Raw genomic sequence first — 49,752 nt, forward strand, 5'->3', positions numbered from 1 at the left:
CTTGATGCACGACCAAATTACGCACGGAACGTTATTTAACTCTTTTGGGCATTCATGATTTCGTGCAACAAGTTGCACGCTACAATTCACTAAAATAGTGATATAAAAATAAATACGGCGACCGGTTTTCACAAGCTCCTTGAGGGGCTTGTGAAGTATAGGCTCTTATAGGGGAGCCCAAAAACCGCACGTTTTACGTGCGGATTATTATTCGTCCTTAATTCATTCTTATTTGCTTTATTTTTCTGATTGTGTACCTTTAAACGCGCTCTGCGAATGCCATTGAATATTTGTTACATCGCTCTTCTCCGCCTAGGCTGACAAAACCCTAAACCGATTTCTTGTGCTTTATGATGTTGTGATAGAATGCAATCATTTCTCCCATTAGGTCAGAGTGAGTCAAAATATGATGAGTTTATGGTCTGCTATTTTCATTTTAATTCTGCTGATTATTATCAGTGCTATCGTCTCCTCCGCTGAAATTTCCTTGGCGGGCGCACGTCGCATTAAATTGCAAAATATGGTGAACGAAGGTAACACCAAAGCGGCGTTGGTATTGAAATTACAAGAACAACCGGGACGTTTCATCACGGTTGTACAAATTGGCTTGAATATGGTTGCCGTGCTCGGCGGGGTGATTGGCGAAGCGACAATTCGTGTCTATTTACAAGCTTTCATTAATCAATACACGGATGCGCCTTGGGTGGAAAGTGCCGCTTCGTGGCTGGCGTTTATCATCGTCACGGCTTCTTTTATTTTATTCGCAGATTTAATGCCAAAACGCTTGGCGCTGCTCAATCCTGAAGCGATGGCGTTACGTACAGTGCGTATTATGCAAGTTTGCATTTTCCTGCTGAAGCCGATTGTTTGGATTTTCGACTCGTTAGCGAATGTCATTTTCCGTCTGTTTAAAATCTCTACGGTGCGGGTAGAAAGCATGACGCCGGAAGATATTGTCGCCGTGGTGGATGCCGGTGCCGAAGCCGGTGTACTAAAAGCGCAAGAGCATTATTTGATTGAAAATATTTTCGATATGCAACAGCGCACAGTGACATCAACGATGACCACGCGCGAAAACATTGTGTTTTTAGACCGCACTTTTAATCGCCAACAGGTGCTGGATACCCTAACAAAAAATTCGCACTCTAAATTAATTATTTGCGATAAAGGTTTAGATCACATTCTAGGCTATGTGGAATCGCACAGCTTGCTCACCTTATTTTTAAAAGAAGAACAAGTGCAGGTAACCGACCATCGCTTATTACGCAAACCGCTGTTTGTACCGGATACCCTGTCTTTATATGAAGTGTTGGAGCTGTTTAAATCCACCGGCGAAGATTTTGCCATTATTGTGAATGAATATGCTTTGGTTGTGGGTATCGTGACGTTAAATGATGTAATGAGCATTGTGATGGGTGAATTAGTTTCCAATGAAGAAGAACAAATTATCCGCCGTGATGAAGATTCTTGGCTTATTGATGGCGCGACCCCATTGGAAGATGTGAAACGCGCCTTGGATATTGAAGCCTTCCCGCATGACGAGAACTACGAAACGATAGCCGGTTTTATGATGTATATGCTACGCAAAATCCCGAAAAAAACCGATTTTGTATTGTTCGATCGCTACAAATTTGAAATCATCGACACCGAGAATTTTAAAATCGACCAACTGATGGTGTCTTTCCGTAAAGACTTACCACAAGAAGAGACAACGATAAATTAGCCTGCCATTTCGCTGCAGGCTAATCTCAAAAAGTAACTTGGATTAATGAAGTTTTAAGGCTGGACGCAAGAAGCGATTTAAACGGCCGACCACAATAATTAAGCCGGTTTTAAAACACCCATGCAAAGCCGCTTGGTGCATACGATAAAGAGAAATATACATCCATTGCGCGATTTTACCTTCGATGGTCATTGATGAGCCGCCGGTTAATTTACCGCCTAACGCACCAAATGCGGTAAATTCAGATAATGAAACCAACGAACCTTTATCGTTATATTTAAATTCTTTTAGCGGCTTACCCTCAAATAAAGCGATGATATTTTTCGCACAGAACCCGGCCATTTGATGAGCTGCTTGGGCTTTTGGCGGAATAGGTGTACCATCATCTTGCATAAAGAAACAGCAATCGCCCATAGCAAAAATCGTGTCGTCCTCCGTCGTTTGCAGGGTTTTCTTCACAACTAACTGATTAATGCGATTGATTTCTAAGCCATCAAAATTTTGGGTAATGGATGAAGTACGAATACCTGCCGACCACACCATTAAATCAGCCGGAATTTGACTCCCCTCTTTAGTGATCAAACATTTTTTATCTGCTTCGACAATCATGGTATTAGTTTTTACCTTTACACCCAACTTGCTTAGTTCTTCTGTCGCATCGTTAGAAATACGTTCAGGTAAAGCGGGTAAAATCCGAGGACCGGCCTCAATCAAGGTAACTTTTAAACGGCTACTGTCAATCTCACCATAACCGTAGGAAGAAAGATGCTCTGCGGCATTATACAGCTCGGCTGACAGCTCAACACCCGTTGCACCGGCGCCCACAATCGCAATATTAATGTGACCGTCCTCCGCTAATTGCTGCTTGCTTTCTTCTTCGCCAATATCATCCAACGCTTGGTTTTCACGGAGTTTTAAGAATAATTCCAACATTTTTTGTTGGAATCGCATCGCTTGTGCCGGGTTATCTAAAAAGATGCAATTCTCCGCAACACCTTTCGTGTTGAAATCATTCGATTTACTTCCGATAGCAATGACTAAATAATCGTAAGGAATACGACGGGAAACCACTATCATATCGCCGTCTTCACCATATACCGGCGAAAGTTCTACATATTTATGTTGACGATTTAACCCCACCATAGCTCCTTGCTCAAAATGGAAATGATGGTTATGCGCATGAGCACGATAACTCAATGCCTCAACCCCATCATCTAATGCTCCCGTTGCTAATTCGTGTAATAATGGCTTCCACAAATGCGTTTGATTCCGATCGTTCAGTATCACATTTGCACGCTTTTTACGACCCAATGTGTTTCCTAAATAAGTCGCCAGCTCCAAACCACCGGCTCCCCCACCGACAATAACGATGTTTTTCATATGTTTTTCCTAAATGAAATAATGCTAAAAATGAGATGACGCGTTTTTTATAACGCATATCTTTATATATACAAAATTTAAGTTTTATTATAGTACCCGTAACATGGCTTATTATGTGCGATAAACCATTCTACTGTTTTACGAATACCTGAATCAAACGATTCCCTAGGACGCCAACCTAACTCATCATAAATTTTAGAACAATCTAATGCATATCGAATATCGTGTCCCGGACGATCTTTTACATAGGTAATTAAATCTTCATAATGCCTTATATTATGAGGTTTATTTGGCATAAATTCCTCAAGTAATTGACATATAGTCTTCACTACTTCAAGGTTGGTTTTTTCACAATTTCCCCCAATATTGTAACGTTCGCCAATTCTACCTTTGGTCAAGATTAAGTATAGTGCTTCAACATGGTCCTCTACAAATAACCAATCGCGAATTTGTTGTCCATCACCATAAATTGGTAAAGGTTTTCCCATCAGTGCATTTGAAATCATCAGAGGAATAAGCTTTTCAGTATGTTGATAAGCGCCATAGTTATTAGAACTGTTTGAGATTATTACCGGCAAACCATAAGTGCGATGCCAAGCGTATACCAAATGATCACTTGCCGCTTTTGAAGCTGAATAAGGACTACTAGGATGATACGGGGATTGTTCCGTAAAGGCCGGTTCAGAAGAGGATAAATCCCCATACACTTCATCAGTAGAAATATGGTGAAATCGAAAGCTTGTTTTTTTAGCTTCGTCTAAGGTATGCCAATAATTCTTAGCGACTTCTAACAACGTATAAGTACCAACAATATTAGTTTGAATAAAATCAGAGGCTCCTGCAATAGAACGATCAACATGACTTTCTGCCGCCAAATGCATCACTGCATCAGGCTGGTGTTGTTCAAAGACACGAGCAAGTGCTTTTGCATCACAAATATCCACTTGTTCAAAGGCATAGCGTGGGTTATTTTCCACGGATTTGAGAGATTCTAAATTCCCTGCATAGGTTAATTTATCTACGTTAACTACGCTGTCTTGAGTGTTTTCAATAATATGGCGAACTACCGCAGAACCAATAAAACCTGCACCGCCTGTGATTACGATTTTTTGCATATTAATAAGAGGATCAGTTTGAAACAGAGGTAAGTACAAATGATATTGATAGAATAAAAACAATCAACTAAAATATTATAATGAAAAGAAAAAATGGTGTTTAATTTAATAATGAGAAGGGATTATCCCCTCCATAGATTCTAGACTTAATTAAGAACACAATAGAAAAACATGCAAAATATGTAAGAAAAGCACCAAAGAATCTCCAATAAACATTATCTGCCTCTATACCTAAAATAGGTAATTCTACCTTATACATCATAAAAACATGTATTAAATATATACCAAAGCTACAAGAGGAAAGTGCTTTTACTATGCGTATAACTTTTCCATTTTCTACATAAACAGAAATCTCTTTGATAAGAATAAAAACAGCAACTGCTAAGAACACAGAATGAAATTGAGTATAACTAAATAATATTCTATCTAAATTATTATTTATAGTCGAATAATAAACCGTACCACAATATCTTATAATGGGACCTAAGATGCCTAATATATAAAAAGTAATTCTAACTTGTTTAGATAAATGTATTTCAGATAGCAAGAATCCAATCAATAGAAACATCACATATCCATTCATAGGAAAGGGTATATCCCAATTATATTGAATCCCTATAATTTGAGATAGCACAGGAAGACAAGAGTGCGTGATAAAAATAGCTATGATGATATAAAGTAAAATACTCTTGTTATCTCTCAAATGCGAAAGAACCGAAATCAACGTATATAAAGCAAAGAGAGGTATAAAGAACAAATATGCCCAACCTTCTGGAATCCTTGTTATAAAAACAGCACTAATACAGTCTTTCATGCCAGTTATATTAAATTGTCCTAAAAGATAAAAATGAATAGACAACAATAATCTGAAAAATATGAAAGGAAAGAATGTTTTAGCAACTCTCTTTTTGAAGAATTCAACTGTACTATATTTTTCTCTATAGTGCCGCACCTGTAAGCATAAAGAAAATAGGAACTGCTCAATAAAAGAGAACCTCAAACGCTAAAGCTTGTTTCCATGTAGATGTATGAATATCATAATTATGCACAATATCATTATGATCTAACATTATTACTGCAAAACAAACTAGTATATTAAGAATATATAGATATAATATCCTTTTTTTGTTTTGCATTATATTCTCTTAATCTTAAAAATTATATTAATAATAAAAATAATTAATCTGGAATAAGCTTTTTTATATATGGAATATGCTTAATAAGCCAAGTTAACAATAAACATACAGAAAAGACACAAACAGCACCTACAGTAATAAAATAAACATTATCTGTAGGAATAAATTTGGTATCATAAATTGCTTTGATAACAAACCAATGCGTTAGATAAATACCAAATGTATATTTAGATATAATGCCACATATTTTAAATAGAGAAGTAAATTTATCAAATTTATCTGCTTCTTTAAGAAATAATAGAATAGCAGCACTTATTGCAACATTAGGTATATTAAGGTATCCCATGAAATCTTGAACTAAATGACCAGCTCTTATGGATAATAAATAAGTTCCTAAAACTAACATAAACCATCCTATAACACCTAATGTGTAAATGATTAAACGATATACTTTAGGTATTTCATAATGTGAAATATAATATCCTAGTAATGGGTATATAATCCATCCAGTAATAGGAAAAGTTAGATTTCCAATTTGGTCAGTACTGGATATGTTAAATAAAAAGGGAAGTAGAACAACAAAAATAAAAATGAACAAGATTGTGTATAAAAGAATACCCCTTTCAGTAATGTAACTAAAAATAGGAATTGATAGGTAAATCATAAATAATGGAATGAAAAACCAATAATATTCAACGACACGCGTTGAAAAAATATTGTAGATAAATTGAGAAATAGTGCCAAATTCATGATTATATATTACCATCCCATAAACTACACCTAGTGTAGACCATATTAAGAATGGTAAAAATGTTTTTCTAATTCGTTTAATAAAGTATTCTTTTGTTGTATATCTTGAACGATAATCTAGTAAATTTACTCCAGAAATCATAAAAAAGATAGGAACAGCAAAATTTAACATATGTCCTGTTAAGTTAGCAACAAACCAGGTTGGACTATCTGAAAAAGTCCAAAATAATGTATTTGAGTGCATTAAAATAACACCAAAACAAGATATAACACTTAAAACTGATAAATATCTTTTCATTCTTACTTACTCGGGTAAAACATCTAATTTTTTTAATAGTTCTTTAGATATAGAAAGATCAATTTTTCTCATAAATTGAGCATCTCCATTTTTAATTTTATCCAAATCTGATTCGTCTAGAATTGCAGGGTATGCATTATATTTTACGCTCCAGTTTATATAACGGTGGAAGTTATTATTAATTCTATTTTTAAATGAGGAATTTTCTAACAATGTTTGCATCCATGTTTCATCTGGACAAAAACTTGTTGAGAATATTTTCTTATATATTCGATTATTATCGAAAGTATGGATTAAATATTCTGCAGCATCTCTAGGTAAATCACACCATACTGCCCCATGATAAATTTCATCTTTTATATTTGACTTTTCTAATTTATTAATTTTTAATAAAAACTGACTCCAATATAGACATCTATGCAATATTTTTCCTAAGATTGTTCTTCTTTTGATTATTGATTTATCGTAATTAAAATAAAATTTTGTCCAGTTCTCTACTTTTTCACCAGATTTTATAATGCTTTTAGCTGGTTCAGACTGCAAATAAACTTCATTATTTCCGTCATAAAAGTCATAAATATCTTTTGGTGATCTTATAATCCAGTCTTCACCTGAAATGATATGCATATATTTAATATTATTATTTTTTAATGCCTCTTTTATTAAGAAATAGGTAGTTTCGCCAATACTCCAGCCCCCCCATTGAACATCTATTTCAGAATAAAATTTCACCGATAGTTTTTCAAAAGTTTCTCTATGTAAATTACTAATATGACATTTTTTATCTATATGTATATACACTTCAAAGCAAGTTCTTAATATTTTTACTAATGAAATAACTTGATCAAGATTTTTATGAGCTAAAATCAATACTGCTTGCATAATAATTCCTTAATAGAGCTTAGCATGCCCCATCTCGCTTAATAACCGTTTGGAAAGTCTTAATTAAAATAATAATATCGTTCCATAAAGACCAATTCTTCATATACCAAACATCCATTTCTACACGTTCATTAAAGTCTATGCCACTACGTCCACTTACTTGCCATAATCCAGTAATACCTGGTTTTACAGCTAATACAAGCGGTGCTTTTCTACCAATATCTTGCTTTTCAATTACCATATAAGGACGAGGACCAATTAAGCTCATCTCACCTCTAAGCACATTTAATAATTGAGGTAATTCATCAAGAGAAGTTTTTCTTAAAAAAGCCCCAACCTTAGTAATTCGGGGATCATTCATATATTTATGGTAAATTTCATAATAGGCTTTTTCTTCTGGATGTTTCTCTAGCCATTCCACCATAAACGATTGATCTGAATACATTGATCGGAATTTATAGCAAAAGAACTCTTTCCCATTGATGCCTAAACGACGTTGTTTAAAGAAAACATCGCCTTTAGGATCTTCTTTCCTTAACCAGATAGCAATAATAAGAAGAATAGGTGCCCATAAAAATGAAGAACCTATCACTAAAATATAGTCAATAGCAGACTTAATAAACTTATTTGTTTTACTTAAAAGATTATTTTCTAAAATAAAGACATTTGTTCTTGAACTGAAAACATTGTAAATATTTGATTGAGAGAAATCATAGCCACTTAACACTGGGGTAAAAATAATCTCCCTACTGTTCTTAATATTTTCTTCAATAATTTTATTTAATTTATCTTTACTTAAATTAACACTATCAATAAAAAGGGTATTATGATTAGAATCTGAAGATTTAACATAGCCCAAATAATAATGATCAAATAATGTAGATCTAAAATTCTCATTATCTGTAATCACTTTAGCGGTTTTCTTCCAAATCCCTATGGTATACAAGAGTTTCTTAGCAAGAAGCTTAGCACTTGGAATAGTAATAGTAGTTAATATAAAAATAAGAATTAACGTACTACGGGAATAATATTCCGCATTTTGACCTAATACTAATCCCGCAAGTAAAATAGCAAATGACAAGAAACTAGAACGAATAATAAGTCTAGTTTCATGCCAGAAATCAAATCGTTTAGTATAAATACCAAAATAGGCTAAGATAAAAATGAGGGTTATGTAAACACTTCCAAATGAGAGGTAAGAATAATCTATAACAGGTAAATTAAAAAAGATATTTAATATCTTACGTAATGAAACTGCCAAGGCTATTGCAATAAATATAGCTAAAACATCAAATAATATTAAAGCTATGATTGATAAAAATCTGTTCAAAGTAAAACCCTCACAACTAGTTTATTTGAAATGCTGCTCCACGCACTCTAACGCTTCAGCAATAATATTATGCATATCAAAATATTTATACTGGGCCAATCTACCACCAAAAATCACATTTGGTGTGTTATCGGCTAATGTTTTATATTGAGCATATAACTCATTATTACGTTGGTCATTAATTGGGTAATAAGGCTCATCACCTTCTTGATACTCTTTTGAATGTTCACGAGTAATTACTGTTTTAGGCTGCGTGCCATATTCAAAATGTTTATGTTCAATAATACGAGTATAAGGTACTTCCGCTTCAGTATAATTAACTACTGCGTTACCTTGATAATTAGGCATATCTAATACCTCATTATCAAAACGTAAACTACGATATTCTAATTTCCCAAATTGGTAACCAAAATATTCATCAATCATACCGGTAAAGACGATTTTGTCTGCAAGCCCCTCGTAATACTCACGTTCAGCAAAGAAATCCACATTAAGCTTCACTTCAATGCCATCAAGCATTCTTTCAAAAATACCTGTATAACCACCGATTGGAATGCCTTGGTAAGTATCATAGAAATAGTTATTATCATAAGTATAGCGAACAGGTAAACGTTTAATAATAAAAGCAGGAAGCTCGGTACATTTACGACCCCATTGTTTTTCTGTATAGCCTTTAATTAACTTTTCATAAATATCACGCCCAACTAAAGAAATTGCTTGTTCTTCAAGGTTTTGAGGTTCTGTAATATTTTCTTTTGCAATCTGTTCTTTAATTTTTGCTTCAGCTTCTTGTGGTGTAATCACACCCCACATTTTATTGAATGTTAGCATATTAAATGGCAAGCTATATAATTCATCTTTATAGCGAGCGACAGGAGAATTAGTAAAACGGTTAAATTCAGCAAATTGTTGGATATAGTTCCATACCGTTTTATTACTTGTATGAAAAATATGTGCACCATATTTATGAACGTTAATCCCTTCCACATTTTGGGTATAACAGTTTCCACCAATATGATCACGTTTTTCAATGACTAAGCATTTTTTACCACGTTTAGTCGCTTCATGAGCAAAAATTGAGCCGAATAATCCAGCACCAACAATCAGATAGTCATATGACATTTTTGTTCTCCAATGTAGTTATCTTCTATAAGCAATAAATTTTGTGTATATCGTATGATAGACATACATAATAAATTTTTCTTTTAATAGAAGTAGAATAATGAAATAAGCTAGGAAGAAAACCGAGCTTGAGCATAAAAAGATAATTAAAGTAGAAGTATTTACAACAATCTCTCTCACAAATAAAGCACAAGCTATCGCAATGAGTAAAGCGATAATAATCTTATGCAACTGTAACCCAGAAAATAGGATTTTTATATATTGACGTAAAATTATTATCTGTACAATGAGTACTGAAAGCTCCGCGGCAATTACAGATAATGCTGTACCAACTGCTGCTAATTTAGGAACCAAAAGAAAATTTGCAATAACATCTACCGTCGCAGCACATAAAACAGAGAAAAGCAATTGTTTATCTTTTTTTAATGGTAAAAGTATCTGAATACCTAAAATATTTGTAATCGCACTCAGTATTAACGCCCAAACAACAATCTGTAACGGAATAATAGATGCTACATAATTCTCACCAGCAAGAATTAAAATGGTTTCTTTAGCGAATAAAGTAAAAAAGATAACAACAGATGCTGCAATAACAATAATAAAATTAGTTGATTTTGCTAAAGCCTCATGAAATTCTGTTTCCATATGGTTTTCAACGTAATAGGATAAGCGAGGCAATAACACAACACCTAATGAAGTTATTAAAGTAAACAAAATACCTTTTACTCTTACTGCTGCATTATAATACCCCACCTGTTCTGGTGAACTAAGCAAGCCTAGCAACCCTTCATCTAAACTGGTATAGATTGCAATAGCCAATGAAGTTAAAAATAATACAAACATTGACTTTAAGTGCTTCTTAAATTCATACTTTGAATACAGTTTATAATTTATTAGTTTTCTTGAGTTGATTAAATTAAGAACACCTGAACCAACAATAGCAAAAATAGAGATAAAAGCAAAAAGAATATAATCACTTTTCTCTTTAACAAAGAGAAAAACTAAAAATAATGATGCAATTTTAAAAACAATTGTTCTTACTGTAATGTATTGATACTTTTCTAACCCTTTATAAAGCCATTCTACTCCAACAATCGTAAAAAGAATAAACAATGAAGTTACCCAAAATAACTCTTTTTCCATAGCAAATTTGGGAACAACTAATATTGCAATAGCCAATGCAATATAAACAATTATCATTGAGATAATATTAATAAATAATAACTCATGCATTGTTTTAGATAAACGATCTTTATCATCTCTCACTTGTGCTATAGCTCTTATTCCATAAGTTGCTACCCCAAAAGAGGCAAAAAGAGTAAAGTAGCTCACAATAGAGAGAGCAAAAGCTACTTTTCCTGTTCCTTCAGGTAATAAGACCCTTGATACATAAGGGAATATGATTAGAGGAAAAAGGAAATTAGACACCGTGAGTATAAAATTCATTATAAAATTGAATTTTATACTTTTGATATTATCCGTCATAATAATATTTAACTCACTCTTATCACTGATTCAGCTTTTTCTAAAGCCAAGCGAGTATAGTGACCTTTTTGTAGTAATTGAGATATTTCTTGAACATTTAATAGCATATTTTTATACGCATCTTCAGAAATGGCAGATAATTTATCTTTCAACTCATTTAGAGAGGAAACACAAATACCTACATTATGTTCTCTTACAAAGTCTGCTTCAGCAGCTTTATCCCAAATAACCACGGGAATTCCAGAGGCTAGATAAAGAGAAAGTTTATGTGGGTTGTTATATTGCAAATATTCTCCAAAGTCACCACTACAAGTATCTATACTATTTCCATCCCAAACTAAACCAAACCCTGAGTTGAGCTGATTTGGAATCTCTAAAGCGGGGAATGAGCCATGATATTGAATATCTTCATATTGTTCTAATGAATGAGAAAAATTAGGTCCATATAAATGAACGATAATACCTAACTTACCAAGTTGGGCAATATAGGCCGATTTATTAATATCTAGATTTCCTGCAATTGAAATTGCTCGTTCAAATATAACATTCTGGTTTGTGGCTTCTTTATCCATTAAATAATCAAAAATTTTAAGGCTAACTAGTTTATTTTCTGGAATTCCTTTTTTTATAAAGAATGCTTTCATCGTATCATTATGTACAATAATTGAATCAGCAATAGATAACATAAAATTAAACTCATTCTTATAATAGTTATTATATAAACTCTTTCTCAGCTCTTCTACATCGTGAACTAAAGAAATGAATTTTACTTTTTTATCTCTTTTAAGCTTACTAAGAACCCAATTACGAATAAGCTGTTTATGGTGATAAGGGGTTTGAATAAGCACTAATGAATTAGGCGTAATAGAAAAATAGATCTTAAACCAATCAATAAAAAAAAGCGCTTGTCTTCTAATTTTTCCCCATAAGGAGTCTATGCTTGTTGCTGTTCTAATTACTTCAGCTTCATAACCTAATTTTTTCGCTACATCGAATACGTCTTGTACAGCTTTACAACCTGCGTGGTTATGTTCAGTACTTAACTCAACAATTTGATATTTTTTCATTTGATTATTAACCTTATATTGTCTAGCCTTTTAACTTTGTAAATAAAATGGGTAGTTTTGATTTTACTAATTTGACAAAATTACCCAATAATACAAGTAAAGAACTCATTTTATATTTCAATAAGAAATATATTGGTTTCTGTTTCTTGCTTACAAGGTAAGCATTATTTACCATTAATTTAAACTGTTCTTGATTATAAACAGAACCAATAATCCAATCTTTTTGTGCTTTTAATGTTAAATTTGCATTAGGTGAAGTATTTCGTTCAATCGCAGAGAGCGTGTAGCGAATAAATCGGTTTACTACCAATTCTATTGCATTTTGATTAAGCTCTCCCCTTACTTGTAAAAGCTTAATAAACGAAGAAAGCGTTTTCATATGAATTGAAAAATAATCTGGTACAAATTTAGCTGTTAAACTGCCATTATTCCGTTTCATATAAAAATATAAAGGCTCATTAAGGATATAAAAATTAGAAATCACACTAAATACCTTGATGTTAAATTCAAAATCTTCTTTTAAAGCCTGGTGCTCATTTTTAATATGATATTTATCAATAATTTCTTTTTTATAAAATTTATTATTTGTATAACCAAATAAGAAAGTTTCTTCTAAATTTACTAATACAGGATTGAAATTTGTTTTAATGGATCCTTCAAATTCACTTACAATATTTTTTGTATACGATAGCTTGCCATCAATTTCATATCTTTCTTGCATCCCTATACTAATCACATCTGGATTAAACTCGGATATGACACTACCTACTTTAGGTAGTAATTTAGCATCAAATAAATCATCTGGATCAGGGAACCAAATATAATCTCCTGTTGCTTCTTCAATACCTCTATTTCTGCTGTTTGCCGCACCAATATTTTTTTCGTTTAAAATAACCTTTACTCTTGGATCATCTAATGTAAGTAGTTTATTTCTTGTATCATCTATTGAACAGTCTTCAACAAAAATTATCTCAACATCTTTATAAGTTTGTGATATTAAGAGTTGATAAAGTTCATCTAAATACTTAGAAATATTATAGCAAGCAAAAATAAGACTAATTTTCATTGTGCTTACCTAATAAAATTTTTTGAACAAAATGGGAAACATTAATAATATTATATCCATTTTTATTTAAAGCATTAGTATCACTTATCCGTTGATTCTCTTTATTATTTATAATTGATATAATTCTATTACTCCAACGAGCTACATTATCAATAGGCAAGAATTCTGTTGAAGAAACTAATTTTGCCTCTTTTGATACATTATCTGATAATAATGTTGGTAAACCTGCAGCTTGTGCTTCAACTGCAACAATTGGCAATCCTTCAAATAAAGAAGGCAGTATCAGTATATCTGAAGCAATCATAAGTTGATTGACATCATCACGAATGCCCATAAAAGAGATATTTTTGATATTTCTCTCTGAAATATATTTCTCAATATCTTTTTTTAATTCTCCATCGCCGATATAAGCCATCATCACATTCGGTATTTCTTTATTTAATGCATGCATAATTTCTAAAGCAAAAAAAGGATTTTTCTGATGATTCATTCTAGCAACATATAGAATAACCGGATTTTCATCCCATCTTAGCTTCTGTCTAATACTCGTATATTTTTCTTTGGAGTACGTATATTTATCAAGATCAATTCCATTTTTAATAACTTGATATTTTTCATTCTCTCCATACATAAAGATACCTGCTTTTTCAGAGCAAGCCAATCTTATATCACTTAGTTTATTTAGTAACCATCTTAATGAATGGTGTAATCTTTTTTTAGTGGTATCTGCATTATGTGAATGAGCTATAATTTTCTTTCCCAATAAGAATGCAGGAAGCATATTTAATACGTATCCTGCATTCATGATATTAAAATAAACGGTATCGTAATTCCCTTTCTTAATTACTCTATACATTTCCCATAGGCTACGAAATAAACCTTCATTTTTAGGTGGGATATAGTGAATTTTACAGCCATTCTTAAGATAAAAATCACTAAAGGTCATGCTTGGGAAGTCACAAACAAAATCAAATTGAATTTTTTCTTTATCCAAATGTTGATAGATATTATGAATATAGGCTTCCATACCACCTAAATTATCAGTCATGCCATATACAAGAATACGTTTCATTATTTTTCCAGTAATTAAAAACTTGCTTCGTACTTTTTACCAAGAAATTTTGCTTGCAAAAAAGCTAAGATCTTTTTACCCCAATTAACTTTCTCACCATATACAAAAGGGAGTTCCTTTATCTTAATTGGTGTTTTCTTATTATATTGCATCAGCCAAACATTAAAGAGTAACTCACTTACACGTCCATAGAAACGAGCATGGAATGCGGAATATTTATCTGCGGGTAAACGTTTCTCTAATTCAAATAAGATCGGGAATAACCAGCTACAATAGCTATTTGTTAATTCTTTAGACATAATGAACATATTAAACATATACCCACTACGTTGTTTCATTACTTTATCAAAACTTCCTAAAAATTCACCGCACTTTTCAGCAATAATTTCACGAGTTACATCTAAATGCTCTGCATGTAAGGTGTTAGCATAGTGAGAATAAAGCGTTTCAATATAATAATTACGCTTGCTTGGCACAATAACATCATAATCAGCTAACAAATCAGAAGCTTCCTTATGAGTTAGATATAGATCTTCAAGCGGTTGATTTTTTCTCTCAAAACGCCCTTTTGTAGTAAAAAACCTTCTATAGTGAATAAGCCCAAGATAATCATTAGGTAAGTTTTTCCATGCCCAATAAAGTCCTGTCAGCTCACAAAAGTAAGGATTTTTGATAGAGATATTTTCTCCTTCGTTATCACCTTGATAACCAATATCTACCTTTCCTTCTTTACCAACATGAACAGGTAAATACATATCATCTAAAGGCATAAAATACTCTTTATGAGTAGCTATGATTATTTTTATATTTTTCAAAATGACACCTATTGTATTATGAATAACTATCTTTCTTTATATATGCAGTATGATAAAAAGATAAAATTAACAACCAATAAACATTTATAGAAACATCTAATAAGCGGTCTTCAATCATACTATTAATTGTTAAAATAGCTATAATTGAAATAAATTTATAATCGTTTAATTTAAGTCTTTTATATGTAAGGATTATATAACTAGCAATAGAAAGAATGGTGAATAAGACTCCGTACCTTAACATAAACTGTAAATAAGAAGAATCTACATAATTGTATAATTCTTCTGAGATTTCTTTTGTACTTCCGCCAAAACCAATAAATTCTATGGTTTGTCCTAGTAATGGAATATGGTATTCCTGGAAAGCATTATAGCCTAGTTGTAATCTACCGCTTAGTACATTATTGATCTCTAAATAAAGTGTATTTTCTGTATTAAAATTATATGAAAGATAAAAAATCACTAAGAATCCAACTAAGTAAGATAAGGATATTACTTTCGACATAAACTTATTACGATAGATTCTTCTAAAAAAGATAATACTTATATAATAAAATACTAGAAATAGCATTATACTATAACCAGACATTCTAGCATCGGCTAGTTCTAATGCCAGAAAAATTGAAATACACGATAATAATATTAAAATTAGATGATTAAATGCCTTTCTTTCATTCATTAAATATGCATAAGCAATTATTATACTCTGTAAATATGCTGCAAAAACTGTTGGATAAATTGTTCCAAATGAATTTCTTATTTTAATTTCTCCATCTCTAATTCTAGAATATTGGAGGTTAGGAATAATATCTAGTAATGTAGATAAATAGGTGAATATAAGTAACAATATAATAGTTATGAAAAATGTAACTATGATATATCTAAAGTTAACATTTTTAGCACCTAATATGAGCGCAATTAATGTAATAAGCTGTCTATCTCCTGTATTTAGGCTAATTAAACACATAAGAGAGAAGACAAATAAATAAGATAGCAATTCTTTAAGAGAAAATGAATCAACTAAAACTAGCTTTATAGCGAGAAATAGAACAACACCTGAAAATAGAACTATTTTTATTAATGGATAAATTTCTAGGCTAGAAAACATCGAGTGATTTAGAAATGTATTAATAAGGTATAATATAAAACTTACTAAATAGAAAAAATTAGCATAGTAGCTATTATTTTTTATACTTCCTAAATCACCCATATATTAAATAACTCTTAATTTATTTTTTCAAAAAACTTTTTACTAATACCACTAAACAACCTAGCACACTTCCTAAAAATGCACCTGCAATAAGTAAAATTAAGCGTTTCGGCCAATCACGTTTAACAGGATAATCCGGCGAAGCCTGATAGCTAAATGCATTTGCTTTTGCTTGTTTTGCTTTAATCAATAATGGTTCTAACTCAGAAAGTAGAGAAGAAACCTGGTAATATCTTGGGGGATAAACAATACCGCTATTCTTTAGCACATCAATTTGTGCTTTTAGGTATTTTTCACCAAGCATAAACAGATAGGTTCCATCACTCAGTTTGGAATCGGAAAGAGGAATTTTAGCCTCAGATACAGTTAACGCCTGTTGTATTGCACTTTGGTTATTTGTCAGGCCAAAGGATTTGGTATATTCCGTAATACCGGCTTCTTTTGCAATTTTCAAGGCATTTTCTAAATTTTCTAATTGAACAGATTTATGAATACTTAAGTCACGCTCAAATTTTGTTTTTTCATAATTTAAATCGGCAACCAATTCATTAAAATAAAGTAGAAAGTTATCTAATTCTATTTGATAGGCAGATTGATTTATTGTAGAAATAAATTGTGATAACACATTTTGTGCATCAGCCGGTGTCTCAGCATAAAAACTAATTTTATTACCAATTAAATCGGGTTCTTTTTTGCTATCCGGTTTTTTGATCGTGATGTGTTTACTGATTAATTCAGAAAGGATTTGTGCTTTTTCTGTTTCTGATTTGCCTTCAACTTTTTTCTTATAAAAGTCAGACTGCACAAAGAATTTTCTTCTTTCATCTAATGATTCAGAAATTAGATTGAACTGGCTAAATAAATTGCTCGCAGTTGCGCCGGTATCAAATTCGCCACCTAAAATACGTGCATATTCTTTACGAACGCTAAAATAATCGCCAAGATCCAGGGTTCTTGGTGCGATAACTTCTGCACTTGATGTCCATTGCTCTTTTGCTGTAAACGCATAAACACCGGCAATAGCAGTAAAAATAAAAGAAGAAAGAATAATCCATAGCTTCTTCTTCCAGAGTATGCTGATGAGTTCAATTAGGTCAATTTCATTATTCTTAAGTGATTTTTCGGTCATTTTCTCACCTTATGTTATCAATAAACACATAAATTTTGTGAATTTTATAAGAAAAGCTATGCTAAAACAAATTTTATGTTGAAGCTTTACACATCCCCTACCACTATTAATTCACCTTTCCTTGGCTTATCGTATCGCTTTCCCAGCCTACATACTCACCGGAAAATTTTTCCGCTAATCGTTCAAACTGCTCTACATAACGGAAAATATCATCATTATCTAATGTCATTTCCTGTTCGATTTTGACAATATATAATCCTTCGTTGTCATCTTCATCCTCAAAAATCATTGGGGCGCTGCTGTAACTTATCGTATTGTAGGAAAGATCGCTCAAATTGACCTCTTCCATAAACTGGAACATTTGTGGCTCTTCTGCGAAGTGGAAAGTATGTTCAACAAGGTAAGTGTCCGCAAGATCTCTGCCGTTTTGTAGCAACATAGACAAAATTTCTTCTGTCATATTGAGTTTCATTTCTAACGGTGATGGCAATAAAAAATCAAAGTAGGTATCCCAATTCGGATCCTCTTGCACCGTAATCTCCTCAATGTCTTCCTTAAACTGGTCAAGTACATCGAAAAGTGCGGTGGTTTCATCACAATAAAAATAAAGCTTTAAATAGCCTTCCGTGAAAATATGCCCAGCATAAAGCAATTCTGGTAACGCCGAAATTTGCACCAAAATTTTGAATAATTCTTTAACCACTCGATGATGTTCATCTAATGTTGGCAGCGTATTTTCATCCCCCTCATAAGGCAATGAAACCTGTACAATTTTATTGTATTTATCAAAGGTAAATTGTTCAAAAATATCTAAATTCACGGTGCAAGAGGCCATATTGCCGTTGATAACCGTACGGTAATTTTGCCAATGTTGTTCAGGATTTTTTAATGGCATTACTTAAACTCCGCCCAAACAGGTGCATGATCTGATGGTTTGTCCATCGCCCGAATATCAAGCGCAATCCCGGCGTCCACGCAATGCGCTACTAATGCTTTATTTGCCAAAATATGGTCAATGCGTAAACCACGATTATCCTCAAATCCTTTGGAGCGGTAATCAAACCACGAGAATTTGTCATTTACTGTTGGATTTAAATAACGGAAGGTGTCTTCCAAGCCATACGTATATAAACGCTGATACCATTCGCGCTCTTCCGGCAAGAAGGAACATTTACCGGTGCGCAACCAACGTTTGCGATTTTCTTCGCCGATACCAATGTCCAAATCAGATGGGCTGATGTTCATATCGCCCATAATGATCACCGGATTTTGTGCATTGTGATCTTGTTCCAAATAGCGTTGTAAATCCGCATAGAATTTTTGTTTTGCCGGGAATTTGGTTGGATGTTCGCGGCTTTCACCTTGTGGGAAATAGCCGTTAATCACTGTTAATTGACCAAATGGCGTGTCTAAGTCAATCATGATAATGCGTTTTTGCGCCTCTTCATCATCGGTTGGGAACCCTTTTCTCACCAATAACGGCTCCTGTTTACTCAATAAGGCAACGCCATAATGCCCTTTTTGGCCAAAATGGTTGACGTGATAGCCAAGGTGATCCACCAACTCATAAGGGAAGACTTCATCTGCCACTTTAATTTCTTGCAAACCAAGGACATCCGGTTGATATTTATTGATGATTTCTTCTAATTGATGTGGTCTTGCTCTTAGTCCGTTGATGTTAAACGACATCACTTTCATATTCATTCCTTATTTAATTGCGTTACTCGCCTACACGTTGCTGAATTCTATCAGCAAACATACCGATACTGATCGCAAAATAATTCGATTTGTTCCAATGCAATAGCGTGCGATAGTTATTTGACACTAAAAACGCGCGTCCCAATTCACGATCCGGTCTCACCAGCCATAAATCCGTTTGAGAAAGTGCGGTCAATTTTTGCTGCGTTTCCGGCGTTTGGAATTTCAGGCTGACACCTCGATTTTGCCAATCGGTTAAGCGACGCTGTTTCCCCTCTTCCGTGCCGGAGAGTGCCATATCAATCGGCTGGTTCACCGTGACTTCAACGCCCCAAGGCAAATTCGGATTCCAGCCCTCTGTATGTAAATAATTGGCGATAGAGGCAAACACATCATAGTGTTCCGTCCAAATATTTTTCATGCCATCGCCATTTCCATCAGCGGCATAATTCAAATAAGAACTTGGCATGAATTGGGTTTGCCCCATGGCTCCCGCCCAAGACCCTAACATTTGGTGCCGTTGGATATGATCCCGTTGTAGCATTTTCATGGCGGCAATAAATTCTTTACTGAATAAGGCTTCGCGGCGACCATCAAATGCCAACGTGGCTAGCACGGATAATACGTCATACTTGCCTTGATAATGACCGAAGCTGCTTTCCATCCCCCACAACGCCATCAAATAATTTTTCGGTACGCCAAATCGTCGACTTGCCTTTTCCAGTTGCGGTAGTTGTGCCCAATATTTTGAGACCGCAATATCCACTTTATTTTGAGTTAACACACGATTTAAGTAATTGGTCGTGCCATTGGGATTGACCGCCGGCGGTGCATTAGGATCACGCTTACGAATTCGTCCCGCTTGTTGATCGTCCAAATCCACAGATTTTTGAATGTAGTTAATGTTATTTTGCGCCTTCAATACCGCCTCCGATACGCCTTCAGCGGCGGCTTTTCCTTTCAAGAAATTCACATAATCCTGAAAGTTTTCTAAGGTGCGCGGTTTATTGTAGCTCGCATGAAGATCCACATGATGAATTCCGTTGCCCGGTGCAGCAGAAGTGACATCACTTGAACAGCCGGCTAAAGAAAGTGCAGTCAAAATGGAAGAGAGTTTTAAAAAGGTTGTCAATTTCATCATATTATTTTCTCAAAAATGTTTGATAAATCCGTTGTAATAAGGCGGTTGGAACTAAGCGGGAACCAAAGCGCAAGGCAAACGTAAACAAGCCGGAAAATAAGCCTTGAATACCTAGACGGTATTTCAATTTAAACAAACGCCATTCTGCTTTGGCTTGATTTAAACCACGACGACGCCCTACCATACCATTGCCCACGCGGGCGTACACCAAAATATCCGGCAAATTCGCCACGTTTTGACCTTGTGCTACAAGCTTAATCCACAGGTAATAATCTTCCTGTAAATCTTCATATCCACCACAATTAATGACCGCACTTTTTTGATACGCCACCGTCATATGATTGAACGGACAACGCTTTTGCGTAAATTTCACAATGTCTTGCGCCGTTGTCGGCACATTGCGATACGCCACGATGTCGTTAACATTCTCGCCAAACTCAGCAATCTGCCCACCGAAAATAATCGTATCCGGATGTTGCTCAATAAAGGCCACTTGTTTCGCAAAACGCTCTGGCACACAAATATCATCGGTATCCATACGGAAAACCCAATCATGTGAACAATGTTTTAATCCTTCATTGAGCGCTTTGCCTAAACCTAAGTTTTTCGGTAACTTCACTAAGTTTAAGGGTAATTTGGTTTCGAATTCAGAAACCACGGCTTCCAATTCCGGCGTTACCGCACCATCAAACACCAATACGATCTCATCTGCTGGATGAGTTTGAGCCACTAAACTTTCAAAACATTCTCTTAAATATTGTGGATTTTCCTTAACGTATAAGGACATTAAAACTGAAAATTTCATATATCTCCGTAGGATGCAACTTATTGCATCAAAGTACCGACATAAAATTCGTGCAACAAGTTGCACACTACTTACATAAACCGTTTCAAATTAATTGCCAATTTCGGTGAAATTAAAACAACCAAGGCAATCACCAGCTGCTTAATACTTTTTGTTAATTTAAAAATCTCAAAATAGTAAAAAGCCGCTTTGCGGGATAAATTCATAATATGTGGGTAAGCCAACATATATTGTGCGTTGATGGCAAAATTCTTTTCTTGCTCTGCCGTTTTCACATAATTTTCACGGATATAATCAATCGCTTTTTGCGTATTAGTCGTATCCGTTGATACGCTAGAACGCTTCGTATGGAAGGTACAATAAGTTAATGGTTCTGCCACTTTGCACGCTTTAAACGTTGGATCTTGCACAAGTTTCAGCAAGAAATCATAGTCTTCCAATGAACGAAGTGCGGTGGATAATCCGCCGATTTTTAAAAATAGATCTTTTTTCACTCCAATCATCGGCATACCGCCGATTTTATTCGCCAGTAAAATTCGCTCTACACTAATCTCTTGTGGCTCAATCGGGTTGGTCACATAGCTAAAACCTTCATTCACCATTTCACATTTTGCAGGATGATAAACAAAGTTAACATCAGCATGCTCAGCAATCACATCGGCTAATTTCTGACATTTATCATTTGCAAAACGATCATCATCATCAAGAAATAACAACCAATCATTATCGGCACTTCTTGCCCCGATATTACGACTTTCTGCGGCACCTTGATTAGTTTCGTTACGAATCACTTTAACTACAAATGGATAAGATTGTGTCACTTCAACGGGTTCTTTTGAACAATCATCCACAATCACCACATCAAAATTATAGGCAGTCTGCTTGGTTAAACTTTCCAATAAGGCAGGAATTTCTTCTTTCCGATTATAAGAAGGCACGATGATACTAAACATCTTTCGGCTCCTGTTGTTTAAATAAAATAAGTTGTTTACCCTGAGTGCCAAAAAGCGATAAGAACATCAACATCACGAACATAATCCCCGGGAAAGCAAAGGTGTCTGCTTTGATGTTACAAAATGCCAAAATCACAAAGGCAGAAAGGATAAATTTCCAGCTGCCATCAAACCAATTTAAGGCGACTTTGCGCACAAAATAAAATGTCACGGCAAAACACACTAAAGCATAAGACACGCCACCATAAAGAATTTGGCGTAAGAAACCGGAATCCGTATGCCCATAATAACGGCCAACTTCTAACTCACCGGTCATGTACATACCATCGCCATAAATAAACTGCTTAAGTGTTGGCATGAAGAGATGGTTTTTCATCAAAGTATCGGTTGACGAACTGACAAATCCTGCACCGTGCAATAAATTAATCACGGGTTCTAACGCATGTGCCACATAAGGATTTTCAGGTAAGAAATAGGCCAGTAATAATACCAAAACAGCAAATGCAATGAGTGATGGCACATAACGCCATTTGAAATACACTAAAATGCTCACAACCGATAACAGAAGGAATGTACGTCCTGAAATCAACCCAATACATAGCATAAAAAAGACTAAAACACTTGGGAGCGTATTATATTTTGCATTGTAAGCGAGCAAGAAATGCAACAGCATTAAATAGAATAAACTCAGTTGGAAAAAGGCGGTTGCGGTGATGTTATATAGGCGATATTCTTGCTCTGAACCATAAAAACGTGCGGGCAACACCGCATTGGTTGAAAGCAAGAAATCAATCATAAATGATGCACCGAGTAAGCCAATCACGCCCACAATAAACTGCACCACAACACCAATTTGCAAATCTCTCACGAGTCGTTGTTGTCCATTTGCATTGGCATAGAATGCATTATAAAGTCCCACGCCAAAGAGGAATAAAATCAGCGCTTTCACATACATGATGATGACGGAAAGATCTTTTGTCCCATTAAGCAGTAACGGAATCACACTGAACACAATCAATCCACCTAACACGGCAAAACTGTCTAAAGGCAGAATGATGCCTTGCGGTTTCTGTTTTTTAATGTACTGATAAGCCAAAACAACCAGTGCTGCCAAGCCTGCGACGAATGACATTCGTACGACATGGAACAACCAAGGATCGTAAAGGTAAAAAAGGTTAAAAAGTGCGGTCATTTTTTACGTTATTTTCCCAAATTCTTTTTCACTGCTAAGATTTTTTTGAGCGGATATTTCATTAATTTCTTCACTAAATTATTGGATTTTGAACCGCGGATCGCCTCCAAATTACTTACTAATCGTGGATTTTCAATGGCCACAAGCGGACGAACCACATTGTTATTAATCTGGAATCGGGTTTCAAATAATAAGAAATCATCAGCAAGCCAAAATGGCTTTTCTTGTTCAAGTTGTTTTAAAAATGCACGGGCTGCCGATTTTTTAATTAAGTATGCTACCGTACCTGCAAAATAACTTTTATATGGATAAGCCACGGTGACATCACCAACTGTTTGACGTAAAAATGAGAAGGTTGTCGGATAATTTATTTCCAATTCCACATCATCAAATTCCGCAATTTTTGACTGCCCGATTAATACAATATCTGCATCACATTTTTCGGTTAAAAGTACGGTCGTTTTTGGTGACAAATTTACATTGAATAAGGCATCGTCTTCGCACACCAATGCATACTCGTTTTCCGTCACATTTTGATCTTCTACGATCTGACGATAAACCGCTAAATGACTTAATGTACAACCAATTTCGCCTTTTGTGACATTGCGCCCATAATGCTGTTCAAACTTCGTTGGATTGAACACTTCAGCCAATTCATCCCACTCTTTTTGCATGGTATTAATCGCTGAAAAAACCGCGAAATCTGCTGTATCGGGTTGTGCAAAAAACAGCTCACGACGCTGAATATCTTTATCTAGTGAAATCAAATATTTATTCATAATCATCTCAGTTAAAATCTATTTTCCGTTTGATTGCGTTAAGGGGAAATAGTTGCATAAAAGATTGCTGATTATACTAAAGAAATCTATAATCCCCCACCTATTTTACGGTAAAAACACAAGTTCGATTTTCCCGATGTCCAACAAAACCATTGCTAAAAACACCCTCTTTCTTTACGTCCGCATGTTGTTCAATATGGGCGCGATGCTGTATATCTCACGCGTGGTGTTGCGCGTATTGGGCGTGGAAGATTTCGGGATCTACAACATTGTCATGGGCGTGGTGATTTTATTCTCTTTCTTTAATGGCACCATGACCGCCACCACACAACGTTTCATTAACGTCGAAAAAGCCTCAAACGACAGCAAGCGCATCAATAAAGTGTTTAACATCAGTATTCTCAATCACTTATTGATTATGTTGGTTGTGGTAATCTCGGCAGAAACCGTCGGGCTGTGGTTCCTTAACCATAAATTAATTATTCCTGCCACGCGTATGCAAGCGGCCAATATTGTTTATCAGGTCGCCTTGGTGATTGCCTTGATTGAAATTATCAAAGTGCCTTTTAACGCCATGATTGTTGCCCATGAACGCATGTCTTTTTACGCCTGGCTGGGATTGGCAGAAACCGCCTTTAAACTGAGCGCTATCTTTATTTTGATGCATATCGAACACTACGACAAACTGATTTCTTACAGCCTCTTGTTGTTGTGCGTCAGCCTATTGGTGTTTACCCTTTATTTTCGTTTCACACGCAAGGCTTTCTACACGGAAACCCGTTTCCATTTTGAGAAAGATTTACATACCACCAAAGAAATGATGAGCTTTTCCGGCTGGATGCTGGTGGGACAACTCGCTTATGTAGGATCAACGCAAGGGCTGAATATGGTGACCAACCTGTTCTTCGGCGTTGCCGCAAATGCGGCGGTCGGCATTGCGACTCAAGTGGATACCGCCGTGTATAGTTTTGTGAACAACTTCCAAGTGGCGTTTAACCCGCAACTGGTGCAATCCTATGCGGCAAAAGACTATGAGCGAAATAAAAGGTTGATCTTGGGTACCTCAAAATATTCTTTTTATTTAATCGCGATTTTATCCGCACCGGTGCTGTATTTCAGTCATACCTTACTGACCCTTTGGCTAGGCGATAACGTACCGATGTACACCGATAAACTGGTACAAGCCACGCTTGTTTGTTCCCTCATCAGTGCTATGGCAGGATCATTCTGGATGACGGCGTTAGCCATAGGTTCTAAAACCATTAAACAATACAACGTTATCTTGGCGATTATCGATCTTTGCACCGTGCCGCTTGCCTATTATCTGTTTACGTTAGGCTACAATCCGGTCTATGCCTTTATCGGTAAATTCTGCACCGCACTTTTCATGCAGCTTTATCGCCTCTACTTTATTAACAAAAGAATTAAATTTAATCGCAAAGAATTTGTCTCATACTTAACAAATATCAGCCTGGTTTTCGCCTTATTATTAGGCTTAATTTATTTCTCGGATACACAGCGTACCTACTCATTCTTGGAATTTGTAGGAGAAGCTATCCTGCTTGAAGTTGTGTTAATTTCAGTGATTCTCGTAATGGGACTCAACAAAACTGAAAAAGACTTTTTATTTAGCTATTTAAGAAAAAGAGTGAAAAGATGAATCAACAACTCATTGATTTAAAAAACAAGTTAGCCCCGATTGCCGATTTAATTGAAGATAAAAACGACGTGTTTTATCTCGATTATCCATTGCATTTAAACGTGGGCGATTTATTGATTTATCACGGAACAGAACAGTTTTTTACAGATCACAATATTCGTGTCACCTTAAAACGCAGTGAATTTGATGTGGACATTGAAGAACTGAAACAAAAAATCACACCAAACACCACAATTTTGCTCCACGGCGGGGGGAATTTCGGTGATCTTTATCCGCAACACCAAAAAATTCGCGAAACGGTGATACAAACCTTTCCAAACAATCGGGTGATTGTGTTGCCACAAACGTTGTTCTATAAAAGCCAAGAAACGTTAGAAAAATCCGCCGCACTTTTTGCCCAACATTCGGATTGTCATTTACTGGCGCGAGACGAAAGAACGGCAAAAACTTTTGAACAGTTTTCACCAAACGTGTATTTATCACCGGACATGGCACATGAACTGTACGGCACGTTACCGACAAAAAACACTCAAACCGGACAATCGCTATATTTCTTACGCAAAGACATTGAAGCTAGTGATATCGAAAAAAATATTACGGCAAAATTGCCTGCCGGCAGCCATATCAAAGATTGGGATGACATTTTATCCGGTCAGGATGACTTCGTCTTGGCAGTAAGCTGGCGTTTAGCAAAATTTGCCAATCGGCACGATATCAGTTGGTTAAAAGATCTTGTTCATCAATACTGGAAAAACTATACCTTACGCATTGTGCAACGGGTAGCAAAAAACTTCCTAAGTTATGACAACATCACCACCACCCGTCTGCACGGACATATTTTTTCCTGTTTATTGGAAATTCCCAATGTGGTTTGCGATAACTCTTACGGCAAAAACACCGGCTACGCCAATTTGTGGACAAAAGAGCTGGATTTTGTCGAGTTTTATACTCAACAAAAATAAGATGTTGTGCATTGATTAATGGAATGAAGTCATGTTTGAACTTAAAAAACTCATCACCGCCATGATGCTACCGCCATTTAATATTTTGATTTTATGGCTATTCTCGCTTTTATTTTCATTCTTTAAATACAAAACATTAAGTCGCCTTTGTGCTTTTTTCGGTATTATGTTGCTCTATCTTGTTAGCATTCCCTATACGGCACAAACGCTAAAAGACAGCTTAGTCACTGAAGATCGTTTAACCTTAAACGATTATAAACAGGCTCAAGCCATCGTTTTATTGGGTGGTGGCGTGCGTGATAGCAAAGAACTCTACGCACCGCTTGCGTCTTCTGCCACACAACTAGAACGTTTGCGCTACGCCGCTTATTTGCAAAAAGAAACGCAGCTGCCCTTGTTGATTAGCGGTGTCAGTCCGACCGGTGCTTCAGAAGGTAAGGTTTCCGCCCAAGAATTACAGACGTTCTTTAATGTGCCGACGAAATGGCTAGAAGAAAAATCTTTAACCACCAAAGAAAATGCCTTATACACCCGTCAATTATTAGAAAAAGAAGGCATCCATAAAATCATTCTGGTGACGAATGAATGGCATATGCAACGGGCAAAACTCTTGTTTCAACAGCAAGGCTTTGATGTCTTGCCGGCAAGCGTAGGCGAAGGCATTACTCCGGACTCTTATGGATTAAACATGATGCACTTTGTGCCTCAAGCCGGCGCCATGGCAAAAAATATGCAATTACTGAAAGAGTGGATCGGTTATTGGAAAGAAAAATAATCTCATTTTCGACCGCACTTTGATTTGCCGAATACGCCCAAACAGGGCGTATTTTTTATCCCCTTTCTTTTGATTTTCGATCCATATCGCAAAATATGACACACTGCATCGCACTACGCTTATTGCTTCGGTAACGTTCTTTTTATTTAATGGAACCTGCTATGCGCCAAATTATCCTCTTTTTCAGCCTCTTCTTTTTTCACCTCATTTGTTACGCGGACAAACCTGACTTCATGCTTTTAGAGACATACAAAAACCAAAATGTGACAGGATGGGTGATGAGTGAAAAATTGGATGGTGTACGTGGCTATTGGGACGGCAAACAATTTTTTACTCGAGGCGGAATAACACTATCGCCACCAAAGGATTTTTTAGCGGAATTTCCGCCCTTTGCTATTGATGGCGAATTATTTAGCCAACGTGATCAATTTGCGGAAATTTCCTCGATTGTTCGTTCTCAACAAGATAAAGGTTGGCATAAGCTAAAACTTCATGTGTTTGATGTGCCTGATGCCGAAGGCAATTTATTTGAACGCTTAGCGCAATTAAAAGCCTATTTGGCACAACACCCAAGGGCGCCCATCGAAATTATCGAACAAATTCCTATTGAAAACTCACAACACATCTATCAATTCTTACAACAAGTAGAACAGCAAAAAGGCGAAGGCATCGTAATTCGTAACCCCAATGTGCCTTACGAAAGAAAACGCAGTTCACAAATTCTTAAATTAAAGACCGCACTTGATGAAGAATGCACGGTGATTGCCCACCATACAGGCAAAGGGCAATTTGAAAATGTCATGGGATCGATTACCTGCGAGAATCACCGTGGTCAATTTAAAATTGGTTCCGGATTCAAGTTGGAGGATAGAACGAATCCACCGCCTATCGGCTCACAAATCAGCTATAAATATCGTGGCTTAACAAACAAAGGCAAACCGAGATTTGCGACCTTTTGGCGACGTGTAAGTCTTTCCGATGAAAAACACCGCGCAGAGTAAGGCATCATAACAATCCGCGTCTTTTGACTTCCAACAGTTAAAATGGCATCATGCCAGCCTTATTTTAACGACAAGATCAGTAAGCTGCCTATGTACTATCAAGACAAAAGCCTCAATGCCCTTAAACTCGGTCAACAAACAAAATATGCAGAAAAATACGACCGCACTTTATTACAACCGGTTCCACGCCGATTAAATCGCGATCAACTCAACATCACCGCCACGCAACCTTTTACGATTGGTGCGGATATTTGGACGGCATACGAAATTTCATGGCTCAACCCGAAAGGCGTGCCACAAGTGGCGATTGCGGATGTCAGCATCGATTTTCGCAGTGAAAATTTGATCGAATCAAAAAGTTTCAAACTCTATTTAAACAGCTTTAACCAAACAACATTCGCCGATTTCGCCGACGTCCAACAAACGTTACAGCGCGATCTGCAAGATTGTGCCCGAGGCGAAGTCAACGTGCGGTTAAATTCGCTGGCGGATTACACCGCGCAACCGATTGTCGCCTTGTCGGGTGATTGCATTGATGCACAGGACATTGAGGTGCGGAATTATGCTTTTAATGCCGCCTTCCTGAATCATTGCACCGGTGAGCATTTGGTCGAAGAAACGTTAGTCAGCCACTTGCTCAAATCTAACTGCCTCATCACGCAACAACCGGACTGGGGCAGCCTACAAATTCATTATGTCGGCAAGCAAATTAACCGCGAACAACTATTGCGCTACATCATTTCTTTCCGTCAACATAACGAATTCCACGAGCAATGTATCGAGCGTATTTTCTGCGACCTTATGCAATACGCTAAACCGGAAAAACTCACCGTTTACGCCCGTTATACCCGCCGTGGCGGTTTGGACATTAACCCTTATCGCTCCAACTTTGAGCCACTGCCACAAAATGTAAGATTGGCAAGACAATAGTCAATCCATTTTGAAAACGCACCGCACTTTTGAATATCTTGCTCAAAGTGCGGTCTTCTTTTTACCTATGTATTGTCAGTAATCTTCTCTTTTTACGCCAATAATTCCGCTTTATGAGCGAAAATTCATTGCCAATGTTGAATGGCATTTTCAAAACAGCGTTTATCTTCTCACCACTTCATATGCTGAATGAATCGCATGATCTGCTACAAATAAAATAATCACTCGCTTAAGTAGATAACATCTTGAGAACACTAGATAATTAACACAAATTCACATAAAATGAGAAACTCAACTTCACTCACTTATAATTTAAAGGAGCCAATATGAAACTTCAAAATCTGACACTTGCAACAGCGATGCTACTCGCCTTAACCGGATGTGGAAGCAGTGGTGGAGGTGATTCTAGTGTCCCCCAAGATAAACCCTCTGTTCAAGATGCTCAAACACAAAAACAAGTAGATGAGGCTAAAAAAGCTCAAGCTGCTGAAAAAAATGCTAAAACTATCGCAGAACAAAAAACGAAAGAAGCTCGTCAAGCTCAAGCTGCGGCTGAACAGAAAGCAGAGGTAGCACAGAAAGCTAAAACAATCGCTGAACAGAAAGCTGAAGATGCTCAAAAAGCTAAAGCAATCGCTGAACAGAAAGCTGAAGAAGCGCGCCAAGCTCAAATTGCCGCTGAACAAAAGGCTCAAAATGCCGCAGAACTGAGTGCTGAAGAGTTACATAAAGTTCAAGAAATTGCCAAACAGAAAGCTGAAGAAGCACGTCAAGCTCAAATTGCCGCTGAACAAAAAGCTGTAGAAGCTCAACAAGCCCAAACAACCGCAGAACAAAACGCTGAAGCGGCACGTCAAGCTCAAGTTGCTGCAGAACAGAAAGCTGTAGAGGCCCAGAAAGCCAAAGCAGAAGCCGAACATAACGCTGAAGTTGCTCGTCAAGCTCAACTTGCTGCAGAACAGAAAGCTGTAGAGGCCCAGAAAGCCAAAGCAGAAGCAGAACAGAACGCTGAAGCTGCACGCCAAGCCCAAGCTACCGCTGAAAAAAATGTTGAAGAAATACAAAAAGCCAAAGCAGAAGCAGAACAGAAAGTAAAAGATGCGCAGAAAGCTCTAGCCGATGCTGAACAAAAAGCGCAAGGTGCCGCTGAAAAGAATGCCGAAGAAATACAAAAAGCCAAAGCAGAAGCAGAACAGCAAGTGAAAGAGGCACAGAAAGCCCTAGCCGATGCTAAACAAAAAGCTGAAGATGCACAAAAAAATCTCGCAGACGCAACTCAAAGTGTTAAAAATGCACAAGATGCTCTGGCTGCCGAACAACAAAAAGTAAAAGAAGCACAAGATGCCCTTGCTGCAGAAAAACAAAAATTTGAAGACGCTCAAAAAGTAGGAGAAGCAAGAGCAGCTAAATATCAAGCGCTTTTCGACTTGGCTAGACGAGCTGGTTTAGATAAAGGTACCTCTCATGACTTTGCGAACGCCAATTTAGATGCTGACGCGTCAGAATTACTATCTGCTCTAAATAAGGCGATTGACCAGGATCAATCAGAAAAACAAAAGCAAGGAATAGATCAGCTAAAAGGCATTTCTTCTGATGCATATCCGCAAGGCAAAATTATCAGTGAAGATATCTATCAAGTGAGCGAAACCAACAATGATTCCGTTGTAAAAAAAGTACAACGTAAAATGCTTTACAATCAAAAATATTCTGCAACTATCGCAGATTATTACGTTCAAGAAACTTATGACAAAGAAACAGGTTTTCTTAAAGAGTTTGATACTTTAATGGCGAATATCCGTACTCAAGGTCTGAAAACCCAAGTTGCAAATATTCCAACTGAAGGCACTGCAACCTATTTAGGAAAAGCTTTCCATGGGGCAATCAATATGACATTACCAAAACCTGAAGAATCAAATACCCCTAAGGTAATTGAGCGAGCAGGTACGCTTTCCTATACAGTAAATTTTGCTGATAAAACAGGTGCGGGAAGAATTCTTGGGTCAGGTGATCAAATTATATTGAACCAAGGTCAAATCTCAGGTGCGGGTATTTCATCTACCGCAAAACAAGCTGAAGTCTCTGGTACTTACTCTTTAGATTTCTTCGGTAAGAATGCGGAAGAAATTGGCGGTAAAGTCTCCTTTGATGGAAAAGATACAGTCGGCTTCGGCGGTACACGTGGCGAAATCCAAAAATAAACTTTTCCTTTAATATAAAAATGCCGTTTGAACCTCGGTTTAAACGGCATTACTTTCTAATCGACTATGAAAAAACTTCCCTATTTTATCATTCTACTTCCCTTAGTTACTCAAGCTGAAACCTTCCAAGCACCACAGCCTATTTTCTTTGAAAAGAATATCGTGCCGAAAACGGAAGAGCCACAGATAAAAACGCCGGAAAAATCTACCGCACTTTCAGCACCCATGACATTTGAATCCAATGACAATACCCAAACTAAACTGGAAAAACTGATCAACTATAGTGTGGTAAAACAACAATGGGAGATATTGAAACAAACGTTGCCGCTTTATCAATCGCAACCTCAGCACGATGTCACGCTATATCGTTATGCCCTAGGCGCAATGTTGCGGGCGGAGCGCAACCATAAGCAAGCGATTCGTCTTTATCAACAGATTGTTGATGAAAATCCTGAACTTGCCTACCCCCGTTTCGATTTAGGCGTGATGTTATTTGAAAATAAACAATATCGCCAAGCTAAAGCAGAACTTGAGCGTGCTATACCGGCATTATCCCCAGCCATGCAACAATTTACTCAGCGTTATTTGGAGACAATGAAAGAACGCCAAGGCTGGAAAGCGGATGTAGAATGGCAATATACCCAAACCGACAACGTGAATAACGCCTCATCCCAACAAGATATTTTGTTAGGTAAATTGCGCTTTAAAAAAGACAAAGACGCTTTACCACAAAAAGCACATGGTTTTCGTTATGGGCTGGGTTTAAGCCGTGAAATCAATGTCTCCGATAATCATTTTGTGACATTAAACGGTCGTTTTGGCGGCGTGCATTACTGGGATAATCAAGATTATAGTGAAAAATCACTTTACGCCGCATTGGGCTATCGCCATCGTTCCGCCTTACAATCTTTAGGATTGACGCCGTTTTTTGAGCAAAATTGGTTAGGCGCACCACGCTATAGCCAAAATTATGGTATTACCGCAGATTTACGCCGTGAATTGACCGCACTTTGGTCGCTCTCCGGCACGCTTTCCCACACGCAAAAACGCTATGCGGATGCCAACGTTGCACGCCGTCACAACGGTTATATCAATGGTGCAACGCTCTCATTAAGTTATCAAGCGAAACCGAATTGGTTACTTTTCGGCGGTGTGGAAGGCAGCCTAGATCGCAGTAAAGACAACGCGGAATCCTCGCTTCGTCGTGGTGTTAATCTCGGTACCGTCTGGCAAATCAAGGATTTTGCGACACGCTTAAGCATTCGGTATGTCAAACGTGACTTTCGGGCAAAAAACTTTTATTTTCCAACGAAAAAACGACAAGACAAGGAATATGATTTTAACGCCAGCCTATGGCATAACAAACTGCAATGGAAAGACTTTATTCCTAAATTAAATTATCGTTACCGCAAAATTGACAGTAATATCCCGGAATTTTATTCGCGCAAAAGTGGGGAATGGTTTTTGTCTGTTGAGCGTAGCTTCTAACCAAATGCGTTGAAAATCCATGCGAAAAAATGACCGCACTTTTGAATATCTTGCTCAAAGTGCGGTCTCTTTTCAAAGAGTTTTCTCTTTAGTCCACTTTGTCCATCTATCAAATCAATTTTTCTTACCTTTCCTCATCACCACCAAAATGTGATCTATCTCGCAGTTTCAAGTCTTGTCTTGTGTTCAAATTGAACAACAGTCCTCTTTTACGGACAAATGTTAAAGACCTGACGATAAAAAATCAGGTATCACTTTGATTCACAATGTAGAAAAAAGGAGAAAACAGATGGCAAAAGATCTTAATGTCTTTGACAAACACTACGGTTTACTGATCAATGGCGAATGGACGGATGGCTCAGAAGGCAACACCTTAACAGCCCATAATCCGGCAAACGGTGAAGCATTAGCCACGTTTATTGACGCCACCGATGCGGATGTGGACGCTGCCGTAAATGCCGCCAAAGAAGCCTTTAAAACCTGGAAAAATACCAGCGCAACGGAACGCGCTACAATCTTAAATAAAATTGCAGACATTATTGACGAAAATACCGAATTATTTGCCTTGCAAGAAACACTGGATAACGGTAAGCCGATTCGCGAAACACGCGCAGCAGACATTCCGTTGGCATCCGATCATTTCCGTTATTTTGCCAGCGTGATTCGTTCCGAAGAAGGTGTGGCAAACCAACTGGATAACGAAGACTTGTCCTTGATTTTACGCGAGCCGATTGGCGTTGTTGGTCAAATTATTCCGTGGAACTTCCCGTTCTTAATGGCCGCATGGAAAATTGCGCCAGCCTTGGCGGCAGGTTGTACCGTTGTGATTCACCCGTCTTCCTCCACATCATTGAGTCTGCTTTCCTTAGCACAAAAAATTAATCATTTGTTGCCGAAAGGCGTTTTCAATGTCATTACCGGCAAGGGTTCCAAATCCGGCGAATACATGTTACGTCACCCGGGATTTAGCAAACTGGCATTCACTGGCTCCACTGAAATCGGTCGAAAAATCGGTATGGCTGCGGCTGAAATGTTGATTCCATCCACCTTGGAATTAGGTGGCAAATCCGCCAATATTTTCTTTGACGATATGCCATTTGATAAAGCATTGGAAGGCGCACAAAAAGGGATTCTCTTCAACCAAGGGCAAGTGTGTTGTGCCGGTTCGCGAATCTTCGTACAAGAAAGCATTTACGATAAATTCATCGCGGCATTAAAAGAAGAATTTAAGAAAGTCAAAGTCGGCTTGCCTTGGGAAGATGACACGCAAATGGGTGCACAAGTCAACGGAAATCAGATTAAAGTGATCAGTAAATACGTGGATATTGCCAAAGAAGAAGGTTGCCAAATCATCCTTGGTGGGGGCAAATCAACCGACCCGGCATTGGCTCGAGGCGAATTTTTCCAACCGACTTTAATTTTGGCGCCGGATAACAAAAAACGCGTGGCACAAGAAGAAATTTTCGGGCCTGTCGCCGTAGTGATCAAGTTTAAAGATGAAGCAGATGTGATCCAAATGGCAAATGACAGTGATTATGGCCTCGGTGGCGCGGTGTGGACGTACAACATTAACCGTGCGCTACGGGTTGCACGCGCGCTCGAAACCGGTCGTGTTTGGGTGAACTGCTATAACCGTTTACCGGCCGGCGCACCATTCGGTGGTTATAAAACTTCCGGTATCGGTCGTGAAACCCATAAAATGATGCTTGCCGCTTATACACAGGTGAAAAATATCTTTATCAGCACCCGTGAAGAACGCGAAGGCATGTATTAATCTTTTCATTTCCAGTCTAAAAACAAACCGCACTTTGATTTTATCCCTTCAAAAAAGTGCGGTTTATTTTTAATGTGTTTTTACTTTTCGACTCACTCTTCGCTCAACAGCGCGATTTCCTGTTTTAACGCATACGGAATATGCCGAGGCCCACGTACCGCAGTGACACCGAATTGCGCCATTTTCGCACGGGGAATAAGACGCTTATCGTATTCTTTCAGACAACGAATTTTCATCACCCGTTTCACCTGTAAATCATCCGTTCGTTTTTGGTGATATGGAATGTTTACCTCCAATACCACACATTTATAGCGAATAGCCCCTGTAGGTTCAGTGACGTACATATATACAATATCGTCCACGGCAATATTATTGCTCTGCTTCCAGTAAATTTCTCCGCCTTCGCGCAAGTCTTTCTCTACATCATAATATTTCGGATTAGCCGGCACGATCCACTCCGTATAACGGGTGATTCCAAGCTGTTTTTTCACCTGTCGGGTAGCGGTGAGATCAAAACTAGCATTTAATAAAAACAATACAGTGTCTTTATCTACAGAGCCATCTAGCAACACCGTCAACCAGTGATTTTTGTTCATGTGATACGCTGGTAGGAAACCTGCTTGCGGCAAAAATAGGCTCAGCATTTCAGGGGAACATTTCACGTTCATCACCGGTAATTTCCCTGTGCCCTTTAGCCCCAATGACGATTTTTCGACATTCATCACAATGGCATACCATTTTCGATTATCGGTATGACGCAACACCGCATAATCTGGATGGGTCTTCCACAAATATTCCGGCTGAGTGCCATATTGGGTGAAGACATACTCGAAAACTTGCTGGGTTAGCTCAGACATTCCATGTTCCTCTTATTACTTTGATAACATCATTTTACGCCAACTTAGCTCTCAAAATAAAAGACATTAATTTCCACATCATTATTGTGCTTTTTAGTTCAACAGGCATATTATATTCCTTGAGAAAGGACTCCATCGTATCCCTCATTATCTGGTTTGGTATCGGTGGCTTATGGATGAAACTATTAAGTTGGTGGTAAAGCCGCATTGCGCTTTAGAGCTCACCTAAAATTCTTATAAAAAATAACCGCACTTTATTTTTCAACCTAAAGTGCGGTCACTTTTTTCAGTATTTTTAAATTAATCTGCGAGAAATAATGGCCCCATCGGCATTTTCGGTAACGCAAATCGGTCGGGATAAAGCACATTGACCAAATATAACCCTTCCGGTTTCGCTGTCGGTGCGGCAAGGGTACGATCTTTTTGCGCTAACAGCCAAGCTAACCATTCCACCGGTTGATTGCCGCAACCCACCTCAATCAAACTCCCCACAATGTTACGCACCATGTGATGTACAAAGGCGTTTGCTTGAATATCCACAACGATATATTGCCCCAGACGGCTCACGTTTAAATGATGTACATTGCGCCACGGCGTGTTGGATTGGCATTGCGCGGCGCGGAAAGAACTGAAATCATTTTCACCGAGCAACGCCTGCCCCGCCTGGTGCATTAATTGATGATCGAGTTCCAAATGACAATGCGTCACGCCTTGCGGCAAAATGGCTGAACGCAGTTTATTACAATATAAAATGTAACGATAACGACGGGCAGTGGCACTAAAACGGGCATGAAAATCATCATCAACCACTTTCGCCCATCGCACGGCAATATCATCAGGCAAATTGGCGTTGACACCAAAACTCCAGGCTTTCTCAGGGCGATTGGCAGTCGTTTCAAAGTGAATCACCTGCCCAGTAGCATGTACACCAGAATCCGTACGACCTGCACAGAAAATACTGATGTCTTCATTGGCAACGGTGGAAATCGCCCGCTCCAGTTCAGCCTGTACGCTGGCCACTTTTTCTTGTTTCTGCCAACCGAAATACTGTTTTCCGTCGTATTCCACACCTAATGCAATTTTCATGTTCTACTCTGATTTTACTTAAAACGGCGTGCATTATAACAAGGCTTGGCGGATCTCAAAAACATTCTAAAAACCCACCGCACTTTTGCTGAATTTCACACATAAAAAAAGCAGAGATTGCTCTCTGCTTTTTGGAAAAACGTATAAAAATTAACGTTTGGAGTATTGTGGACGACGACGTGCTTTGTGTAAACCCACTTTTTTACGTTCAACGCGACGTGCGTCACGAGTAACGAAGCCTGCTGCACGAAGTGCTGGGCGTAAGGTTTCATCGTATTCCATCAATGCACGGGTAATACCATGACGGATTGCACCCGCTTGACCGGAAATACCACCACCTTTAACGGTGATGTATAGGTCTAATTTATCAGTTAATTCAACCAATTCTAACGGTTGACGAACTACCATGCGAGCAGTTTCGCGACCGAAATAAACGTCTAATTCGCGTTGGTTGATAACAATCTTACCATTGCCCGGTTTGATAAATACACGAGCTGAAGAGCTTTTGCGGCGACCTGTGCCGTAGTTTTGATTCTCTGCCATATCCTAAAACCTCGTGATTAAATATCTAATACTTGTGGTTGTTGTGCAGCGTGTTGGTGTTCAGCACCTGCGTACACTTTTAATTTACGGAACATTGCACGGCCTAATGGACCTTTTGGCAACATACCTTTAACCGCAATTTCAATCACTGCTTCAGGACGGCGTGCGATCATTTCTTTGAAAGTCGCTTGTTTGATACCGCCTACATAGCCTGTGTGCCAGTAGTAAATTTTATCGCTGTCTTTGTTACCGGTTACAGCAACTTTGTCCGCGTTGATAACGATGATGTAATCACCTGTGTCAACGTGCGGAGTATATTCAGCTTTATGTTTACCACGAAGACGACGCGCTAATTCAGTCGCCAAACGACCTAAAGTTTTACCTGTCGCATCTACTACATACCAGTCGCGTTTAACCGTTTCTGGTTTTGCTACAAAAGTTTTCATTAATTAATTACCAATATAATAATATTAATACCCAGTGCTTAAAAAAGCACAACCAGTTATCTTAATCCTCACCCCTTCGAGTGCGATCTCGACAAAATAATGCGCGGTGGGAATCCGCAGCATTTACAGGGTCGGGCGATTATACAGAAAATTTCACCGAAAAGCTAACGGTTTTGCAGGGAAAATACGATAAATTTTGACCGCACTTTGTCTTTTTATTCGTCATCGTCAAATAAAAAATCTAGGGTTTGCGTCCTAACAGGCAAATCACGGAACTGGCGCCAACATGACGGCTGCCTTCATTCATTTCTCGTACATCGTGTTCTGCCAGCAACCATTCCAAGCCCGATAACGCTTGTTGCATCTCCGCTAAGGTACCGAGCATTTCAACATGGCTAGGCCCGCCGGTGCCATAACGAAGTTGATCGGGATGATAAAACACACCGGCAAACAAGCCGCCTGGTTGCAAGGCATTCACAATACGTTGCATGATTTGGGTTCGTTCCGGTTCCATAAAATGACAAAAGACAGACGTAATCACTGCATAATGCGCCGTAGGCATCGTCATGTCAGCAATATTTGCCAATCTTGTCGTGAAGGGCACCTGATACTGATGCGCCAATGCTTGCGCTTTTCGCAATCCAACTTGAGACAAATCCACGCCCTCCGTTTCTAATCCGTGACGGGCTAAAAAGATGCCATTACGCCCTTCTCCCGTGGCAAGATCTAAGGCTCTTCCTGAGGTTGGCAAGTAAGGCTGAATTCTAGCGATAAATTCATTGGGTTCCGTGCCGAAAATATATTCTTCCGTTTGGTAACGCTCATCCCATTTTGTCATGTATTTTCCTTTATTCTTCTAATAACTGCCCTAATCCGCTTTGTCGTTGTACCGGATTTTTCACCGCACTTTCCCACACGCTTTGCAATGCAAACACCGTGAGAAAGTCTTTAGTGCGCGTAATACCGGTATAAACCAGCTCTTTGGATAAAACCGGACTATTCTCCAACGGTAAAATCAGGAACGTATGTGGAAACTCGGAGCCTTGAGATTTATGCACGGTCATGACAAATGCCGTTTCATGGTTCGGCACACGACTTGCTAGCACCGTTTTGTAGCTATTTTGTCCCTGCTCGAACCATACGCGCCCATGACCTAAATAAATACCGATGTCACCGTTATATAAGCCGACTCCGCTGTCATTTTGCGTCACCATAATCGGCTTGCCGATATACCACTCCCGTTCCTGATGAAATTGTAACAACCGTTTTTGACGCAATTTTTCCGCGATAGCCAAATTTAGCTGTTCGACCCCAAACTCGCCTACGCGTAATGCGGTTAAAAAACGGATGTGATTAAACGCAGCAAAAATTGACCGCACTTTATCTTCCTGAAGCACGCCATCAGACGGAATTTGTTGCAAATAGCGCGCGTATTCTTCCGCAGCACGATCGACAATCAATTTCACACAAGCTTTACGCTGTTGCACGTCGTCTTTATTACTCAAATAATGCGCAAAATCCGTTAAGTACACGCCACAATGTTTATCTTGATGTTGCTGATATTGTTGCAATAACTGCCAACTCTTGGTCGCATTGCCTAAATTCACGGTCGTTGCCAACTCACCCACTTCCGGATTCGCTCCAAAACGGCGACTGACTTGCAAATAACAAATACTGTCGCTAATGGCGTTTACCTTATCTTCTGATGGCAATGTCATCCCTGTTGTTGCCTGTAAATATTGCGCCATGGACGAGCTGTATGTCGGTTTTGCCGCATTCACAAAACGCCCTAATTCCCCCAAAATAGCGCCGGCTTCTACGGAAGCAAGTTGGTCTTTATCACCCAACAAAATCAGTTTGGTTTCCGGTTTGAGCGCATTAAGTAATTTAGCCATTAAGGTGAGATCGATCATGGATGCCTCATCCACCACCAACACATCCAACGGCAATGGATTGTCTGCGTGATAACGGGTTTCTTCACTGAAAAAACGCACACCAAGCAAACGATGGATCGTTTCTGCGCTCATCGGAATGTGCAGATTTTCGATAATATCCCGTTTATCTGGCTCTGATGAAAACGCCTGTTTTAAACGTTCCACCGCATCCACAATAGATTCCGTTAAACGTGCCGCTGCTTTTCCTGTTGGCGCAACCAATTTAATGCGTAAGCCATTTTGATGAAGTTCTTGTAGTGTTAACAGAAGCTTGGTCACCGTAGTGGTTTTCCCCGTTCCCGGCCCGCCGGTAATTAAACAAAAACGCTGACGTAACGCCATGGCAACAGCAATTTTTTGCCAATCAATGCCCTGTTCTTCCTGAAAATAGCGTTCGAGAATCGAGGCAATTTGTGAGAGTTGCTCGGTTGAAAAAACAGGCTCAAAACAGACCGCACTTTTGAAGTAATCGGCAATCCGAAATTCGTCTTGCCACACGCGATAAAAATACAAGCAATTAAACTGCAACACCAAAGGCGCAATTTGCTGTGATGGCGAATCAGTAAAGGCGATATGTTGTGCCTTTTGCAAGGTAGATTGCCATTGTGAAATCGGCACATAATCAATTTTTTGCTGAATTTCCGTCAAATAAATACGTTCGTTGAAATAATCCTGTAAACCGAACAAATCCTGTTCAGTGGCTTGATTCAACAAAAGACAAGTGTTGCCTTGACGATAATTAAAATTACACAATGCCGCCATCAGTACCGCCAAGTTTTGCACAAATGGCGCATAATTAAACGGTTGCTGTTTACGATGAATAAACTCGGCAAAATAATAGTCGGCGGTGTTAATAATGCCTTTTTCTTTGAGTTGAGATAATAAAGTTAACATCAGAACAAATTCTCCAAGGCTTGAATTAACGCATGATCCGGTTTATCAAAAAACACACCGTCCTGATTTTCACCGTTCATGCCGCGTAAGAAACAATAAAACACGCCGCCAAAATGGGTTTCGTAATGATAGTTTGCATCACGTTGTTGCAAATAACGGTGCAATGCCAGCGTGTAAAATAAATATTGCCAGTCGTAATGGTTTGCCAGCATGGCTTGCTCAAGACTTTTGCCAACATAGTTTTGCGGTTCGACACCGAGAAAATTCGATTTGTAATCCACCAAATAATATTTTCCGTTATGGCAGAAAACCAAATCCATAAAACCGCGCAACATACCTTTAATCGCATCAAATTGCAGCGCTTCCGATGGTAAATGGTGATGTTTTTGCAACGCGCGATTAAATGCCGACACATCAAATACCCGATTGAGTCTCAAATAAAACTGCATTTCTTTGACGCATTGATGGCGAGATAAATTGTTCAGCTTCAACGTTGGCTCATCTGCACTTAACGGCGTATCTAAAATCACCTTCATCCATTGTTGTAAGGATGGCAACCACGTTTCCTCTAACTGTAGCCATTGGCAGAGTTTTTCTACCTTGTCTTCGTTTAACGGCTGGCTAAAATCATATTTTTCCAAGAAACGGTGCAACGCTGTACCGATTTTAATCCCGTGCGGGAAATCGAAAGGCGAATAACCGAACGGATAGGCAGATTCATGACTAGCGCTTTCAAGTATGGTTTCTGTTGCTTGTTCATTAAAATCGTAATCTTTGCCACCATCAAAAACAGGTTCAAAAGCGACCGCACTTTCTACCGCCAGCTGTTCTTTATAGTATTTTTTATTTTGATGAATTGCCTCAATGGCGCTGAAACTGGTCACCGTCCAGTTTTGTTCAATATGTCCGGTGAATGTTGCCGCGTTTAATGGCGTTTGAGTCTCCGACTGCATTGGTTCATCTAGTGCTTTTAATGCCGTGGTTTCAGAAATCTGCACACTTCCCTGCGGGGCACGTTGAACCAACTTTTCTAATAGTGGCAAGCTGTCGTAGGCTGTCGGCTTCTCATTTGTTTGAATTTCCCCGTGAGTGAGGATATATAACAAAGCACTCCACTTTTCCTCAAAGGTTTTCGGCACACCGATATTCAACTGATATTTCGCTCGGGTCAGCGCCACATAGAGTAAACGAAGTTGTTCGGCAAAATCCTCTTGCTTTATATCCTTCTCATGAGAACCATCAATATCCCACAGCACGTCGCCCCGATCTTGGTCGTAATAAGTGGAAATGTGTTCAGACCAAGTTTTGGCGGCATAACCGACAAACGGCAACCAAACTAAATCGTATTCCAACCCTTTGGATTTATGAATCGTGACAATTTTGACCAACTGCAACTCGCTTTCCAACCGCACTTGTTGTTCATTTTGTCGATCTTCCCCTTGAATTTGCTTTTCAAACCAACGTAACAATGCCGCTTCACTTTCGTTCAGCGTTGACGCTTCCTGTAATAATTCTGCCAAATGCAGCAAATCCGTCACCAGGCGTTTACCATCCACAGTGGGATACAATTTTTCAGTGATTTTTTCTTGTAGGAACAACTGGTGCAACATCACTAATACACCTTGTTTTTGCCACGTTCTTTGATAATGAATAAATTTTTCGACCCAATATTCCCAACGGTTTTCGTCTAAACGAATACGCTGAATATCTGCTGCCGTTTGCGCAAAAATCGCCGTCGCAACGGCATTTAAAATATTGCGTTCGGAAAATGGATTAAGACAGGCCCGTAAAATCAACAACAGATCCTTTGCGGCTTTACTATCAAACACATTGCTATTTTCAGACAAAAACACGGAGGCAATGCCAAGGCGACGTAACTCATTTTTTACCAAATCAGCTTCTTTGCGACTACGAACCAATACGGCAATACTTTCCGGTTTTAAGGCTTTTTCGACGCCTTTTTCATCAGAACGAAAATCAGCGGTATTTTCCACCGCACTTTGCAACCAATGTTGAATAGAAATGGCACAAGCTTTTGCCATATTCTCTTTTACGGAAGCTTCATCTATATAAAAGCGCACGGCAGGTTCCATTTCACCGTTTAACCAAAATTTCGGATGATCGTCTTTAGATTCGACCGGCAAGAATGGAATCTTGTTATATAAAAAAGGAGGCTGTTCGTGAAAATCAAACAAGTGATTGACACATTGCACAACATCTTGATGGGAGCGGTAATTTTTTCCTAGATTGAAACGGTGCTGTGCTTCATCAGCCGCTTTAAAGTAAGTAAAAATGTCTGCGCCACGGAATTTATAAATCGCCTGCTTTGGGTCGCCGATCATAATAAAGCCGTTATCAGTCACCGGTTCTAATCGCTGTGGCTCTACATAAACCTTAGAAAAAATCTGATATTGCACCGCATCCGTATCTTGAAATTCATCAATCATAGCAAACGGATATTGATAACGAATCAACTGAGCAAATTCAGTATTATTCGGATGGCATAAAGCTTCTTTTAACAAGCGCAATAAATCATAAAAACTTTTTTCGCTATGATTGAGTTTGTATTCGGCTAGCTGCTCATTCAGCGTTTTTAAATAATGAAACCAGAGCGCTTGAGACAGTAAAGCCTGTTGTTCGGAAAATGCTAACAACTCATCAATTTTGATGAAAATCGGATGGCTCAACGCTTTCTGTGCTTCCTCGCCTTTCTGTTCATCCATTGCCGTTTGACCGAAGCGGTAAAAACAATCCGGGAAATCTGCTTTTTCGTTTTCCGCCCAACGTTTCATAGCGGCAAGCCATTTCGGGCGAGTTGCCGATGTAAAACTGCGACGGTTTAATTTTTGTTCTTTCGCATTCTTATATTTTGTGTTGATTTCTGTTTCAATCAACTCCGTAATTTCCACCTCTTTTTCTAACCATTTTTGCTTTAATTCCTGAGTTTGCGCGATTAATGCTTGTGAGTAATCAGTAAGTTTTGAAAGAAATTCCTCGAAAGTCCCCTCAAAAAAGTGCGGTCGTTTTTCCGGAAGTTTTAATTCGATTCCGGCAAATTTTTTGATTTTTGTCACAATATTGCTTGGGGAAACCAAATTCTTTTGAATAAATTCGACAACCGCATAAGGCTGTGAATAAAAATGCTCACGCCAAATTTTTTGTGCCAAGTGCAATAACAACTCATCTTCTTCGCCAGTCAATTCTAGATTGAAATGAACGCCTGAATTAAAGGCGTATTGCATCAGCATTCGGCGACAGAAACCATGAATGGTATAAATTGCTGCCAAATCCATGTTTTGTTCCGCCAAAGTCAGGCGTTGAATCGCCAGGGGTAAATCGGTGATGGTCGCAACCAATTCGCGTAAAAAATCATCTTGCCCAAATACTGCCGAATCTTGTGTCTGCTGATAAGCCGTCAATTTTTGTTTGGCGTCATAGATACGTTCGCGAATTTTGCGTTTCAGCTCCTCTGTCGCCATTTCAGTAAAGGTCACCACCAAAATTTGCTCGACGTTCAACGCATAGGGAAACGCATTTTCTCCTGCCTGCAATAATAGGCGCAAATAAAGGGAACCCATGGTATAGGTTTTGCCCGTACCGGCAGAGGCTTCAATTAGACTAACAGCATTTAACGGGATAGAAATCGGATTGAGTTGTTGCATGGTTAAGATTACGCGAATGAAAAATTTTGAATAAAATAAGGGCGGAACCGAATCCGCCCAATACTCTCGTTAGAAATTAACGACTTTATCTGCCCATAACGTCCATTTGGAAACATCATCTAAGGTGCCGCGAGTCACGCCGTCAATTAGCTTTATCTCGGATAAACCGCGTGCTTTGGTACAGCTTGTGCAAAGTTTAACTTCTGCGCCTTGTGCTACCAAGATTTCCATCACTTGTTGTACGTTAGAACCTTCATTTGGGTGCTGACCGGCAATGCCGCTTAACACCGAATCACCAAAACAGAACACTTTAATTTCAACTTCCTTGCCATGTTCTTCCTGCAAATTGACTGCTAAACGCAATGCGTTGAAGCTTTTTTCTGTGCCATATGGCGATTCATTTAAAATAAAAAGAAGTTTTTGCATCATCATTAACCTACCCAGATAAATTTAATTAAGAATAATAAAGAAACCACCCAAACCGGTGCGTTAACTTCACGCCAACGCCCTGTTCCGACTTTCATCACACAATAGCTGATGAAGCCAAAGGCAATTCCTTCCGTGATGGAGTATGTAAATGGCATCATCGCCGCGGTAATAAAGGCAGGAGTCGCTTCTGTTAAATCGTCCCATTGCACTTTAATTAAGCTGGATGCCATTAAAATACCCACATAAACTAACGCACCTGCTGTCGCATAAGCAGGCACCATGCCGGCTAATGGGGAGAAGAAGATCGTCAGTAAAAACAATAACCCGACAACAACCGCCGTCATACCGGTACGTCCACCGACCGATACGCCTGCACCACTTTCAATGTAAGTACTGATCGCAGAAGTACCGATATAAGATCCGACAACCGCGCTCGCACTATCAACATATAAGGCTTGTTTCATTTTCGGGAAACGCCCTTTTTCATCGCTGAACCCGGCTTTGTCTGTGACACCGAGCAAGGTGCCGGAAGAGTCAAATAAGTTAACTAATAAGAAAGAGAAAATGATGCCAATAAGTGCCGTATCCAAAGCACCGGCGATATCTACTTGGCCAACCACTTGAGTTAATGCCGGCGGCATGGAAACGATGCCGTGGAACATCACACTTTCGTCAAAATACAATGCAAGTGCGGTGACTGCTGCGATAGAAATTAGCACGCCGGAATAAATATTGCGTGCTGCCAACACCACGATAATAAAGAAGCCAAGGATGCCCAATAACACTTGCGGACTGTGTAGATCGCCTAAAGCCACTAAGGTTGCAGGATTCGCAACGACCAGCCCCATATTTTTAAAGCCGATTAAAGCGATAAAGAAACCGATACCGGCACCAATGCCTACCCGCAAACTGAGCGGAATAGATGCCATCAGCCAATAACGAATTTGGAAAATGGTTAATAGTAATAAGCCGACAGAACCCCAGAAAATGGTGCCCATCCCCACTTGCCAGGAATAGCCAAGTTTACCGACCACTACATAAGCAAAGAAGGCATTCAAGCCCATTGCCGGCGCTAACGCGATAGGTAAGTTACTGAATAAGCCCATGGCAATCGTACCGAAGCCTGCGATTAAACACGTAGTCACAAAGACAACTTGTTTATCCATACCCGCATCCCCCAACACAGACGGGTTCACGAAAACGATATACACCATGGTGAAAAAAGTGGTGATTCCGGCAATAATTTCCGTTTTGGAGGAGGTTCCTTTTTCTTTTAATTTAAAGAATTGTTGTAGAAAAGATTGATTTTCCATTGTAATTTCCAATCAGAGACAAAATAAAAACGATGAAAAACAAGGTAATAAGAAAGGTGTTTTTCCCGCTGATTCTAGCAAAAGATCAGAAAAACTGCGACGGGTTTATTGTCTATATACGGCATCTCTTACACCTCATTATCCTCATCTAAAATAAAGTCAAACCAATCAATCACATCACGTTCATGAATGCCGTGTCGAATTAAGATATCGGCTTTTCTCACACTCTCAGGATCGCCACTGATTAACGGGTGCCATGACGGCAACGGCTTACCTTCATAAAGCAAACGATAAGCACAAGTGGTGGGAAGCCAGCCAAATTCAGGTAAATTGTCTTTGGTCAGTTTGGTACAGTCCTCTTCTAACTCAAAACGTTTCAAATAATGACCGCACTTTCCTGTTTCTAAATCCAACAAATTGCACGCGATACGGGTGTAATACAAACGCTCATATTTCCCCTCGCCATCAATATATTTACGATAACAACACTTGCCGCAACCATCACATAATGCCTCCCATTCGGCATCATTCATCTCAAGCAGGTTTTTGTGTCGCCAGAAATCAGGTTCTAATTGCATAGGATTATTTACCGGTTTGGTTTTAAAAGCGGAAATTATAGTGAGGAATATCACTTGTGACAAATGCCGCGAGAGCGATTCAGAAAAACAAAAAAGTGCGGTCAATATTGACGATGTTTTTCAACGGAAAAAACACATCAAATATTGACCGCACTTATCCTTAAAAATAACAGATTAACGATAGGTGACGCGTTCGTTATCATTTAAATGAATGGTCGTTTCAGCCAATTTGGTTTCTGCAATGACCTTGCCGTGTCGAATAGAATAACGTGTCGGCACTTGACGTCGTACTGCATCAAAGCCATTTTCTGCCGGTAAAATAATAAAGTTAGCGGCATTCCCCTCTTCCACGCCATAATCTTGCAACCCTAGCGCTTTTGCACTGTTTTCAGTCACTAATTTTAAGCCGTCGTTAATTTGTCCGTAGCCCATGAGTTGGCAAACGTGTAACCCCATGTGTAACACCTGTAGCATATTTGCGGTTCCCAACGGATACCATGGGTCGAATACATCATCATGGCCGAAACACACGTTGATCTTGTTTTTCAGCATTTCTTTCACGCGCGTCACGCCACGGCGTTTTGGATAAGTATCGAATCGCCCCTGCAAATGAATGTTGACGAGCGGATTAGCCACAAAATGAATTTTCGATAATTTCAACAAACGGAAAAGGCGAGAGGCATAGGCGTTATTGTACGAATGCATTGCAGTGGTATGGCTCGCCGTCACTTTGTCGCCCATTTCATATTTCAACGCTAACGCAGCAACCGTTTCCACAAAACGGGATTGTTCATCATCAATTTCATCACAGTGAATATCGATTTGTTTGTTGTATTTGCGCGCAATATTGAAAGCAATGTGCATAGATTCCACACCGTATTCACGAGTGAATTCAAAGTGCGGTATGCCGCCCACCACATCTGCGCCCATTGCCATCGCTTGATCTAACAAGGCTTCGCCGTTCGGATAAGACAAAATTCCCTCTTGTGGAAATGCCACAATTTGAAGATCCACCCAAGGAGCCACTTCTTTTTTCACTTCGAGCATGGCTTTAAGTGCGGTTAACGTTGGGTCGGACACATCCACATGGGTACGCACATGTTGCACGCCATTTGCGATTTGCCATTTTAAGGTTTTCCACGCGCGGGATTTCACATCCTCATGGCTCAATAAAGATTTTCGCTCAGCCCAACGTTCAATGCCTTCAAATAAGGTACCGGATTGGTTCCAGTTCGGTTGTCCTGCGGTTTGTGTCGCATCCAAATGAATGTGCGGTTCAACAAACGGCGGATACACAATGCCCTGTTCGCCGTCTAAAATATCTCCGGAAAAATCAATCTGTTCTTCGTTAGGCAGAATACGGGCAATCTTGCCGTCTTCAATGACAATCTGCCATAAACCTTCACGGCCGTTAATATGAATATTTTTAACTAACATTTATCGCTCCTATTTAAACGCCAATTTTTTACCGAATAACGGCGTTAACACAAAATAAGCCACGGCACCGCCAATAACGGCATTTAACGGAATAATGCCCGGCAAGAATTTACCGCACGCGATACCGATAGCTACAGAGATAATTGCTGTCCAGTTGATGGTGACAAATTTTGCTTGTTCAAAATTAGCATAGGCTTTATTACGTAAAATATAGTCGGCAATGATCACGCCACCAATCGGTGGAATCGCGGCAGATAAAAACGTTAACCAGCCCACAAAGTTGTTGTATAACCACAAGGCACAAAGCGTACCGATCACACCGTTTAATACTGATAATGGACGGCTACTCCAGCCGGTAATGTTAGCGAAACCCAAACCGGAGGCATAAAGCGCATTATCGTTAGTCGTCCAAATGTTTAAACCAAGTACAATAATCGCCGGCAGAATTAATCCTTGGGCAACCATCACATCAGAAATATCGGACATCCCGGTCACCGCTGCCCCGGCGGCGCCAAAGACGAACATTAATGAGTTGCCCAAGAAGAACGCAATCATACTGATTAAAATCGCTTGTTTGGCTTTGCGTCCGAAACGCACGAAGTCTGCCGTTAATGAACCTGCACTGATAAAAGAACCCACAACCAAGGTAATCGCCATTGGTAAGGAAATGTCGTCTTTCGGCATGATATTTTCTAATACAGATAAACCACCGGCATCCGTTACCGCCAAATACACCGAATAAGAGCCAAGCACCGCAATTGCCGGCACTGCAATAGTAGAAAGAATGGTCAGCGCGGAAATACCGAAGAAAACCGTAATGGTCATTAATAAACCTGAGCCTAAAATTAAATAGTTCACATCAATGCCGGTGACTTTGTTAACCGGAATCGCAAACATCGCCACTCCAACACCGAACCAGCCCACTTGGGTGCCGCCTAAAATTAAAGATGGCAACCAAGAGCCTTTTACACCAAAGGAATAACGCGCCAAAACATGAGTTGTTAAGCCGGTTTTTGCACCGATGTAGCCAAGAAATGACGTGTAAATCCCTAACATTAAGTTACCGATGATCACGGCTAACCAGAAATCATGGTAAGTGAGTGATGTACCCAGCGTGCCGCCCGTCCACATACTTGCGGAGAAAAAGGTTAATCCCAGCATAACAAACGTCAGTGCCACAGCACCTTTACGTTCATGTTGTGGAACGGGCTTCAAACTAAAATTTTCAGAACTCATTTTTGTATCCTTTCAAAGTAAAAAAATCGGCAAATTCTAATCCTTAGCCAAGCCAAAAGCAAACGTTTGCTTTGTAAAAAAATAAAAGTGCGGTCAACATTCAACGTGTTTTTTTCAATTAAAAAATATCGTCAAAGTTAACCGCACTTTCTCTCGCACTACCCTTTCAACTGGGACAAACGCCCCTCGATAGCGCGCGTCTCCTGACGCGTGCCCAAAACATCAATTTCATTTAATTCAGATTTTTACTATTTTCATGAATAACTTCATTCAGTTTATTTATTTTTAGCTAGATGTAAGCACGCGTCAGGAGACGCGCGCTATCTGGGTATAATAGATTGTAATGGCACAAGCGTGGACGCTTGCGCCATCAGGGGTATCGTATAAGCTGGAAAAACTTT

General features: G+C 38.6%; 42 protein-coding genes. 9 read left to right on the top strand and 33 right to left on the bottom strand.

The genetic code is table 11. The annotated features are described in order from the left end of the window. Positions 1 to 409 precede the first annotated feature (409 nt). Positions 410 to 1,723: a hemolysin family protein gene (locus Q0203_RS06795; protein ID WP_295975855.1), complete on the top strand. Its 1,314-nt coding sequence runs from the start codon at positions 410 to 412 to the stop codon at positions 1,721 to 1,723. 42 nt (positions 1,724 to 1,765) lie between these two features. On the opposite strand, the gene Q0203_RS06800 is transcribed toward Q0203_RS06795, so the two are convergent. The 21 genes from Q0203_RS06800 to Q0203_RS06900 all read right to left on the bottom strand — a co-directional run bounded on the left by Q0203_RS06800 (position 1,766) and on the right by Q0203_RS06900 (position 24,148). Further along, positions 1,766 to 3,103, bottom strand: a complete 1,338-nt coding sequence (locus Q0203_RS06800; RefSeq protein ID WP_297930699.1) for an NAD(P)/FAD-dependent oxidoreductase — start codon at positions 3,101 to 3,103, stop codon at positions 1,766 to 1,768. A 77-nt stretch (positions 3,104 to 3,180) separates the two neighbouring features. Beyond that, entirely contained in the window at positions 3,181 to 4,218 is a 1,038-nt protein-coding gene (gene rfbB, locus Q0203_RS06805; RefSeq protein ID WP_297930701.1) for a dTDP-glucose 4,6-dehydratase, read from the bottom strand. 100 nt (positions 4,219 to 4,318) lie between these two features. After that, entirely contained in the window at positions 4,319 to 5,170 is an 852-nt protein-coding gene (locus Q0203_RS06810; RefSeq protein WP_297930703.1) for an acyltransferase, read from the bottom strand. Between the two features lie 227 nt (positions 5,171 to 5,397). Further along, positions 5,398 to 6,402 (bottom strand): acyltransferase, encoded by a 1,005-nt coding sequence (locus tag Q0203_RS06815; RefSeq protein ID WP_297930705.1) that lies wholly within the window; start codon positions 6,400 to 6,402, stop codon positions 5,398 to 5,400. 6 nt (positions 6,403 to 6,408) lie between these two features. After that, positions 6,409 to 7,284, bottom strand: coding sequence for a beta-1,6-N-acetylglucosaminyltransferase (locus tag Q0203_RS06820; protein WP_297930707.1), 876 nt, complete (start codon positions 7,282 to 7,284; stop codon positions 6,409 to 6,411). Positions 7,285 to 7,303: 19 nt separating this feature from the next. Beyond that, positions 7,304 to 8,614, bottom strand: a complete 1,311-nt coding sequence (locus Q0203_RS06825) for a sugar transferase (protein ID WP_297930709.1) — start codon at positions 8,612 to 8,614, stop codon at positions 7,304 to 7,306. Between the two features lie 21 nt (positions 8,615 to 8,635). Next, positions 8,636 to 9,736, bottom strand: coding sequence for a UDP-galactopyranose mutase (gene glf / locus Q0203_RS06830; protein ID WP_297930711.1), 1,101 nt, complete (start codon positions 9,734 to 9,736; stop codon positions 8,636 to 8,638). Between the two features lie 18 nt (positions 9,737 to 9,754). Then, positions 9,755 to 11,221: a flippase gene (locus tag Q0203_RS06835; RefSeq protein ID WP_297930713.1), complete on the bottom strand. Its 1,467-nt coding sequence runs from the start codon at positions 11,219 to 11,221 to the stop codon at positions 9,755 to 9,757. An 8-nt stretch (positions 11,222 to 11,229) separates the two neighbouring features. Further along, positions 11,230 to 12,288: a sugar transferase gene (locus Q0203_RS06840; RefSeq protein ID WP_297930715.1), complete on the bottom strand. Its 1,059-nt coding sequence runs from the start codon at positions 12,286 to 12,288 to the stop codon at positions 11,230 to 11,232. Positions 12,289 to 12,310: 22 nt separating this feature from the next. Then, positions 12,311 to 13,354, bottom strand: a complete 1,044-nt coding sequence (locus Q0203_RS06845) for a glycosyltransferase family 2 protein (RefSeq protein WP_297930717.1) — start codon at positions 13,352 to 13,354, stop codon at positions 12,311 to 12,313. Then, entirely contained in the window at positions 13,344 to 14,426 is a 1,083-nt protein-coding gene (locus Q0203_RS06850) for a glycosyltransferase (protein WP_297930719.1), read from the bottom strand. Before Q0203_RS06850 ends, Q0203_RS06845 begins: the two co-directional genes overlap by 11 nt. Positions 14,427 to 14,440: 14 nt before the next feature. Further along, positions 14,441 to 15,244, bottom strand: coding sequence for a DUF4422 domain-containing protein (locus Q0203_RS06855; protein ID WP_366517298.1), 804 nt, complete (start codon positions 15,242 to 15,244; stop codon positions 14,441 to 14,443). Between the two features lie 13 nt (positions 15,245 to 15,257). Continuing rightward, positions 15,258 to 16,451, bottom strand: a complete 1,194-nt coding sequence (locus tag Q0203_RS06860; RefSeq protein ID WP_297930723.1) for a hypothetical protein — start codon at positions 16,449 to 16,451, stop codon at positions 15,258 to 15,260. Positions 16,452 to 16,470: 19 nt separating this feature from the next. Next, a complete protein-coding gene (locus Q0203_RS06865) occupies positions 16,471 to 17,580 on the bottom strand; it encodes a Wzz/FepE/Etk N-terminal domain-containing protein (RefSeq protein ID WP_297930725.1) in 1,110 nt (369 codons plus the stop codon). A gap of 106 nt (positions 17,581 to 17,686) precedes the next feature. After that, positions 17,687 to 18,475 carry a TIGR01619 family protein gene (locus Q0203_RS06870; protein WP_297930727.1) on the bottom strand — a complete coding sequence of 263 codons (789 nt, stop codon included), beginning with the start codon at positions 18,473 to 18,475 and terminating at the stop codon, positions 17,687 to 17,689. After that, positions 18,475 to 19,278, bottom strand: a complete 804-nt coding sequence (gene xthA / locus Q0203_RS06875; RefSeq protein WP_297930729.1) for an exodeoxyribonuclease III — start codon at positions 19,276 to 19,278, stop codon at positions 18,475 to 18,477. Before xthA ends, Q0203_RS06870 begins: the two co-directional genes overlap by 1 nt. Before the next feature lie 22 nt (positions 19,279 to 19,300). Continuing rightward, a complete protein-coding gene (locus tag Q0203_RS06880; RefSeq protein WP_297930731.1) occupies positions 19,301 to 20,419 on the bottom strand; it encodes a lytic murein transglycosylase in 1,119 nt (372 codons plus the stop codon). A 1-nt stretch (position 20,420) separates the two neighbouring features. Beyond that, complete coding sequence (locus Q0203_RS06885) at positions 20,421 to 21,224, bottom strand: glycosyltransferase (RefSeq protein WP_297930733.1); 804 nt, start codon at positions 21,222 to 21,224, stop codon at positions 20,421 to 20,423. Positions 21,225 to 21,295: 71 nt separating this feature from the next. Continuing rightward, the gene (locus Q0203_RS06890) at positions 21,296 to 22,177 is read right to left on the bottom strand and encodes a glycosyltransferase family 2 protein (protein ID WP_297930735.1); all 882 of its coding nucleotides are present in this window, start codon (positions 22,175 to 22,177) and stop codon (positions 21,296 to 21,298) included. Continuing rightward, complete coding sequence (locus Q0203_RS06895; RefSeq protein ID WP_297930736.1) at positions 22,170 to 23,369, bottom strand: hypothetical protein; 1,200 nt, start codon at positions 23,367 to 23,369, stop codon at positions 22,170 to 22,172. The genes Q0203_RS06890 and Q0203_RS06895 overlap by 8 nt, the downstream gene beginning before the upstream one ends. 8 nt (positions 23,370 to 23,377) lie before the next feature. After that, on the bottom strand, positions 23,378 to 24,148 hold the full coding sequence (locus tag Q0203_RS06900) for a glycosyltransferase family 25 protein (RefSeq protein WP_297930738.1): 771 nt from the start codon (positions 24,146 to 24,148) through the stop codon (positions 23,378 to 23,380). 136 nt (positions 24,149 to 24,284) lie between these two features. On the opposite strand from Q0203_RS06900, the gene Q0203_RS06905 reads away from it, so the two are divergent. From Q0203_RS06905 to Q0203_RS06940, 8 genes are all read left to right on the top strand, one after another. Continuing rightward, positions 24,285 to 25,808, top strand: coding sequence for an oligosaccharide flippase family protein (locus Q0203_RS06905; RefSeq protein WP_297930740.1), 1,524 nt, complete (start codon positions 24,285 to 24,287; stop codon positions 25,806 to 25,808). Continuing rightward, complete coding sequence (locus tag Q0203_RS06910; protein ID WP_297930742.1) at positions 25,805 to 26,770, top strand: polysaccharide pyruvyl transferase family protein; 966 nt, start codon at positions 25,805 to 25,807, stop codon at positions 26,768 to 26,770. The genes Q0203_RS06905 and Q0203_RS06910 overlap by 4 nt, the downstream gene beginning before the upstream one ends. A gap of 31 nt (positions 26,771 to 26,801) precedes the next feature. After that, positions 26,802 to 27,545, top strand: a complete 744-nt coding sequence (locus tag Q0203_RS06915) for a YdcF family protein (protein WP_297930744.1) — start codon at positions 26,802 to 26,804, stop codon at positions 27,543 to 27,545. 161 nt (positions 27,546 to 27,706) lie between these two features. After that, positions 27,707 to 28,546 (top strand): DNA ligase, encoded by an 840-nt coding sequence (locus tag Q0203_RS06920; protein WP_297930746.1) that lies wholly within the window; start codon positions 27,707 to 27,709, stop codon positions 28,544 to 28,546. Between the two features lie 90 nt (positions 28,547 to 28,636). Next, positions 28,637 to 29,476 carry an NADPH-dependent 7-cyano-7-deazaguanine reductase QueF gene (gene queF, locus Q0203_RS06925; protein ID WP_297930748.1) on the top strand — a complete coding sequence of 280 codons (840 nt, stop codon included), beginning with the start codon at positions 28,637 to 28,639 and terminating at the stop codon, positions 29,474 to 29,476. Between the two features lie 326 nt (positions 29,477 to 29,802). After that, positions 29,803 to 31,674, top strand: a complete 1,872-nt coding sequence (locus Q0203_RS06930) for a Slam-dependent surface lipoprotein (protein WP_297930750.1) — start codon at positions 29,803 to 29,805, stop codon at positions 31,672 to 31,674. A gap of 66 nt (positions 31,675 to 31,740) precedes the next feature. Further along, positions 31,741 to 33,162: a porin family protein gene (locus Q0203_RS06935; RefSeq protein WP_297930753.1), complete on the top strand. Its 1,422-nt coding sequence runs from the start codon at positions 31,741 to 31,743 to the stop codon at positions 33,160 to 33,162. Between the two features lie 289 nt (positions 33,163 to 33,451). Then, positions 33,452 to 34,936 carry an aldehyde dehydrogenase family protein gene (locus Q0203_RS06940; protein WP_297930755.1) on the top strand — a complete coding sequence of 495 codons (1,485 nt, stop codon included), beginning with the start codon at positions 33,452 to 33,454 and terminating at the stop codon, positions 34,934 to 34,936. A gap of 92 nt (positions 34,937 to 35,028) precedes the next feature. Here Q0203_RS06940 and Q0203_RS06945 read toward each other — a convergent pair whose 3' ends face one another. From Q0203_RS06945 to codB, 12 genes are all read right to left on the bottom strand, one after another. After that, positions 35,029 to 35,793: an MmcQ/YjbR family DNA-binding protein gene (locus Q0203_RS06945; protein ID WP_297930757.1), complete on the bottom strand. Its 765-nt coding sequence runs from the start codon at positions 35,791 to 35,793 to the stop codon at positions 35,029 to 35,031. Between the two features lie 300 nt (positions 35,794 to 36,093). Next, positions 36,094 to 36,879, bottom strand: coding sequence for a tRNA pseudouridine(38-40) synthase TruA (gene truA / locus Q0203_RS06950; protein ID WP_297930759.1), 786 nt, complete (start codon positions 36,877 to 36,879; stop codon positions 36,094 to 36,096). A gap of 150 nt (positions 36,880 to 37,029) precedes the next feature. After that, the gene (gene rpsI, locus Q0203_RS06955) at positions 37,030 to 37,422 is read right to left on the bottom strand and encodes a 30S ribosomal protein S9 (RefSeq protein ID WP_006718334.1); all 393 of its coding nucleotides are present in this window, start codon (positions 37,420 to 37,422) and stop codon (positions 37,030 to 37,032) included. A 17-nt stretch (positions 37,423 to 37,439) separates the two neighbouring features. Then, on the bottom strand, positions 37,440 to 37,868 hold the full coding sequence (gene rplM / locus Q0203_RS06960; RefSeq protein ID WP_006718336.1) for a 50S ribosomal protein L13: 429 nt from the start codon (positions 37,866 to 37,868) through the stop codon (positions 37,440 to 37,442). Between the two features lie 241 nt (positions 37,869 to 38,109). Next, the gene (locus Q0203_RS06965; RefSeq protein WP_288677714.1) at positions 38,110 to 38,706 is read right to left on the bottom strand and encodes a class I SAM-dependent methyltransferase; all 597 of its coding nucleotides are present in this window, start codon (positions 38,704 to 38,706) and stop codon (positions 38,110 to 38,112) included. A gap of 10 nt (positions 38,707 to 38,716) precedes the next feature. Further along, complete coding sequence (recD, locus tag Q0203_RS06970; RefSeq protein WP_297930763.1) at positions 38,717 to 40,696, bottom strand: exodeoxyribonuclease V subunit alpha; 1,980 nt, start codon at positions 40,694 to 40,696, stop codon at positions 38,717 to 38,719. Beyond that, the gene (gene recB / locus Q0203_RS06975; RefSeq protein WP_297930765.1) at positions 40,696 to 44,358 is read right to left on the bottom strand and encodes an exodeoxyribonuclease V subunit beta; all 3,663 of its coding nucleotides are present in this window, start codon (positions 44,356 to 44,358) and stop codon (positions 40,696 to 40,698) included. Before recB ends, recD begins: the two co-directional genes overlap by 1 nt. Before the next feature lie 69 nt (positions 44,359 to 44,427). Continuing rightward, positions 44,428 to 44,784 (bottom strand): DsrE family protein, encoded by a 357-nt coding sequence (locus tag Q0203_RS06980; RefSeq protein WP_209364789.1) that lies wholly within the window; start codon positions 44,782 to 44,784, stop codon positions 44,428 to 44,430. 5 nt (positions 44,785 to 44,789) lie between these two features. After that, positions 44,790 to 46,100: an NCS2 family permease gene (locus Q0203_RS06985; RefSeq protein ID WP_297930768.1), complete on the bottom strand. Its 1,311-nt coding sequence runs from the start codon at positions 46,098 to 46,100 to the stop codon at positions 44,790 to 44,792. A gap of 128 nt (positions 46,101 to 46,228) precedes the next feature. Next, a complete protein-coding gene (locus tag Q0203_RS06990; RefSeq protein ID WP_297930770.1) occupies positions 46,229 to 46,678 on the bottom strand; it encodes a YcgN family cysteine cluster protein in 450 nt (149 codons plus the stop codon). A 174-nt stretch (positions 46,679 to 46,852) separates the two neighbouring features. After that, entirely contained in the window at positions 46,853 to 48,115 is a 1,263-nt protein-coding gene (locus Q0203_RS06995) for a cytosine deaminase (protein WP_297930771.1), read from the bottom strand. 9 nt (positions 48,116 to 48,124) lie between these two features. Continuing rightward, a complete protein-coding gene (gene codB / locus Q0203_RS07000) occupies positions 48,125 to 49,351 on the bottom strand; it encodes a cytosine permease (RefSeq protein ID WP_209362638.1) in 1,227 nt (408 codons plus the stop codon). Between the last annotated feature and the right edge of the window lie 401 nt (positions 49,352 to 49,752).

Origin of the sequence: uncultured Aggregatibacter sp. (assembly GCF_938046485.1) — a bacterium.
Lineage (GTDB): Bacteria > Pseudomonadota > Gammaproteobacteria > Enterobacterales > Pasteurellaceae > Aggregatibacter.

Bases quoted from the DNA above. Each gene is read 5' to 3' on its own strand.
- Q0203_RS06795 (WP_295975855.1), top strand. From the start codon at position 410: ATGAGTTTATGGTCTGCTATTTTCATTTTAATTCTGCTGATTATTATC.
- Q0203_RS06800 (WP_297930699.1), bottom strand. From the start codon at position 3,103: ATGAAAAACATCGTTATTGTCGGTGGGGGAGCCGGTGGTTTGGAGCTG.
- rfbB (WP_297930701.1), bottom strand. From the start codon at position 4,218: ATGCAAAAAATCGTAATCACAGGCGGTGCAGGTTTTATTGGTTCTGCG.
- Q0203_RS06815 (WP_297930705.1), bottom strand. From the start codon at position 6,402: ATGAAAAGATATTTATCAGTTTTAAGTGTTATATCTTGTTTTGGTGTT.
- Q0203_RS06820 (WP_297930707.1), bottom strand. From the start codon at position 7,284: ATGCAAGCAGTATTGATTTTAGCTCATAAAAATCTTGATCAAGTTATT.
- glf (WP_297930711.1), bottom strand. From the start codon at position 9,736: ATGTCATATGACTATCTGATTGTTGGTGCTGGATTATTCGGCTCAATT.
- Q0203_RS06835 (WP_297930713.1), bottom strand. From the start codon at position 11,221: ATGACGGATAATATCAAAAGTATAAAATTCAATTTTATAATGAATTTT.
- Q0203_RS06840 (WP_297930715.1), bottom strand. From the start codon at position 12,288: ATGAAAAAATATCAAATTGTTGAGTTAAGTACTGAACATAACCACGCA.
- Q0203_RS06845 (WP_297930717.1), bottom strand. From the start codon at position 13,354: ATGAAAATTAGTCTTATTTTTGCTTGCTATAATATTTCTAAGTATTTA.
- Q0203_RS06850 (WP_297930719.1), bottom strand. From the start codon at position 14,426: ATGAAACGTATTCTTGTATATGGCATGACTGATAATTTAGGTGGTATG.
- Q0203_RS06860 (WP_297930723.1), bottom strand. From the start codon at position 16,451: ATGGGTGATTTAGGAAGTATAAAAAATAATAGCTACTATGCTAATTTT.
- Q0203_RS06865 (WP_297930725.1), bottom strand. From the start codon at position 17,580: ATGACCGAAAAATCACTTAAGAATAATGAAATTGACCTAATTGAACTC.
- Q0203_RS06870 (WP_297930727.1), bottom strand. From the start codon at position 18,475: ATGCCATTAAAAAATCCTGAACAACATTGGCAAAATTACCGTACGGTT.
- xthA (WP_297930729.1), bottom strand. From the start codon at position 19,278: ATGAAAGTGATGTCGTTTAACATCAACGGACTAAGAGCAAGACCACAT.
- Q0203_RS06880 (WP_297930731.1), bottom strand. From the start codon at position 20,419: ATGATGAAATTGACAACCTTTTTAAAACTCTCTTCCATTTTGACTGCA.
- Q0203_RS06885 (WP_297930733.1), bottom strand. From the start codon at position 21,224: ATGAAATTTTCAGTTTTAATGTCCTTATACGTTAAGGAAAATCCACAA.
- Q0203_RS06890 (WP_297930735.1), bottom strand. From the start codon at position 22,177: ATGTTTAGTATCATCGTGCCTTCTTATAATCGGAAAGAAGAAATTCCT.
- Q0203_RS06895 (WP_297930736.1), bottom strand. From the start codon at position 23,369: ATGACCGCACTTTTTAACCTTTTTTACCTTTACGATCCTTGGTTGTTC.
- Q0203_RS06900 (WP_297930738.1), bottom strand. From the start codon at position 24,148: ATGAATAAATATTTGATTTCACTAGATAAAGATATTCAGCGTCGTGAG.
- Q0203_RS06905 (WP_297930740.1), top strand. From the start codon at position 24,285: ATGTCCAACAAAACCATTGCTAAAAACACCCTCTTTCTTTACGTCCGC.
- Q0203_RS06910 (WP_297930742.1), top strand. From the start codon at position 25,805: ATGAATCAACAACTCATTGATTTAAAAAACAAGTTAGCCCCGATTGCC.
- Q0203_RS06915 (WP_297930744.1), top strand. From the start codon at position 26,802: ATGTTTGAACTTAAAAAACTCATCACCGCCATGATGCTACCGCCATTT.
- Q0203_RS06920 (WP_297930746.1), top strand. From the start codon at position 27,707: ATGCGCCAAATTATCCTCTTTTTCAGCCTCTTCTTTTTTCACCTCATT.
- queF (WP_297930748.1), top strand. From the start codon at position 28,637: ATGTACTATCAAGACAAAAGCCTCAATGCCCTTAAACTCGGTCAACAA.
- Q0203_RS06930 (WP_297930750.1), top strand. From the start codon at position 29,803: ATGAAACTTCAAAATCTGACACTTGCAACAGCGATGCTACTCGCCTTA.
- Q0203_RS06935 (WP_297930753.1), top strand. From the start codon at position 31,741: ATGAAAAAACTTCCCTATTTTATCATTCTACTTCCCTTAGTTACTCAA.
- Q0203_RS06940 (WP_297930755.1), top strand. From the start codon at position 33,452: ATGGCAAAAGATCTTAATGTCTTTGACAAACACTACGGTTTACTGATC.
- Q0203_RS06945 (WP_297930757.1), bottom strand. From the start codon at position 35,793: ATGTCTGAGCTAACCCAGCAAGTTTTCGAGTATGTCTTCACCCAATAT.
- truA (WP_297930759.1), bottom strand. From the start codon at position 36,879: ATGAAAATTGCATTAGGTGTGGAATACGACGGAAAACAGTATTTCGGT.
- rpsI (WP_006718334.1), bottom strand. From the start codon at position 37,422: ATGGCAGAGAATCAAAACTACGGCACAGGTCGCCGCAAAAGCTCTTCA.
- rplM (WP_006718336.1), bottom strand. From the start codon at position 37,868: ATGAAAACTTTTGTAGCAAAACCAGAAACGGTTAAACGCGACTGGTAT.
- Q0203_RS06965 (WP_288677714.1), bottom strand. From the start codon at position 38,706: ATGACAAAATGGGATGAGCGTTACCAAACGGAAGAATATATTTTCGGC.
- recD (WP_297930763.1), bottom strand. From the start codon at position 40,696: ATGTTAACTTTATTATCTCAACTCAAAGAAAAAGGCATTATTAACACC.
- recB (WP_297930765.1), bottom strand. From the start codon at position 44,358: ATGCAACAACTCAATCCGATTTCTATCCCGTTAAATGCTGTTAGTCTA.
- Q0203_RS06980 (WP_209364789.1), bottom strand. From the start codon at position 44,784: ATGCAAAAACTTCTTTTTATTTTAAATGAATCGCCATATGGCACAGAA.
- Q0203_RS06985 (WP_297930768.1), bottom strand. From the start codon at position 46,100: ATGGAAAATCAATCTTTTCTACAACAATTCTTTAAATTAAAAGAAAAA.
- Q0203_RS06990 (WP_297930770.1), bottom strand. From the start codon at position 46,678: ATGCAATTAGAACCTGATTTCTGGCGACACAAAAACCTGCTTGAGATG.
- Q0203_RS06995 (WP_297930771.1), bottom strand. From the start codon at position 48,115: ATGTTAGTTAAAAATATTCATATTAACGGCCGTGAAGGTTTATGGCAG.
- codB (WP_209362638.1), bottom strand. From the start codon at position 49,351: ATGAGTTCTGAAAATTTTAGTTTGAAGCCCGTTCCACAACATGAACGT.